Genomic DNA, 57,671 nt, shown 5'->3' on the forward strand with positions numbered 1-57,671 from the left:
TCGAGGGAGTCGTGTTCAAGGATGGAGTTCAGGAAGACGTCGAGAAAGTCGCCGCCTGAGCCCACCCCCGTACACAACATTTGACCATTACTCAATGAAGTCTGACGAGTTGGCCTGTACTAGCGGCCAGCGAAAGCTGGGAGATCATGACTTTCTGTGCTTCGCTGGGCGTATTAGTCGTCGGGTAGACGATCCAAAATACCGCTGCAGACTGCTCCACATATCCAGTAGGCCCGAGATGGTATGGACAGTTGTTGACATTATTACAGGCTTGGGGATCTACCCAGACATAAAAGCCCGATCCACTTGCCTGGGTTGCGTACACTTTGCACCAGTCTTGAGTCCATCCCGGACCGACCGCCCACCCGGATACCGGAATCGACAGCACAACGGCCAGAACGCTGTATAAACCCGATCGAAACGGCGTTTTTGTTACGCGTGGCACAATTGTTCGCCGCATGGCTTGCTCCTGGTTCTTATAGTGAAGTCGAAATTTCTGCCCCGTTCTCTCGCTGGTCGAAAATCCGGGGAACAAAGGCTATTCCGCTTGGGCCTGCATGGAGCGCTCATTTGGAAATCGCGTGAGCCTTTATCCAGCAAACGTCCCGAAGCCCAGAACATGGGCTATCAAATCTCGAACATCCGCCCGCCTACAGCGCGCACATCAGTTGGCGAAAAACGAACGACCTTAGCCAAGGGCTTAACCGGCGAATAGGAGGGGGCGACGCGGTGTCATCATGGCCATTCCGGACGATGCCTATGGCGCACCCGAACAGTCTGCCTCAGAGTCGGGTTTTTGTTTTCGTCTGAAATCCGAATAAAGGCTCGATCAAGCCCCCTGCGGCTCTCGTACTTGCGCGCAAGTTTGACGGCTGTAACTCAAGCGTGACAAGTCAGCCAAAGCTGAAAAATATGTAAGCCTTAGCGGACAGATGTTGAGGTGTGAATAATTGAAGTGCTCACGCCATTACGGGTTTAGCCAGAGAGGGGGGACACGAGGGCGTAAGAAAGGGCATGCGCAACGGCTTTCAGATCCACACCGCTAAACTGTGGTGAAAAATGCTCAAGGCACTCGTTGATGTGGTCGGCGAATCCGCTTACGAGATCGCTGCGTTATGCAAGCTGTCGAGAAACGAGCCACATCTCAGGCGTCGGCAAAGGATTGCCGACTTACGCCTTTCCAGAAATGAAACACATCCGTCGGGGAAGGATTATCGACCTTCGGCACTGCCTCCAGCGGATTTATCGAGGATAGCGGCCGATCAATCACAGGGAATGAGAGCCGGGGATAACCCCGCTGCGCCCTTCGCATCCGTAGACTTCAGAATTTCGTCCAAGTCCGATGCTGGACGAGTCCATGGAATCCGAACCCAATAAGCCTCGTTTCGCACCTGGCGGGGCACTACCTCGGTAATGATGCCCTGTTCCGTGAATGTTTTCTGAGCCTGCTCGGCTCGGTTTCTGGTTTTAAAAAGACCAAGGGATATCGCGCCTTGCAAAGCGCCCTTGTCGAACAGCCAAAGGTCGGTTACTCCTTTCTCGAGCAGCATCTTCCGGTTCGCCTTGGCGGTATCCAGATCGTGAGCCTTGGGAAACAGCACCCACCAACCGTCGGTCAGATCCGAAGGTTTCTTGATAAGGCTAGCCTGATCGGACTCAGGCTTAACCAGATTCAAGACTTCGCGCGCCCGCGTCTCGTCCGTAATCGGGCCCCACTGAAAACAGCCCGATTCCACGGCCCGTGTCGACAATGTGGACGGCGTGTCGGTAGGTACTTCCGATTTTTGGGCCGACTCCGATTCGACAATCGATGTCGTCCCCTTGATCTGTTCCGGCTTAGCCTCGGTCGTGGACACCTCGGCCAAAACCAGGTCAGGGGCCTTTTCGGGCGACCCAGTGCGCTCGCTGAGCAAAGCTATTTGTTCCACGACATGGGGGAGCCGCAATTCCTGATAGGACGACGCACTACTGACTCCCCGCCCGAGTATGCTGCTTTCCCACAGGAAAAATACGACGTTCGCCAGAATCAGACTATAAAAAGCATACTTCATGAAACGCTTCTCGCGATGCGGAGCAATCCCCGCAAAATCAGATCCGGAACCACCTTACACGGGCCGTCGAGTTTGTCGGCAATCCTATCCGCATCGCCGCCGGTAATGACCAAATCGGGTACATGCCCCAATTCTTTCTCCGCTTTTCCGACCGATCTCTCGATCAGTCCCGCGCAAGCGGCTAATACTCCGCCTTCTACGGCTGCGGCTGTGCTCCGTCCTAAAACCTCGGGATCGCCGCAGTCGATTTCTCCGATGCCCTTCGTTTCCAGCGCCAACGCCCGTTTCATCATCGCCAAACCGGGCGCGATGAGGCCGCCGAGATGCCGGCCTTGCGCATCAAGTACGTCGAAGGTCAACGCGGTACCACAGTCGGCGACACAGACCGGCCCCTTGCTGAACTCCCGCACGGCAATCAGACTCACCCAACGGTCGACCCCTAGCTTTTCCGGCTTTTCGTAACCGTTCACCACACCGTAGCCTCGATCGGCCGGTTTGACGAAGTTTGGCGAAACTCCCCAGCGTCTTTGCGTCCAGGCCGTTGCGATGTGTTCCGCCTCGCCGCCGACAACGTTACAGATATATATGCGGCGCTGTATGGGCAGAGTCAGCCAGTGGCGGTCGAATGACTCTTCTAGCGATTCGCCAGCCGAAGGGAAAGATTCGCCCGAAACAATCCGATTGTCTTGGGCGATTCCCCATTTCACTCGGCTGTTGCCGATGTCGACCAGAAGCCGCATGACAGTCTCCGGCTCAGCCGGCGATCCGGAGCCGCACATCACCGGATGCGAACTCGCGGCGTTTCCCGTCCTTGCACACCACGACCAGCAACCCTTCTCCGGTAACATCCGCAACTGTGCCGGCGGTTTCCGTATCGCCCTGACGGACGACCACCTCGCGCCCGGTCAGATGATGATAGCGACGCCATTCAGCAAGATAGGGCCCAAGTCCGGTGTGCCGATAATCGTTCAGCAAAGGCAAAAGCTCGCTCAGAATCGAGGCGGCCAGGCGGTTTCTCGAGGGAGCCGATGCGCCGGCCACCGTGGCAAGATCGACCCACGCCTGATCTATCCCGCGCCCCACGACGGGGGGAATGTAGCGGTTCAGCCCCAAGCCCACGATCACGGCGCATCCGCCATGGGCTTCCCCGGCGACCTCCAGCAAGATCCCCCCCAATTTGCGATCTTCCCACAAGATGTCGTTCGGCCACTTGAGTCCGACCCCGATAATCCCCGTCCGGTCCAGTGCCCGAATCACGGCTACTCCGACAGCCAGGCTAAGTCCTGCCACACGGGAGTGATCGTCGAAACGCCACAAGACCGAGAGATAAATATTTGCTCCCAGGGGCGAAAGCCAGGAACGACCTATTCGTCCCTTGCCGGCCGTCTGCGTTTCCGCGAGGCATACCGCCCCCGAGGGAGCACCTTTCGCAGCGAGGCGCATCAAATGCGTATTTGTCGAATCGATCTCGTCGCAGATGTCGAGACCGCCGAGCAGCCGGCCGGCGCTCGGACTCAACGAGGATTGGATGACTGTTTCGCTGAGCAATTCAACGGGCTGGGTCACCCGGTAGCCTTTGCCCGGCAAGGCAGCGATTTCAATCCCACGGTATTGCAGGGCACGAACGGCTTTCCAGACTGCCGTTCTGCTGATACCGAGGCGACTCGCCAGTTCCGTTCCGGAGTGAAAGCCATTGTCGGACAGCAAATGAAGCAGGGTCTTAGTCAGCGCATCGTACTGCATGAATAAAGCGGGGCGCGGAAGCGCTTATTCCGATGGCTGTTTCTTGTTTCTAAGCTGCTGCAGCTGCCGTCTGACGACGTGGCGAATCAGTAGCTCCCGATCGCTGTCGCGCAAGCCGACGAAATCCACGGAAATTTGGTAAGGCAGCTCGGAATCGGGCCCGTTCTTTTTGCAATAAACGATACGACCGTACGCAATTAACCCGATCAGATCAGGCGGCAAGACCATCTTGATTTCCAGCACTTTACCTGGAGCATAGGGCTTTTCCACATCGAAGGATAAACCGGAAGCGCTGAGGCTAACACCTTGAGTGGTCTGCTCCGGCAAGTTGGCCTCGTAGCTCAGGAAAGCCCGGGCGATGAGATCGATTTTGCGCTCCAGAACCTTCAAGAAATCGCCGATTTCCGGAGTGTCTTTTTCTATTCGCCGCAGCAGCTTTCGGGACTCCTGAGTCAGCAAATCCAGGCTGGCTGAAAGGGCGAAAGAATCCAAGGGAAAGTCCCGCGGACTTCGGTTATCAGGAATCTCATCGGGCGCTATTTCCCTGAAAAAAAGAATAATCTCGTCTTCTATCCGAAAATATCGCCTGCGCTCCTTTTCCGCGTCCCTGCCACTCATCGGTTCCGTCCCCTCGTCATGATCCGCTTGGTGGTCGACCATAAAACTCATCCGATAGTAACTAAGTCTTATCCAGAGCCGCCTTATCTAAAACCTTCAGCCGTTCCAATTTTTCCGCGATCTTGATTTCCAGCCCTCTCGAAACCGGCTTGTAGTATGCACGGGGCGGAAACCCTTCGGGGAAATAATTTTCACCCGCCGCATACGCTTCGGGTTCATCATGAGCGTAACGGTAATGCTTTCCGTAATCGAGTTCCTTCATCAAGCGCGTGGGGGCGTTGCGAAGATGAGTCGGCACTTCCAAACTGCCGGTTTTGGCAGCATCGGCACGAGCCGTATTATAGGCGACGTATACCGCATTGCTCTTGGGGGCACAAGCGAGATACAGAACCGCTTGAGCCAGGGCCAGTTCGCCTTCCGGGCTGCCGAGACGCTCCTGAGCATCCCAGGCGTTTAGGGACAGCTCCAGCGCGCGCGGGTCCGCATTGCCGATATCCTCGCTGGCGATACGGACGATGCGGCGTGCGAGATAAAGCGGATCGCAGCCGCCGTCCAGCATGCGGCACAGCCAGTACAAGGCCGCGTCCGGAGCGCTGCCCCGCACCGATTTGTGCAGCGCGGAAATCTGGTTATAAAAATCCTCGCCCTGCTTGTCGAATCGCCGGTTTCCGCCGCCGGCGAGCACTTCCCGTGCGATGTCCGTGGTGATTTTGTCTTGTCCCACTTCCAACAGATCGAGAGTGATCTCCAGCAGACTCAGGACTTTTCGAGCATCACCGTCGGCCGCCTTGGCGTACCAGCAGCGAAGCTCCTCGGGAAATCCGAGGTCCGGCCGGCCGACGCCTCGTTCGCCATCCCGCAAGGCCCGCTCGATGAGATCCAGCAGATCGTCTTCCGACAAGGACTTCAACAGGTAAACGCGGGCACGCGAAAGCAAGGCGTTGTTCAGCTCGAAGGACGGATTCTCGGTGGTGGCGCCGATGAAATAGATGGTGCCGTCTTCCACATGGGGCAGAAAGGCATCCTGCTGGGATTTATTGAAACGGTGCACTTCGTCCACGAATAGAATGGTGCGCCGATTATGCTCGGTCAAAAGCCGCTTCGCCTCGGCCACCGCTTCTCGGATTTCCTTGACGCCCGCCAGTACCGCCGAGATCGGCAGGAATTCCGCGTCGGCGTGACGGGCGACGATCCGCGCCAAGGTCGTCTTGCCGGTGCCGGGCGGCCCCCAGAAAATCATCGAATGAAGCTTGCCGGCCTTGATGGCCTCATAAAGAGGCTTGCCGGGCGATATCAAATGCCGCTGGCCGATATACTCGTCCAGGCAGCGGGGCCGCATCCGGTCGGCCAGAGGTCTCTGAAGATCCGTATTCACGCGTTTATTTTTCCTCGAACACGTCGACTCCCGGCGGAGGACGGAATTCGAACAGGCTGCGGTCCAGCTTGAGTCCCGTTTTCACCCCGGTGAAATAGATGCGGGTGAGCTGGCCGAAATTGTCGCTCAGTTCCATCCCCGCGAGCGTGTCGCCGTCCAGGCCGATCAGGACGTATTTGAATCCGCTGTCTTCGGCCTTCGGCACCAGCTTGATCCAGAACAAGCCCTCGTCCATGCCCTGATTCTCGATCTTGAAATTCTTTTCCAGCGCCACTTCGCCGCTCAGCAGCAGAGCTGGCGTGGAACCGATCGCATCGTCGAGGCGCTTGGCGGTTACCTGTTCGAGGTCGACGTCGTAGAACCAGACCTTGCCGCCATTGGAAACGATTTCCTGGCTGTAAGGCTTCTTGTAATCCCAGCGGAACTTGCCGGGACGCTGAAGATAGAACACGCCGCTGGTGCGCTGGCGGGGACTGCCGGCTTCATCGATCACGACCTGGGAAAATTCCGCCTGTAGGGTATTCGCTTTCGCCAGGAAATTCCGGAGCCGCTGGACCGGCGCCTCTTCCGCCGCTATCGGAAAGACCGGAAGAACGATCAATAAAAGAAGTAATGCTTTTTTGAACATCGTTTGTTTGTTACTCAAGAGTTCTTGGCCAGAACTTCCGCATAGCCGGTGTAATCGCGGGGCGTCAACGCCAGCAAGCGCTGCTTCGCGTCTTCCGGAATGCTCAGCCCGAGGATGAACTCGGACAGCGCCTCCGGCTCGATGCGCTTGCCCCGGGTCAGGTCTTTCAGCTTTTCGTAAGGCTTTTCGATGCCGTAACGGCGCATGACCGTTTGAATCGGCTCCGCCAGCACTTCCAGATTGGCGGCAAGATCGGCTTCCAGTACGCCCGCGTCGAGTTCGAGCTTCCCGAGCCCCTTGAGGGTCGATTGCAGCGCGATCAGCGTATGGGCGATCCCTACGCCGATGTTCCGCAGCACGGTCGAATCGGTCAAATCCCGCTGCCAGCGCGAGATCGGCAATTTTTCAGAAAGATGACCGAAGACCGCATTGGCCATCCCGAGATTGCCTTCCGAATTCTCGAAATCAATGGGATTGACCTTGTGCGGCATGGTCGAAGATCCCACTTCGCCAGCCACGGTTTTCTGGCGGAAATAGCCCAGCGAAACATAACCCCACACGTCGCGGTCGAAATCGATCAGCACAGTGTTGAAACGCGACAGGGCGTGGAAAAACTCGGCAAGATAATCGTGAGGTTCGATCTGGGTGGTGTAAGGATTGAACGTCAAACCCAAAGACGTAACGAAGTTTCGGCAAAAGATCGGCCAATCGATCTCGGGATAGGCAACCCGGTGGGCATTGTAATTGCCCACGGCACCGTTGATCTTGCCCAATAGTTCGATCGACTCCAATTGCTTCAGCTGTCTTTCGAGGCGGGCCGACACGTTGGCGAACTCCTTGCCCATGGTCGTCGGCGTAGCGGATTGTCCGTGGGTACGAGACAGCATCGGCTGGCCAGCATAGATCCCCGCCTTTTCTTTGATGGCGGCAACCAGTTGCCGAATCTGCGGCAGCAGAACGCTGTCCCGAGCTTCCTTCAGCATCAAGGCATACGCCAGATTGTTGATGTCCTCAGAGGTGCAGGCGAAGTGGATGAACTCGCTCACCCGAACCAATTCCACATGATCGGCGATCTTTTCCTTGAGGAAATATTCCACCGCCTTGACGTCGTGATTGGTCGTCCTTTCGATTTGTTTCACGCGTTCCGCATCGCTTACGGAGAAACCGGTCAGGATAGCCTCCAGGCGATCGTTGGCGCTATCGCTCAGCGCAGGCACCTCGCCAATGCCCGGCTCTCCTGCCAAAGTTTGCAGCCACCGAACTTCCACCAGCACCCGGAAACGAATGAGGCCGTATTCGCTGAGGATCGGGCGCAACTCGTCCGCTTTGTCGGCATAGCGCCCGTCGATGGGGGAAAGGCAGGTGAGAGACGTCATTCAGAAAACCTTAACTTTATAGTGAGATTGCGAAACTCAGGCCACAGCCCGAAAAACCGACGTCGAGGTCGGGGCGGCATCTAACGCGCGCTCGATGATCCCGCCGCCCAGGCACTCCTCGCCCTGATAGAACACCACCGATTGGCCCGGAGTCACGGCGCGCTGCGGTCGATCGAAGACGACGCGGATTCTCTGTTCGTCGACAGCTTCGACGGTACAGATCTGATCCGGCTGACGGTAACGGACTTTTGCAGCGCATCGAACAGGCGTATCGGGAGCCTTGCCGCGCACCCAGCTCAAGCTTCCGGCTTCCAGGCCGGCATGGAACAGCATCGGATGATCATGCCCCTGACCGACCACCAGAACATTGCGCTTCAAATCCTTGGCCAATACATACCATGGCTCTTCCGAGGCGCCTTTCATGCCGCCGATGCCGAGTCCTTGCCGTTGCCCCAGGGTGTAATACATCAACCCGTCGTGGCGTCCGATGATTTGACCGTCGGGCGTTTCAATCTCGCCCGGCTGAGCAGGCAAGAAACGCTGCAAGAATTCCTTGAAACGACGCTCGCCAATGAAGCAAATGCCGGTGCTGTCTTTCTTCTGATAATTGGATAATCCCGCCTGCTCGGCGCGCGCTCTGACTTCGGATTTTTCCATGCCCCCGATCGGGAACAATATACGAGCCAACTGCGGCTGTCCCAGGGTGTAGATGAAATAGCTTTGATCCTTCTGTTGATCGATCCCTTTCAGCAGAGTGTAACCGCCGTCCCGACGTCCGACCCGCGCGTAATGCCCCGTCGCGATCAAATCGGCGCCTAAATCCGTCGCATAATCCATAAAGGCTTTGAACTTGATCTGCTGATTGCAGAGGATATCCGGATTGGGCGTACAGCCAGCTCTATACTCGCTCAGGAAGATCTCGAACACCTCGTCCCAATATTCGGCGGCAAAATTAACCGCGTGCAACGGAATGCCCAGTTTGTCGCAGACGCCTTTCGCGTCGGCGAAATCCTGTGGAGCGGTGCAAAGGCCGGTGTGATCGTCCTCCTCCCAATTCTTCATGAAAAGACCGATCACGTCATAGCCCTGTTCCAGGAGCAACAAAGCGGTGACGGAGGAATCCACTCCGCCTGACATACCGACGACGACTTTCTGGGACATGAATTCAACTCAGCAAGGATTTGAGCACCGACAAGGGATAGCGTTCCCCGGCGAGATAATCGTCGATGCATTTCATCACCAAAGGACTTCGAAGACGCATTTTCTCGCTCAAAAGTTCCTCGCGGGTCAGCCACAAACTGCTCACGATGCCCTCGTCGAGAGGACTATCCGGATCGTGACCATCAACCGACCCGACAATTCCGATTCGAAGAAAACTGGCGTCTCCCGCAGCCCGGCGCCATAGATAAATCCCAACCAGTGCCTCGGGTCTGAAATGCCATGCGGTCTCTTCGAAGGTTTCGCGGATAGCGGCCTCGATGACGTTCTCTCCTGCTTCGACATGACCTGCGGGCTGATTGATCACAAGCTTGCCGTTATCGGCTCGCTCCTCGACTACGAGAAAACGCGCGTCCCGCTCGACGATGGCCGCGACGGTGACTCGCGGCCTCTCATTCCGGCTGAATTCGGTTTCGAGCTGGTGCATGCACTTTTAACTGATGTGTAAATTGCCTAGCCGGTTCGCGTGTGCTAAAAGAAAAACGGCCATATAACATATAGAATTAGAATGTTGCGAGGTTTGTCGATGCCCGGTGGGCAGGCTAGGATAAACCCTCTAACTTACCCCTTCCGGCTGGAGCTGAATCATGCCGTTCAACCTAAGCAGTTTAGGATTAGCGATAAAGCTGTTATTTTCCGGTTATTTGACGGTCATAGCAATCGGCTATGCCGTCGCAATGATCCAGATCCTGTTTACCCACGGAATGGCTGACGGCAAATTCGGTCTTTCCATCGAAGATATCGTCTACAGCTATTACGGCAATCGTTCCGGTTCCGTACTTGAAAGCCAGCTGAACGGCTCCATGAAGCCCATGGCGCCGGACGAAGAACGCTTCAAGATCATCCAATGGGTGCGCGACGGCGCCAGCGAGAAAGCTTATGAAAGCGACATAAAGCCCATCTTCGAGCAACGCTGCGTCAGTTGTCACAATGCGGAAGCCGGCGGATTGCCCGACTTCACGCAATTCGCGACCATCAAAGCGCGGACCGCATCCGACGAGGGCGCGACTTTCTCGTCATTGACGCGCGTGTCGCATATTCATTTATTCGGCATTTCATTCATTTTCATGTTCGTCGGACTGATCTTCGCCTTATCCACGGGAGTTCCCGTGAAACTGAAGGGCGCGGCGATCATCATGCCTTACGCTTTCTTACTGCTTGACATCACATCCTGGTGGCTGACTAAACTGAACCCACACTTCGCCCTCCTGGTCGTTCTTGGAGGCGCTGGTTTGGCTATGGCGTTCGTATTCATGTGGGTGGTCTCGATGTACGAGATGTGGATACTCCCCAGAAAGCTTCCTTTTCCGGATCGTCGTAACGCTTTAACGCGATCGTGAAACCTATGGCGAATGGTTGTGACGGGAAATCATTTATACCAAGGGCGGTCTAATACAACGGAGCCCGCAGATGCTATAGTAGCCGTGGTCTAGACATGTTGCAGTTCAAGGGCGAGAAATGGCACAACATCCTGATCACAAGCTCACAGACGATGTTGTCGTACAGGAAGCGAAGCCAAAACTTAAACGGCCACCGCTTTATAAAGTGATTCTGTTGAACGACGATTTCACTCCGATGGATTTCGTCGTTTTGGTATTGAAAACGTTCTTCGGCATGAGCGAGGAAAAAGCTACCCAGATTATGCTTCACGTTCATACGCGGGGCATCGGCGTTTGTGGCGTCTTCTCCAAGGACGTTGCAGAAACCAAAGTCCAGCTGGTGAACGATTATTCTCGGCAGCACCAGCATCCTCTGCTTTGCACAATGGAGGAAGCCTGAACAGGCCCTGATTCTATGTTAAGCAAAGAACTCGAATATTCATTAAACGTCGCGTTCCGATCGGCCTACGAGAAAAGGCACGAATTCATAACCGTCGAGCATCTCTTGCTCGCGATGCTCGACAATTCGATAGCCGTTGAAGTGCTTCGAGCCTGCGGCGCGAACATCGATCAATTGAGAAAGGATCTGACCGAGTTTCTGGATGAAACGACGCCGCTCATCCCGCCTGGCGTGAAGCGCGAAACTCAGCCGACGCTCGGCTTTCAGCGAGTCCTCCAGAGAGCGGCCTTTCACGTCCAGTCCTCGGGCAAGAAAGAGGTCACCGGCGCCAACATCCTGGTCGCTATTTTCAGTGAGCAGGACTCCCAAGCCGTTTATCTGCTCAACAAGCAGGACGTGACCCGCTTGGACGTCGTCAATTACATTTCTCACGGCATTTCGAAAGTTCGCGAAGATTCGGATGCGAGTCCGAAAAGCAGCACCACTTCGGAAAGCGACGAAGGTGAAGGCGCTGCCGCCAATCCTTTGGAAAAATTTGCTTCCAACCTTAACGAATTGGCGAAACGCGGAAAGATTGACCCGCTGATCGGACGCAAGGGCGAGATCGAACGCACCATCCAGGTCCTGTGTCGGCGTCGCAAGAATAATCCGTTGCTGGTCGGCGAGGCCGGCGTCGGTAAGACCGCGATCGCTGAGGGACTGGCCAAGAAGATCGTCGACAAAGAGGTGCCGGAAGTCCTGTCGGAAAGCACGATTTATGCGCTGGATCTCGGCTCCTTGGTTGCCGGAACCAAATACCGCGGCGATTTCGAGAAACGTCTCAAAGCATTGCTTGCACAGCTCAAGAAAGAGCCCAATTCGATTCTGTTCATCGACGAGATTCACACCATTATCGGAGCCGGATCGGCGTCGGGCGGCGTGATGGACGCCTCGAACCTGATCAAGCCGGTATTGGCCTCGGGCGAACTGCGCTGCATTGGGTCCACCACTTATCAGGAATATCGGGGTATTTTCGAAAAAGACAGGGCTCTGGCCCGTCGTTTTCAGAAAATCGATATCCATGAGCCTACTGTCGACGAGACCTACCACATTCTGCGCGGACTCAAGTCGCGGTTCGAAAAACACCATGACGTGAAATATTCACTGGCAGCGCTCCGCACGGCAGCCGAATTATCCGATCGGTACATTACCGACCGTCACTTGCCGGACAAAGCTATCGACGTGATTGACGAGGCAGGGGCCAGCCAGCGGCTGTTGCCGGTTTCCCGCCGGAAGAAGCTGATCGGCACTTTGGAGATCGAGGATATCGTCTCGAAAATCGCGCGCATTCCGCCGAAAACGGTTTCCACCAACGACAAGGACAAACTGCGGGATCTCGAAAAGAATCTGAAGATGCTGGTATTCGGCCAGGATGAAGCCATTTCGACCTTGGCCTCCGCGATCAAACTGTCGCGAGCGGGACTTCGTGAAGTGCAAAAACCCATCGGCTGCTTCCTGTTCGCAGGCCCAACCGGCGTTGGAAAAACCGAAGTCACCCGGCAGTTGGCCAAGGTACTGGGCATCGAGCTCATCCGCTTCGATATGTCCGAATACATGGAGCGGCATACCGTATCCCGATTGATCGGTGCCCCGCCCGGCTATGTAGGCTTCGACCAGGGCGGCTTGTTGACCGAAGAAGTCAACAAGCATCCGCATGCAGTGTTGCTTCTCGACGAGGTCGAGAAGGCCCATACCGATGTGTTCAACCTGTTGCTGCAGGTCATGGATCACGGCACCTTGACCGATAACAACGGACGAAAGGCCGATTTCCGGAATATCATCCTGATCATGACGACCAATGCCGGAGCCTCCGAGGGCGGCAGGCCGTCGATCGGTTTTACCCAGCAGGATCACTCCACCGACAGCATGAAGGTCATCGAGCGAATGTTTTCGCCCGAGTTCCGCAACCGGCTGGATGCCATTATTCAGTTCAAGCCGCTCAACCTCGACATCATCGGCCAAGTCGTCGACAAGTTCATGTTCGAACTGGAATCGCAACTGGCGGAAAAGCGGGTGTCGGTGGTTTTGGAGCCCGATGCGCGGGAATGGCTGGCCGAACACGGCTTCGACCCGTCTATGGGGGCGAGACCCATGGCCCGGGTTATTCAGGAAAACATCAAAAAGCCCTTGGCCGATGAAATCCTATTCGGCAAGTTAAGCGAGGGCGGAGTAGTGAGAATCAGCGTGGAAGATGGCCAACTGGCGTTTACCATCGAAGGCGTGCACGAAGCAGCGGAAGTCTGAGTTCTTAACGCTGACGAAAGGTGATTCGGCCTTTCGTTAAATCGTACGGCGTCATTTCCACTTTTACGCGGTCACCCGTCAGAATGCGGATGTAATGCTTGCGCATTTTGCCGGAAATATGTGCCGTAATAATATGACCGTTATCCAACTGGACGCGAAAAGTCGTATTGGGCAAAGTTTCGATCACTTTGCCTTCCATTTCGATGTGATCTTCTTTCGACATAAACCTCTCTCAAAAGTGAATACGAACGGTAAAAGCCGAATAATATCATATTAAGTTTCAAGCACGATATTCTCGCCTTTTTCCACCAGTACCCAGTCTTCGCCCACCAGAGCCTGTAGAGGACGAAACGAATTTTTATAGCTCATTTTTCGGCAACCGGATATCCAGAATCCGAGATATAGCCAATCCAATCCGCGTCGTTTGGTCTCCGCTACTTGCCACAAAATGGCATAGCTGCCCAGGCTGAGTGCGGGTAAATCGGGATCGAAGAACGTATAAACCGCCGAGAGGCCATCGGCCAAACAGTCGGTGACAGCTACTGCCAACAAGCTATCCCCGCGCTTAAACTCGTAGAAACCGGTCTCCGCCCATCCGCACGCAAGAAAACGAATGTAATCCTCCGCCGAGGATTCGGCCATATGGCCATCCGAATGCCGCGCATTGAGATACCGCAGGAAGAGTCGATAGTGCGCCTCTTCGAATCGAGCCGGCTTCAGAGCAATTTCCAAATCGGCATTCATCCGCTGAATCCGACGCTGCCCGCGATTCGGCCGAAATCGCGCGACCGGTATGCGTACCGGCACACAAGCCGAGCAATTCGAGCAGTGCGGCCGGTAAACCATGTCGCCGCTTCGACGGAAACCTCTGGTTGCGAGCCACGAATAAATATCGACATCCAATGCCTCCCGTGGCGAAACATAAGCCATCTGCGCCTGCCTTCCCGGCAGGTAATCACAATCGTGCTCATAGCTGATGTAGAGCGGTATCGATTTCATAAAACCCCGCCCGCCGACTTCCAAGCCTCGCTCGAAACCGGCTGTTCACAATAAATTTGCAACAATTTCACAAACTCCGAGCGCGGAATCTCTTCCGCTCCCAAACTGGCTAAATGCCGGGTATAGACCTGGCAATCGATCAGGACATAACCCCACCGCTTCAAACAGTCGCACGCGAAAGCGAAAGCAGCCTTGGAAGCGTCAGTGACATGGTGAAACATCGATTCTCCAAAAAACACCCGGCCGACCGAAACCCCGTAAAGTCCGCCAACGAGAGCCTCTTCCTGCCACGCTTCGAAGGAATGGGCCAGGCCCAGATCAAAAAGATTGGAATAAGCCCGCTTCATCTCCCCTGTTATCCAGGTTCCACTCGCATAGTCTCGCGGCTCCGCACAAGCATCCATGACGCGGTCGAAACATACATCGAAACTGAAACGAAACTCACCGCGCCTGAGCCGCTTGCCAAGGCTCCGGGAAATCTTGATGTTCTCGGGACGTAGGATCAACCGCGGATCCGGCGACCACCAGAGAATCGGTTCGTCTTTGCCGAACCACGGAAAAACGCCGCTCCGATAGGCATTCACCAGCCGCCGCGCAGAGAGACACCCGCCCACCGCCAAGAGTCCGTTCGGTTCATCCAGAGCCGTTTCCACCGGCGGAAACGGCTCGTTTCGATCAAAGGGATTCAGAACGGTCAGCATGGTCGAAATTTTTGAAAGGCGAGTGGGCATTTAGTTCCGACATATAGGCGCGTACCAAACCCATCTCCCGCTCCAAAAAGCGTGCTATGGGGTCGCGGAATCCGACGTCGGCCAGCCAGTGGGCCGACCAGGTCTCGGTCGGCAGAAAGCCTCGACTGACTTTGTGTTCGCCCTGAGCGCCGGGTTCGAAGCGACAGAGGCCCTCATCGATACAATATTCAATGCCCTGGTAATAGCAAGCCTCGAAATGAAGAGCGGTCACGTCCTCCGTGCATCCCCAGTAGCGACCGTACAATGCATCGCGACCGACGAGAAAAAATGCTGCCCCGACGATTCGTCCGTGTCGCTCGGCGAGAACCAAAAGGATTTGCTCTCCCATCTTTGCGGCAATCGCTTCGAAAAACTCGAGCGTCAGTGCCGGATAGTTGCCATGTCTCGCGAAGGTGGACCGGTAAAGCTCGTACACCGTACGCCAAATGTCGGGCTCCACTCGGTCGCCCCGGATTCTTCGCAACTCCACCGAGGCGTCCCGCACCTGCCGGCGCTCCCGCTTCACTTCCTTGCGCCGCTTGGCGGTAAAGCCCGACAAAAAGTCCTCGAAATCCCGGTAGCCCCGGTTTTCCCAGTGGAATTGACAGCCGAGCCGCTTCAACACGCGCTCCGAATGCAGCAATACCCGGTCCTGCGTGAACAACCAGTGCAGCGAGGAAACTCCCGCATCACGCGCCGCCTCGATCGCGGACTCGACCGCGGCTTCCGCCAAGCTATCCGAGTAACGCTCGGGCGGAATCAGAAGACGCGGGCCCGTGGCCGGCGTGAACGGCGAGGCCACGACCAGCTTCGGATAATAGGGCATGCCTGCTCTTTCGTAGGCGTCCGCCCAGGCCCAATCGAAAACGAATTCGCCGAACGAGTTGAGTTTGAGATACGCCGGCAGGGCGCCTACCAGGCGGCGCTCGGAATCCTCGATCACCACATGGTAGGGAATCCAGCCGACGTGCTCGCCCAGGCAACCGCATTCCTCCAATGCGAGCAAGAATTCATGCCGTAGAAAGGGATAAGCGCCGTCGGTCAGCGCATTCCAGGCTTCGGGCTCGACCGCGCCGATATTGCGAATGATGCGCGACCTCAAGCCCGCCAACTGCGTCTTGTCTTGGGCATTCATCTCGTATCCTCAACAGTCAAAAGGCCGCATGCCGTGATCGATTCGCCAAACCATGAAATAATAACGCCTTTCCGCCAACACAATCCTGTCAAAATGGCTCAGTACATTTTCACGATGAACCGGGTGAGCAAAATCGTGCCGCCCAAACGCGAGATTTTGCGCGACATCTCGCTGTCCTTCTTTCCCGGCGCAAAGATCGGTGTGCTCGGCCTGAACGGGTCCGGCAAATCCACCCTGCTCCGCATCATGGCCGGCGTGGACAAGGAATACGACGGCGAAGCCCGGCCGCAGCCTGGAATCAAGATCGGCTTTCTTCCGCAGGAGCCTCAGCTCGACCCGACCAAGACCGTTCGCGGCAATGTCGAAGACGGCGTGGCTGAAATCAAGGCGTTGGTCGACCGCTTCAACGAGGTCAGCAACGCTTTCGGCGAACCCGACGCCGATTTCGACAAATTACTCGCCGAGCAGGCTGAACTCCAGGACAAAATCGAGGCTGCCGGCGCCTGGGAACTCGAACGCAAGCTGGAAATCGCCGCCGACGCCCTGCGCCTTCCGGACTGGAACGCCGACGTCACCAAGCTTTCAGGCGGCGAACGCCGCCGCGTCGCCCTGTGCCGGTTGCTGCTGTCGAATCCCGACATGCTGCTCCTCGACGAACCCACCAACCACTTAGACGCCGAATCGGTGGCTTGGCTCGAACGTTTCCTCCACGACTTTCAGGGCACGGTCATCGCCGTTACCCACGACCGCTATTTCCTGGACAATGTCGCCGGCTGGATTCTCGAATTGGACCGCGGCCACGGCATCCCCTGGGAAGGCAATTATTCCTCCTGGCTGGAACAGAAGGAAAAACGCCTGGAAATGGAGGAGAAGCAGGAAACCGCCCGCCAGAAAGCCATGAAGGAAGAGCTGGAATGGGTGCGCGCTAATCCCAAGGGCCGGCAGGCCAAGAGCAAGGCACGTTTACAGCGGTTCGAGGAACTGTCGTCCAGCGAATACCAGGCCCGTAACGAGACCCGCGAGATCTATATTCCGCCGGGGCCACGCCTGGGCGAACTGGTGGTGGAATTCGAGGGCGTCTCGAAGGGTTTCGGCGACCGACTGCTGATCGAGGACCTGAACTTCCGGCTGCCGCAGGGCGGCATCGTGGGCGTGATCGGCCCCAACGGCGTCGGCAAAACCACCCTGTTCCGCATGATGGCCGGTGCCGAAACGGCCGACACCGGCAATATCCGCGTAGGTCCGACGGTTCAGCTCGCCTATGTCGAGCAGTTCCGCGACGCCATGGACGACAAGAAAACCGTCTGGGAAGAAATTTCCGACGGCCTCGATATGGTCACGGTGGGCAAGTATCAGACGCCGTCCCGCGCCTATGTGGGCCGCTTCAACTTCAAAGGCTCGGATCAGCAGAAGCGCATCGGCGAGCTATCGGGCGGCGAACGCAACCGAGTTCATTTGGCCAAGCTGCTGAAAGCCGGCGGCAACGTGCTGTTGCTCGACGAGCCGACCAACGATCTCGACGTGGAAACCCTGCGGGCGCTTGAGGAAGCGCTGCTGGAATTCCCGGGCTGCGCTGTGGTCATTTCGCACGATCGCTGGTTCCTAGACCGCATCGCCACCCATATGCTCGCCTTCGAAGGCGATAGCAAGGTGGTCTGGTTCGAGGGCAACTATGCGGACTACGAAGCCGATCGCAAGCGTCGTTTAGGCGACGAAGCGGAAAATCCGCACCGGATCCGCTTCAAACCCTTGATGGGCTGAGAGCTTGTGGATAAACCTACTGCGCGATTCGAGTCCGCGCCTGCGGTGCTCAACGTACTCGATCTAACCAAGGCATCGCGTAGCGATTCTTTGAATCCCCCTCTCTCCTTATGGGAGAGGGCCGGGATGAGGGCCTGTACGCCTGTGCTTTTCACGCCGGACCTCCGTGTCCGGCACCCTATGGGCGGCAACTGCCGTGCAAATCGGCATTCCTGCCGATTTGTCGGCACGGACTCGAACCGCTCGCGACGGTTTCTCACAAGCTCTGATTCGAAGCTGTAATATGGTTATTTCTTCGCAAAGAAGGCCGATATGGCGGCGGCTCGATCCGCCGCCACTTTCTTAACGTGCGGACGGGATTCCATCATGCCCATATAATCGGCGGCGCCGGTGACTTTCTGCAAGAAATCCTCACCGTAAATGCGTTGCGTGGCGGATGACAGCAAACCGAAACTGGGCCAGAGGGCACAATCGGCCGCCGTGAAACGCTTGCCGGCTACATAAGGAGAAAATTTCGCGAGGCGATTGAACGCATCGATGCCCATACCGATTTTTTCCTTGACCTCGGCCTTGGTTTCATCCGAGGCTGAACCGCCGAAGAATGCCTCTCCGTACAGGCGCCGGACGACGAGTTCCACATTCAGCTCGAAATGTTGAATCAACTCCCGGCACTTGGCACGCTCGAAAGGGTCGGATGGATAAAGCGGATTTTGCGGAAACGCCTCTTCCAAGTATTCGAGAATGACCTGGGACTCCGAGAGCGGTCCTTTATCGGTTAACAAAAAAGGAATCTTACCGGCGGGCGAGAATTGCAAAATTGCTTCCTTATGGAACGGATTGGCCGCCTGCTCCTCGAACTCGATGCCTTTTTCCAGAAGAACCAGCTTGACCTTATTGTAATAATTGCTGATAGGAAAACCGCAAAGCTTAATCATCAATCCTCTCCTGAGTTAATAGCCGAAACGCCGGTTCCGAAAATCCAGAGTATCGTACATCGAACATCGCTCCACTAGCTCTATCGAACACATGACATTACCCAATTCAGTTACGTCCTTCGAACAATTAGCCATTGCCCAGCCCATCCTTCAGGCGCTCCGAGAGATCGGTTATGAAGCCCCGTCGCCTATTCAGGCGGAAAGCATCCCTCACCTATTGGAGGGACGCGATTTGCTCGGACAGGCCCAGACCGGCACAGGAAAAACCGCGGCCTTCGCAATTCCCATCCTGACCCGGATCGACCTGTCCCAGCGTTCGCCACAAGCCCTGGTGCTCGCGCCCACCCGCGAACTCGCCATCCAGGTGGCCGAGGCCTTCCAAACCTATGCCCGCCATCTCGAAGGCTTCCACATTCTGCCCGTTTACGGCGGCCAGGGCATGGGATCGCAATTGCGGCAACTCGCCCGCGGCGTCCATGTCATCGTGGGCACGCCGGGCCGGGTAATGGATCATCTCCGCCGCGGAACCTTGTCTTTGGATAATCTGACCACGCTGGTACTCGACGAAGCCGACGAAATGCTGCGCATGGGCTTCATCGAGGATGTCGAATGGATTCTGGAACAAACGCCGCAGACTCGCCAGATCGCGCTGTTTTCGGCCACCATGCCGACCGTCATCCGCAAAATCGCCGACCGGCATCTCAACAACGCGGCGGAAGTAAAAATCAAGGCGAAGACTGCCACCGTTGAGGCCATCAGCCAGCAATATTGGCTGGTCTCGGGCGTGCAAAAGCTGGAAGCCCTAACCCGCATTCTCGACGCGGAAGATTTCGACGCCATGATCATCTTCGTCCGCACCAAGACCGAAACGGTGGAGCTGGCCGAGAAACTGGAGGCTCGCGGGTATGAGGCCGCCGCCCTGAACGGCGACATGAGCCAGGTCTTGCGCGAGAAAGTCATCGACCGCTTGAAGAAGAATGCCCTGGACATCGTCGTCGCCACCGACGTCGCCGCACGCGGGCTGGACGTGGAGCGGATCACACACGTGGTGAACTACGACATTCCCTACGACAGCGAAGCCTATATTCACCGCATCGGGCGCACCGGGCGCGCCGGGCGCAAAGGCAAGGCCATTCTGTTCGTCGCTCCGCGAGAAAGGCGAATGCTGCGCGCCATCGAGCAAACCACTAGACAACCCATACAGCAAATGCGGCTGCCTACCCTACAGGACATCGCCGACCGGCGCATCGAGCAGTTCAAGGCTCAGTTGGTTCAAACTCTGGACGACGAGGACGTGAGCTTTTACCGGGAACTGGTGGACAAATTGGTCACCGACGAAATAGGCGATTCCGCCGATATCGCCGCCGCCCTCGCCTATCTGATGCATCGCGAACGTCCGCTGGAAGCTACCGAGGAACCGGAACTATCGGCTCCGGAACCGGTTCGTGAACGCCGGCGGGAAAGAACACGCCCGGAAGGAGGAACACTGCGCTACACCATCGACGTCGGCCGCGAGCACGGCGTGCAGCCCAAGGATATCGTCGGCGCCATTGCCAACGAAACCGGGCTTTCTTCCAAGCTGATCGGTCAGATCAAACTATTCGATACTTACAGCACGGTAGAACTTCCGGCCGATCTCCCGGACGATTTCTTTAGGCTACTGAAGAAAACCTGGGTAAAAAACCAACGCCTCAATCTGCAATTGCTGGACGACGGGGGTCGGAAACCGGGCAAGAAGCCGGCAAAGTCCGGCGAACGCAAGTTCGGGAAACCGAAAGCCTCGGGGCAGGATAAACCGGCGGCGAAACGCCGCCCCAAAGAAGACCAGCCTTAAACCGGTCGTCCGCCTATGGAATTACTCGCACAACTGATCGCCAGGGCATCCGAACTGCTCGATCGTCTCGAAAGACGGATGCCTTCCGGGCCGGCGGAACCCGATTGGGAAGGCGCCATCGCCTTCCGATGGCGCGGGGCCGGTCACGCCAGCCCATTGCAGCCCATCCGAAATCCTCACCGACTGGCCTTGGCCGATATCTTGTGCGTCGACCTGCAAAAGGGCGAGCTGGACCGGAATACCCGGCAATTCATCCAGGGATTGCCGGCCAACAACGCCTTGCTTTGGGGCTCGAAGGGCACCGGCAAATCCTCGCTCATCAAGGCTCTTCTCAACGAATATGCCTCCGTAGGTCTGCGTGTCATAGAGGTGGACCGGCAGCATTTGGTCGAGCTGCCGGACATCTTGGAGCTGCTCTATCCGCGTTCGGAGAAATTCATTCTGTTCAGCGACGATCTTTCGTTCGAAGCGGACGATGCGGGCTACAAGGCTCTGAAATCCACGCTGGAAGGCTCGTTCAGCGCCCCGCCGGCGAATGTATTGATCTACGCTACTTCCAACCGGCGGCATCTGCTGCCCGAGTACCACGAGGAAAACCTTCAAGCCCGCCATATCGAGGGCGAAATCCATCAGGGCGAAGCGGTGGAGGAAAAGATCTCGCTGTCTGAACGTTTCGGCTTATGGCTGTCTTTTTATCCGTTCAATCAGGATCAATACCTGGACATCGTCCGGTACTGGCTGGACAAGCTCCACACCCCTTTGGACGACTGGGAAGCGGTGCGTACCGAGGCTCTTCGTTTTGCCCTTCAACGCGGTTCCCGCAGCGGCCGAGTTGCCTGGCAGTTCGCGAAGGACTGGAGCGGCCGCATGCAGCTCGATATGCGGCCGGTGAATAACCCCTGATCGTTTCAGATGACTATGGGAATCGACCGAGTATCACTCAACGCCGAAGCAGCTAGAGCATTTTCTGATTCGGTGTACGGGAGCCCCATACGTAGGTCGGCAATCCCTTGCCGACGTACCGGCTCGGCAAAGGGCTTTGTCGGCAAGGGATTGCCGACCTACGTTCTTCCCGCCCCACACGAATCCGTACACCGGGATCAAAAACGCTCTAGCCTGATCTCGTCAGAAGACGGACGAGAAGCTGATTCGTCTCTCGCGCACGGGATTGGAGGGCGGGGAGCCGTCGCTTGATCCTGGCGCGAATTTCATCTCGCGTGTCCCAACAACGGTCTATCCTGGCGATGAGCTGACCGATCCCGACATCGCCCAGCGGCGGCGTTTCCATCTCCAGATCGTCAAGAAAACCTACGACTTTGGACGCGTAGGGAAGCGCCACGAAAGGTGTCCCCTGAAGGGCAGCGAAGATCAGAAAATGGAGCCGCATACCCACGGCGAACTCGAAACGCCCCAGAAGACCAAGCGTTTGCTGAGCAGAGTAATGCCGTCTCAGAATTTCCGCTCGTTCCGAATTGTGCATGTGCGCCACCACCCCGTGGCTGTGCTGGACGTCGGTCCGTTCCATCGGAACGAAAACGACGTCGGCATCGAGCCGGTCCACCATGAAATCCGCGGTATTGGCGAGCAGCGCGTGATAATGCTCCGGGTCGAGATCGGGAGCCGCAGGACCCGGCTCTCTGACCGAAAAGCCCACCAGGTGGCGTTCGAACTCGACACCCTCCGATTTAAGGGCTTCGAGCGGAAGCGGCTCCGGACGTAGGAGCAGAGCGGGATCGGCGGTCAGATGAATCTCGCGATCGATCCCGACGTCTTCGAGCAGCCGATAACCTTGGCGATCCCGCACCGTGATGATGGCCGCGTGGTTCAAAGCCTCGCGTACCGCGCTACGCGCACTCGAATCCGTGAGTGGCCCCGCGCTCACCGCGTACACGACCACAGGAACCCCGAATTCATGCGCGAGAAACACTTCCCTCAAATAGGTCTCGGCGTCGCGATCGTAAAGAATGCCGCCTCCACCGAGGATAAACAGATCGAGCCCCTCCACTTCCCTGCTGACTTCTTTCCGGGTCAGGTTCCGGACCGGGACAGCACGCTCGACCTTGTGCCGGCTCAGCGTATCCTCAGGGTTCCGCGAAAAAACCGTGATCTCGGCCTCGATGGACCGGCGCAACTGGCTCGCTATGCCGTCCAGAATGGCCTCGTCGCCGAGATTCATCCCGCCGTAGGATCCTGAAATGCCGATACGGAATCGTCGGTTCTGCTGATCCATCGACTGTCTCCGAAAATCATCTCAACCCAAACCTCAAAGCGGCGAAAGCGACGGCCAGGAGAGCGCGATTCCCTGCCGCCGAAGCAGGGATTGGAAATCTTCCAGCAGTGCCTTGCGGCTTCTCACGAAGCGCGGCGGAACCTTGCGCTCAAGGCAGAACGCCGCCAGCAGCCCCGCCGCCTCGCCCACGTTCCATTCGACATGGTGTACCCGATAAGCTCCGTTCGTGATGTGCGTCACGCCCAGGTTCTTGCCGCCGGGCAATAGGTTTTCGACGCGCACCGGCAGCAACGATCCGAGCGGAATCTGGAATGGCCAGCAGCCGAGGTCCAGATAACCAGCGCCGCTGGTACGGGGGTGGAGATCGATGCGGTAACATCCGATGCCGACCGAGTCGTCGAAAAATTCGGGGCCGTCCGGTCGGAGCGGATGTGCGATGTGCTGTTCGAGTACGGTGAACTCGGCCCGGATGCGCCTGGACTCCCGGATGTAAGGCGCCGGCGCGAGTCCGTCGACGGTTCCGCCGACCACGTCCCGGCGAAGGCGGAGCCCTCGATATCCGATTCCTCCGTCCGGCCGCGGAGCTTCGGTCTGGAGCCAGTAAAGCAGACTGAGGCTGAGTTGCCGCGCGGCCTCCAGATTTCGTGCCTGCTCCACTTCGTCGACGCCGCAGACCGGTCCGAACCAGTAATCGTTCTGGGGCCAATTGACTACGCTGACGTCGCTGGGCGCGAAGCCATGCTCGAAGTTGGTGACATCCAAAATTCGACGAAAGTGCCACCAGGGCCGTCCGTCCTTCGCCTCAAACAAGAAACGCGTCAACGGCTCGTGGGTTTCGGGCCGACTCGTAGTCCAGCCGAGCAATCGCCCCGGCCAGTCCGGCGGCCGGTAATCACGCCACAGCTCGTATTGCCGTGGCTTATCGATAGTGTGGTCCTCGCCGGGAAGGTACTCCATGGCGAAGCAAACCGTGATCGCCTGCTGATCCTTGGGATCGGCCATCTCGGACGCGTGGGGCTCGCCGGTTTCGGCGCGGGATTCGGCGCCCAGCACATGTTCCACTCCGGCCAGGGCGAGCAACTCGCCCTGCGGAGTCGCATCGATGAAATAAGATGCTTCGATCAGGGTGTCACGTCCGGATTCAAGACCTCTGACGACCACCCCGGTCACCCGATCACCGTGGGTCCATGCGTCAATCGGGCAATGGGGGTGCATAACGAACATTTTGCCGCTGAGTTGATACGGGGCGATCATCTGATGGAGAACCGCGACCGCGACGCGCGGATCGTGGCAGAGTCGGCTGACCCAACCGTTGCCCGGATTGAGATGCTTCGCCGCCGTTGCCACCGGCGTGAGCGGCAAGTGCGCGCGGTAGTATTGGCGGATACCTTCCCGCAGCGCCTTATAGCTGGCCGTCGCGCCGAATTCCTCGATCCACGGATGCTCGTCCGGGGGAACCGCCTGATTCGTCAACTGACCGCCGATCCAGTACGTTTCCTCGGTCAGAACGACCCGATATCCCACCCTGGCCGCGCCCAGGGCGGCAGCACAGGCGCCAAGCCCTCCTCCGATGATGGCGACATCCGTGCGAAGAACCTCCATGCCTGATCTCCTCCGTTCACTCCCTGGATATTGACTGTTGCGAACGGTGCGAGTTCTGGTTCGCCGGCGGACTACGGGAGCGTCGCATCTTCCAGCCAGGTCAGATAGGCGATCGCCTCTTCCCGGCTGTTGCCGCACATTTCCTGCGACGGCTGCAGTCCCGCGCAACAAGCCGGACGGCCGGGCTGCCCGAAAATGGCACATCGAAAATCAGGGGTCAGATGCATGCACCGAACGCCTGACGGCTTGCCTTCGGGCATGCCGGGAAGCGGGCTGGAAATTGATATGGCGATGCAGCAGGCGCCGCAGCCGGTCCGGCAGTCCATGGTCTCAATCGAAAAAGACAAAATGTTGCAAAGGCGCGGCTCCGAGCTTTCGCCTGATCTCCATGATAGTAGGTGCGTCGTAAGGCAACGGATCGAAGCGACCCCAAATCGGACCGGGCCACGCCGGATCGCCTCGATAGCGCACCACATGGTGAAGGTGAAGCTGTGGCACCAGATTGCCGATGGCGGCGATATTCATCTTATCGGCACGAAACAGCTCCGACAGCGTACGGGAGAGGTGGGACGATTCCCGCATAAGCTGAACCTGGTCCTCATCCGTCAACTGATAAATCTCGCTAAGCTCTTCCCGCTCCGGAACGAGGATGAACCACGGATAGCGGTTCTCATTCATCAGCAAAAGCCGGCACAACGGAAAATGGCCTAACTGAATACAATCCTGCGACAAACGAGGATGCAATTCGAACATAAAGGGCTCAATCGATACCGATTCGCGGCTGCCGGACATCGGAGCCATACACGCGCTTAACCCAACGCGTCATGACCGGCACGCCGATGATCAAATAGGGATAGTAGCTGATCAGCCGCCACAGAATGGCCAGACCCAGGGCCACGCCAGCCGGGGCGAAATCCCCGAACAGCCAGGAAAAACCGAGTTCGGCGACGCCGGCGCTGCCGGGAGTCGGCGAAAGAACCATGACTATCCATAACACGGCTTGTCGACCAATGGCGAGCAGATGATCGAACAATGTCATCGGCACAGGGGAAAAAGCCGCAAGAACGCAGTTCAAGACCAGATATCGGCCTATCCATGCAAGCGATGTCGCCACCCAAACCTGAAACCAGAAAATCGATTTCCTATCCCGCAAATCACGCGAGGCCGTGAGCAGGTCGTTGACCATGTGCAAGCCTCGCGAGCGCCAGAAGCGGAACATCCGTAGCATGAGCAGCCTGGTCAGCCACCAGTTGATCCAGTGCGGCGCTACGAACAATGCCGCAATAAGCAGTATCAAGTAGACGACCAGCCCACCCCAAGCCACCCAAAACCCGACCATCATGCTGGTTCCGAGCAGTTCCGACCGAATGTAGTGCAAGGGCGCGAAAATGTCGGCCTGAGGAACGAACAGGCTCGCGAAGAAAGGGAGCGAGGTATAGAACACCTGATCGAGAAAAACCGTGGTAAATACGATCGCGGTGCTGCGACCGATGCTGATCTGTTCTTTGACCAGCATAAACACCGCAACGGCGGCTCCGCCGACCATGGATGGCGAAACCGCGGCGAAGAAATCCCAAAGGAGGATTATTTCGAGACAGGTCCGCCACTCCAGCTTACGGTCGGTCAATATCCGCAATTGCCACATGTAGCCGAAATCGCGCAGCATCATCATCAGGAGCGCCAAAGCAATCCAGAAGACCGAACGCGAAGTCCAGGCGAAACGATCCAGCACCTCGCCCATCGGAAGGCCGCTCTTGACCCATTCGCCATACAGCGTGTAGCCGACGATACCCAATCCCAAAACGACCGGTAACAGAATTCGCACGGGGCTGAACTGCTTAAGAAGCTCGGACGTCTTCGCGACCATTCCGGTTCCGCATAAAAATTGATGGTCTGGGTATTATCGGTTACGCATGCGGCTTGTGCGTGACAAACATCGCGTCGCCGTAACTGAAAAACCGGTATTTGCGCTCTACGGCGTGCCGATAGGCCGCCAGAACCTCGGAATAACCGGCAAAAGCGCACACCAAGGTCAACAGGGTGGATTCCGGAAGATGAAAATTTGTAACCATGGCATCGACACAACGAAAGTGGAAGCCTGGACGAATAAACAAATTCGTCTCGCCTTTGTAAGAAGTCAGGGACCCTTTAAGCGAGGCCGACTCCAATGTCCGCACTACGGTTGTTCCGACGGCAATCACCCGCCCCCCGCGCTGCCGAACCTCGTTAACTTTTTCCACCACGTCCGAACCGACCTCGCAAAGCTCCGAATGCATTTTGTGCTGATCCAGTTCATCCACCCGCAAGGGTTGAAACGTGCCGCTGCCCACATGCAGCGTCACAAAAGCCCGCTCGATACCCTTCGCAGCCAGGCGCTCCAGCATCGCTTCATCGAAATGCAGACCGGCGGTGGGCGCCGCTACGGCACCGGACGCCTTCGCAAACACGGTCTGATAACGTTCCCAATCGGATACCGAATCCGGCCGGTCGATATAAGGCGGCAGAGGAATATGCCCAACGGCGCTCAAGACTTCATCGACGGTTCGACCGTCGAGAAGCATCAGCAGGAACAAATCGTCTTGCCGTCCTTGAACTGTGCATCGAAAACCGCCTTCGAGAAGAATTTCGGTTCCCGCTTTCGGAGCCTTGCTTGCACGCACATGGGCCAAGCCCATACTCGGACCGAGCACCCGTTCGATCAAAACCTCCATCCTGCCTCCGGACGCTTTGCGGCCGAAAAGCCGCGCCGGCATGACTTTGGTATCGTTAAAGACTAGAAGGTCGCCCGCACGAAGCAGTTCCGGCAGCTCGATAAACATACGATCGTCAATTTCGCCGGTCGTTCCATCCAAACACAGCAGCCGACTGGCGCTACGCTCCGGTAGCGGGTACTGGGCGATCAGATCCTCGGGAAGCTCAAAAAAGAAATCACTTTTACGCATCGACAGATGGTAACAGTCGGGGAGAAAAGAATGCAGTATGTGGCTTTTTAAGAGAGATTTCTTTATAATTCGCCTGCTTTCGCGCCGAGGTGGCGAAACTGGTAGACGCGCCAGACTCAAAATCTGGTTTGGGAAACCAAGTGCGAGTTCGATTCTCGCCCTCGGCACCACTTAAAAAATCAAGACGTTATGAACTCGAAAGCATCAGACAAAAACGGCAAGCAAAAACGCCTGTAGATGCAATGTAGAGAAGTAACGCAGAAATGAGCCCGGCAATGAACCGGGCTTTTTTGTTTTTTCCAAAGAGAAGCTCGAAGATGAGCCAGACTAGCGTATGCTGCTCAAAGCGATGTGATTAGCAACCGTGCAACTAAATTACAGTTGCTAATGTAACCATCGGTTACTAAACTCTGTTTCGAGTCGTGAGTAAGAAAGAAAAACTCATCGAACGATTGATCGCGGTCCCTTCAGACTTCACGTGGACGGAACTCGTGAGCGTCTTGTAACACTTTGGATATCGGCAAAGACAAGGGGATGGATCTCGTGTCAAGTTTGACAACGGCAATCCGAATGACATGATCAATCTACATAAACCGCATCCAGGTTCAATCGTTAAACGCTACGCTTTGGAGATGGTCATAGAGAAATTAAAAAACGCGGGGTATTTATGATGAATATGCTGCGCTACAAAGGCTACTATGGTTCCGTTAACGTTAGCTTCGAGAACGGATGCTTATATGGGAAGTTGGAATTTATCGATCCACTTGTTACATTCGAAGCCCAAACCGTACCTGAGCTTTTAAATGCATTCCATGAGGCAGTAGACGATTACATTGCTACGTGCGAAGAACAAGGCGTCAAACCACAAAAGCCCTATAGCGGATCATTTAACGTTCGGATCGGCCCCGAACTCCACAAAGCAGCAGCTCGGGTTGCTAGGTTACAAAAGACTAGACTTAATGAGTTCGTCAAACAAGCAATTCAACGAGCGGTAGAGACGTTTGACGCTAGCGAACGTAACCGAGAAGTTCCATTAATGTGTCATAGGTCTCTGGGCACGGATGAAAAGCTCTCGGCCATTTTCGGCTTGCGTTCCGCCCTTCAGAATACGCCCGATACACCCGTGCAACTACTTCGGGGACTTGCGGTCTTGCGGAGCACTACCGCAACGATTACTAACGAACCAGAAGATAAGCCGATCATTGTTCCGGATAATTTAGTCGGGTACGCCAGGACGGTAAATTAATGAGCACAGAAAAGCAAGTTGAAACAGAGGAACCAACTCGGTTCGCGTTCTCGCACAAAGAGATTGCCGAAGTATTAATTAAGAAACAGGGAATCCACGAAGGCATTTGGTCCTTATATATGGAGTTCGGGCTATCTGCTGCCAATGTTGGGCAATCCGAAAGCAATCTTCTCCCTGCTGCGATTGTTCCTGTAGTGAAGATAGGCATTCAAAAGGCAGAAAAGTTGACCTCGATTGCGGTTGACGCATCGGAAATTAACCCAGCGCCAAAGAAAAGCAAGAGGACACGTCATTCAACACCCGAATGATGTTGAGAAGTAAGTATTATCCCCCCGACAGAGCCGGGGAACTCCCGATTTGGTTAGAATAAGGCCCGCGCGAGCTTTTTCTAACCCGCCAATTATCCAAATAAAAAAAGTACGGGTAAGTCGAAACTCGGCTGGGGCCATCTCCAAGCAAGCGCCCATCAAGCAATCGAATTGATCAGCCGAATCTTTTCGCCTTGAGTAAGCCGATAAAACCGGCGGAGTTCTTCCATCATCTCGCCTGCCCGCGCTTTTTTCAGATAACGGGTTTCCAATCGAAGGCAATACTTGCCTGCATAATGGTTGGCATCTTCATAGCGCTGCCGCTGAACCTGGTCCAATGCCGCGTCGTAAGCCGGGGCCTCGAATAGGCAATATCGAAGTTCCGAAGGTACAAGACTTTTGCCCTGCCGCTTCCATAGCGATGTGGCGGTTACGAATTTATCCACCTCGGCCTGCATCTCCAGTTCCATAAGCGTCACGCCGCGCTCGACGCCAGCGTTCCATATGAGATAAAGAAAGTGACTGACGCCTTCCACGGCCAAAAGGAAATCGATGAAATTTTCGGAATGAAGACTCACCAGCGGATCATCATCGGTCAGGCGGGCCAATACCGAGGCATCGAGGAAAAGTGCGAGATCCAGATGGTCATCTTGTTGCGAGACCAAGAGCTTCTCTTTGCTTTCGCGAGGATTGATGCTGGTGTCCAAACGCCGCGCGAGGTCCGGATCGGTAATCAAGAAATCCTCCACATCGAGATCAACCTCGATGCGATAGATGCGCTCCAGCAGCTTCTGCAGGACATTCAGGCGCATAATCCTAGAAACGGCAGTTGGACGCGTCCGAGTGTGCGGCGGGCGGGCCGGATGGCAAGCCTGTCCTGAGCTCGGTCGAAGGGCCTGTCCTGAGCCCCGTCGAAGGGGCGCGACGAGGCAGCGAGGTAGTCTCCCGCGATGAGAAGCAACGCCGCCAGGCAGCTCGCCCGCCGTGCAATCGGGTGCGTAGCCTTTTCACCTAAGCGGTGAGATCGGTAGAAGGTAGGACGGTCAGAATTCATGCGGCTTTTCTACTCCTTCTAAAGCGGCCAACTGCCGTTTCTAGGAAGTGGCGCCTCCTTCAGTTGTGCCGGCGACTGATCGAGCCTTGGGCCGGCTCTATGCCCAGTTTCCTCAGCTTGTCAGCCGCGCGCTTGCTGCCGGTTCGAAGCCAGATTTCGTAGAGCCTCATAATATCGGTGCACGAATTCAACGGGGTTCTTTCCCCGACCTCCGACAGTACGTCCACGAACGATTGGAACTTTTCGGAAAGCTCGCCAAAAATCGCGCAGAAAGCTTTGCCTCGTAAGGTGCCTCGGTTAAGGTCGCACAGATATCCATAGGCGGTACCCCCCATGGCGATGTAATAGTCGATGTCGACGAGCTTTCGATTGAGGCTGGAGGAAAACAAGCCGGATATCAATAGCGCCACGTCTCCGAGCCTGCGCAGAATTTGATGCCTCTCTTCCATGCTCGCCGCCTCCACGGCTTCAGCGTAGATCAAGGCAAGTGGCTGCAATGTGACGCCTTCGGCGGTACGGGAAAACAGCTTGTCCGCCTGGGTGAAATAGGCAAGCAAGTTGACGATGTAGTAGACGGTGTCCTCTCCGGCATCGACTTTTTGATTCGATAAAGCCGTTGTTACCGATTCCCTGAAGAATTCCTGGACGTTTACATCCGTAATCAAGTTCGCGTCGAGGTTTTCAGGCGCCATCATGTCTAGACCTCCAAAGAGTTAAGATCTACCCCAAAAAGCGACGAATCCGCCCGTGTTGCAAGCCGATCATGAAACTTCTCCTCGAGTATAGCAACTGTCCGTAAGCCTACGCCTCCGGTATGCCGGGAGAAAAAACGGATTATCCATTGGACGACGACGAGCGGTCGCGGTTCTCCTTACCGTGATCGATCAGAGCTTTTGCCCCAATTCGATCAAGGTTATGTCGCTTATCGATAATACAGGCAAAAGCCGGACCATTCGGGCGCCGTAACCCGATGGTGGAACAGCGGACCTATTGGCAGACCGGTTTAACTAACGGCAGGCGGGAGGAAGCAAATTTCTGAGGCAAGCAAGCTTTAACAGGCCGGCGGCACTGATCGAGTCGGTGATTGTGCCGTCCATCACCATGCGCACCGCCTCCAGCAAAGGCAGCTTCTTGATTGTAATAGCCTCCGTCTCTTCGAAGTCCGGTTCGCCCTCCACCAAACCCTCCGCAAGGAACACATAGCCTTCCTCGTCGGTAACCGAGTTCGTGGTATGCAAGTGCATGAAAACACTCCAGTCCTTGGCTATCAGGCCGGTTTCCTCCTTGAGCTCGCGTTTCGCGGTCTCCAGAATGTCTTCACCTTCGGGCGAACCGCCCATGGGAATTTCCCAGAAATAGGCATCGGGCACGTAGCGATATTGGCCGACCAGCCAAGTATTGCCTTCGGCGTCTATCGGTATGATGCCGATAGCCTGACTCTTGAAATGGATCCTGCCATAAATACTCAACCCGCCGGATGGGTTGATCACCTCGTCCTCGTCCAGACGAATCCACGGATTTTCGTAGACTTCCCGACGCCGAATCAATTTCCAAGGGTTGTGCTCCGACATAAATCAACGTCCGTGAAATGCGGGACTGAGTTCGTGCACGGCTTCGATCATCGCCTTGGCGTGCTCGGGATCGACATCGGGCAATATCCCATGTCCCAAGTTGAACACATGTCCCTCTCCGTGACCGTATTGCTCCAAGACCCGCTTTACTTCGGTGCGTATGGCCTCGATCGGTGCATACAAAGCCATAGGATCCAAATTGCCTTGCAGCGCGACCTTGTGCCCCACTCGTCGACGCGCCTCTCCGATGGGTGTGGTCCAATCCAAGCCTAAGGCGTCGAATCCCGTTTCCGCCATGGCTTCCAGCCACTGTCCGCCGCCCTTGGTAAAGAAGATGGTCGGTATGATTTTGCCGCCGTGGCGCCGATTCAGCTTGTCGAGTACGCGCTTGGCGTAAGCCAAGGAGAATTCTTCGTAATGCGCCGCCGGCAGAATTCCACCCCATGTGTCGAACACCATGACCACATCGACGCCTGCGGCGATTTGGGCATTGATATACAGCGCTACGGCGTCGGCCAATTTTTCCAGGAGATCATGGAGAACCACGGGTTGCTCGTACATCAATCCCTTGACCCTGCGAAACTCCTGCCCGCCGCCGCCCTCGACCATATAGGTGGCCAAAGTCCAGGGACTACCCGAGAACCCGATAAGCGGAACGCTGCCGTCCAGATTTTGTTGAATCAGGCGTACAGCATCCATGACATACCGCAAATCGGTTTCCGGATCAGGAACCGACAGCCGGCGCACATCCGCAGCACTGCGGACCGGATTTCTGAAATGGGGCCCCTCGCCTTCGACGAACTCCAGACCCAAACCCATGGCATCCGGCACCGTGAGAATATCGGAGAATAGAATGGCGGCATCCAGACGGAAGCGCGCGAGAGGCTGCAACGTGACCTCGCAAGCCAGTTCGGGCGTGCTGCACAATTTCATAAAACTGCCCGCTTGCTCCCTGACGCGACGATATTCGGGCAAATAGCGGCCCGCTTGGCGCATCATCCAAACCGGGGTCCTTTCGGTGGGCTGTCTCAATAGTGCACGGATAAGACAATCATTTTTAGGTGCATTCATGGCATCACGCAAATCAATGGCAGAAAGATCGGGTTACAGCAATGGGCGTAAAAATCGACACTCGGGAGCAAGACATGGCATTCACGCCGAATTCATAACACGCCTTTAGAACATCCGTTCGATTAATTTCAACGAGCCGAAGAATCAACCGACGAGCTAAGCTCCGCATGCCGCGGCATCATTCGCCGAATCTCTTGGTGAATAGATTTCATCTGTCTGGGCAAAGGCTGACCGACGGAAAGGGGTAAAGTCGCCGTTGCTTCCTTGGCCGCAGGCAGAGTCGGATAGATTCCGAAAAACAGCGGATAGAGATCACTGCTCCCCTTGCGGGAACGAAAACTGGCCAGTTCGCTGCCCGGCGGAAATTGTTTGGCCAGCTTACGCACCGCGTTCAATCGGGAAACGGCGACGATCTGCAAGGTGTAGGCTTCGGGACTTTGATTCATCAGCCATTCGGCACTCTTAAGACCTTCCATAACGATCTCTGGCGATCTCGAACGCTCGCTCTCTTGCGCACCCGATTGGCCCCTCTTCGCCTCAGCTTCAGTTACAGCGCCGGCCGGCGGCAAACGGTCCGGCGACATCTCGATCTGCGCCTCCGACATGCTTTTCGGTTCTTCCATGACCGAAGGCGGTAGTGGCTCACGCTGGGTGTCCGGTTCTATCGGCTTATGAGCTTCAACTGTTTTCTTCGCCTCCGCTTCGAACGTACGTGTCGCTGCCATCTCTACCGATTCGCGAATCGGTAGGCTCTCCGACTTTTCGCTCTCGGCTAGCGGCAAAGGCACAGATGACGATTGTGGATCAGTAAGCGGCTCGTCAAGATTCGGGGGCTGGACAGCTTGGGCCTTTTCGGAGTCGGGAGAGACAACGGAGACCATCTCGGGATTTTGGACAACAGGGCCATCGTAAATCTGTTGGTCCGGCTCCGGGATCTGCCGCGAGAACATCAAAAAAAACGCGTAGGCCGTTGCGCCAACCAATAAGCCGGCGCCGGTAAGCCAACCGACCTTAGTCGATATCGCCGCTGTGGCCGATCCGTAGGGAGATCCCAGAATTTCGATCACTTTGCCAGGAATTCCTCGACTTCTGGCATGCAGCCGTTTTACGAAGGATTCCGTAATTCCGTGCTCGGTGACCAATTCAGGCAACGTCACCCTCAATTGGTCCGCGAAGAGTCCGCATTCCTCTTCCGATAGTGCGGGAATCTCCAATATAAACGCATCGCCAAGAGCGGATTTGTCGGTGTCGGATTTTTGCGGCATTTCTTCGGTGCGCATTGCGAATACCAAGCACAAGGAAGGATAACGGCCAGCTAACTGCCATAAGGCGTCTAAAAGCCCCGACACGAGCGCGCCGGCATCGTCGAGCAGCAGCACCACGTTTCGACGCTCCTTGGCATAGCTTTCCAGCAAATCGGTCAAATCCGCTCCCGACGATGCCGATCTCGATTTTTCCTGATTTAAGGCGCGGGACAACTCATCGACGATGCGCTCAAAACTCACGCCGGGCGCTGACGTCAAATAGCAAACCGTTGCAAGTGGCGCCAAGCGGGTCTTGAGAAGACGCAAGAAGGTTGTCTTGCCGATGCCTTCCGGTCCGCATACGACGATGGGCTGAGCCAAGTTAACCGCCAAGTGCGAAAGCAAGTCGAACTTTTGTATGCGTGCCGCAGAAATCAGCGATAAGGATTGCCCGCCATGAGCGCTCTCGCGACCGCTGGCGGGCAGTGAAAGCTCAGCCGCGCCCATATTCACTCAAGGTGGCCCGAAGCAACTCGAGATCGACCGCTATAGGCAAAGTTGCCCGCCCGATCTTTTCCGGCAAGATTAGCCGCAGCTTACCTGCCACGTTTTTTTTGTCGACAGCCATCAGGTCCAAATAGCGGTCTACATCCAAATTCGCTGGCGGCGTCACCGGCAGCCGTGCCCGCCTAAGCAACGAAATGATGCGCTCGACGCTATCAGTATCCAGCCAACCCAACCGTCGTGAGAGATCTGCGGCCTGACAGATTCCGATCGCTACTGCTTCGCCGTGCAGATAGCTTCCGTAACCCATTCCTGTTTCAATGGCATGCCCAAAGGTGTGCCCCAAATTCAGTGTTGCTCTCACCCCGGACTCCCGCTCGTCTTCGGCTACAACCTCCGCCTTGTTGATACAGGATCTCTCGATGGCGTAGGTTAGGGCGTCGGCATCGCGGCCCAAAAGCATCTCCAGGTTGGCTTCCAGCCAGACGAAAAATTCGAAATCGCGGATAAGACCGTATTTGATCACCTCGGCCAAGCCGGCGCTAAACTCCCGGTCAGCCAATGTATCGAGCGTCGAAGTATCGGCCAGCACGCATTGCGGCTGATAAAAAGCCCCGATCATGTTCTTGCCGCGCGGATGATTGACTGCGGTTTTTCCACCTACGGAAGAATCCACCTGCGCCAGCAAAGTCGTCGGAATTTGAATGAACGGCACGCCCCTCTGATAACACGCGGCGGCGAAACCCACCAGATCGCCGATTACCCCGCCCCCTAGGGCGATGAGAGACGCGTCTCGGCTGAATTTTCGGACAAGCAACTCATCGAAGATGACCATTGCCGATTCGATGCTTTTATAAGACTCGCCGTCCGGCAAAACCACCTCGGCGGTCTGCTTGCCGTCTAGGCTCTGTCTGACCCGGTCCAAATAGAGGGGGGCAACCGTTTCGTTGGTAACCACCATGACTTGGCTGGAACTGAGGTGCCTAGACAGGAGTTCGCCGGACTCCAGAACTCTCGAACCGATATAAATTGGATAGCTGCGTTCGCCCAGGCTGACAGTCAGGGTTTTCATGAATTCGCGTTTGCTCGGTTATAGGCTTTCAAGATTTGGCGGACGGCGCTGCGGCTGGAATGCGTTCCCGTATCCACGATGAAATCGGCCAAAGAGCGATAAATCGGCTCCCGCACCCGCAACAACTCTTGTAGTCGCTGGCGAGGATTTTCGGTCTTGAGCAGCGGCCGGTTGGAATCTTTGTGAGTTCTCTCAAGCTGCTTTTCGACCGAACACTGCAGATATACGACGAATCCCCGCCCATGCAGCACTTCTCGATTCTTCGGCAACAGAATCGATCCCCCCCCGGTAGCCAACACTATTCCGTCCTCGCAACACAACTCGGCCAAAACTTCGGATTCTCGCCTTCTGAAGCCTTCCTCACCCTCATACTCGAAAATCATAGGGATACAGACGCCGGTGCGATGTTCTATCTCCCTGTCACTATCCACGAATCGGACACCCAAGGCTTTGGCCAGAAGTCGCCCAATGGTCGTCTTGCCCGCTCCCATGGGCCCGATCAAATAAATATTGTGCGTATGTCTCATGCTGCCCGAGGTGAGAAATCGGGTCATCATACCATGTGTGTCGAAAATACCGGGCAGTAACACTCACAGCCGGCCTGAAAACAAAAAGGCGCCGCCGTTTAAGGCCGCGCCTTTGTTTCCAATGTCAGCAGAAATCAGCGAAGGGCGAGATCTTGCTTGAGAACTTTCGGCGTGATGAAAACGAGCAACTCCCTTTTTGTATCTTCGACATTATTTCTCCGGAACATATATCCGATTCCCGGCAGATCCCCGAAAAACGGAACTTTGTCGGTGTTATTCCGATTCAAGCCCTCGTAAACGCCTCCCAACACCACGGTTTCCCCGTTGGCAACTTGTGCCGTCGTTTCGATCTCGCGCTTATCGATTGCCGGGCCAACTGGCGTTTGCTGGCCTTGTTCATCTTTCTTGATCAACAATTCCATCAACACTTGATCGTCGGGCGTGATATGCGGCGTCACATTCAGCTCAAGCACTGCCTGCTTGAAGGTGATGTTGGCCGACGCTCCTCCCCCCGCTACAACCGTAGTTTGATAAGGAATCTCGACACCCTGCTTGATGACCGCCTTGGTCTGGTCCGAGGTAATCAGCCGAGGATTGGAGACTGTTTCGCTACGCCCCTCACGCTGTGCGGCCGATAACTCGAGATCAAGCAAGTAATCGCCCGCTTTGATGAGAGTGAATCCAAGGGCGCTCGCGCCACCAGTCGCGGCGGTTGCCGCGCCCTGAGCCGCGAGATCCACCAGCACGTCGGCGTTGGTCGACTTCTCCCCGCCGGCGGCCGGTTGCTGGAAAATGACGCCGCTTGATCCCGAACCTGCATCTGAAAAGGAATCGGCGCCTCTCCCTTTAACCAGCCTGTTGACCTGAAGCCGACTACCCAAATCCCTCAGAAAATCGTTTCTGGCAATGACGATCCGAGATTCGATCAGTACCTGCCGAATTGGCTTGTCCAACTGGCGAACAAGATCGCGGACTCGCTCCAAATTGCGCGGAGTATCTTTCACGATCAACTGATTGGTCCGCGGATCGACGGTTACGTTACCCCGACCGGATAAAACCGATTGACTCACATCCAGTGTCGATACGGCTGTGGATGCCGACGCACCGCCGATGCCGGCCGGTTGACTCATGGATTGGCTAATCCGTTCAGTGGTGCCGACTAAAACTTTCTTGATATCTTCGGCCGTGGTGTAGTTGATCTGGATGATTTCCGTCCGCAGCGGCTCCAAATCTTCCACGACTTTCTGAGCTTCGAGTTCCTCCTTCTCCTGTTTATTGATTTCTTCCAACGGTGCGACGCGGATGATGTTTCCTTCTTGCCGTTTCCCCAATCCCTTGGACTTGAGGACCAATTCCAAAGCCTGATCCCACGGAACATCGTTGAGCCGAAGGGTTACATTCCCCTGAACGGTATCGCTGGCAACAATATTCAGGTTGGTAAAATCAGCCAGAATTTGAAGAACAGACCGCACCGGAATGTCCTGGAAATTTAGCGTCAGCTTCTCGCCCGAGTACGAGAAATTCTTTTTCTTGATTTCCTCTTTTTCCATTTTGGTCAACGGACGAAATTCCACCGTCAGGACGTTATCGGTCTGGTAAGAGGAATAATCGTAGTCGTCGGAAACCGTCGCTACGACCATCCTCGCATGGGCACCTTCCGTCGTGGCGTCGACGGAACGGACAGGAGTAGCGAAATCCATGACGTCGAGCCTGCGCTCCAATTGCGGAGGCAGACCCGTGTCGGCAAATCTGACAATGACCTTTTGTCCCTCTTCGTGGATATCAACCAAGGACTTAGGATCGCTCAGCGTCACTAGAAGTCGTCCCTCACCCTTTTCGCCACGACGAAAGTCAATGTTTTCAATCCGCCTATCGCTTCCGCCGAGTGGCCGATCCATAAACTGCGATTTTGTCGATGCTGCGCTCGCGGCGGCAATCGGTGCAGTGCCGCTTTGCAGTGTGATAAGAATATTGTCACCGTCTAGCCGGCTGGTGTAGGGCATCATGTTGGTCAAATTGATGACCACGCGGGTACGACCGGACGATTCCACGGCTTGAACACTTTGAGCTCCACCCACATTGATCGGCACTAATTTCTGGTCCAAACCGTTCGTTACGCCGGGCAAATCCAGTGCAATGCGGGCGGGATTTTCGGTATGGAAGATTCTCGGCTCTCTGGCGGGCCCACTTAAACCCAAAAGCAGCTGTAAGTTATCCCCAGGCAGGATCGAAAAATCCACGGACTTAAGTACAAGCCCCTCCGCCTGACTGACGGGCAGATGCAGGGACAAACCGATCAGAATAAGACCCATCATTCTTTTGTATCGCTGCCGTGCGGCCGACGCGATACGGTTACCTATTTCCGCTCTCATTTCTTCTCCCCCACTTCCGCCAAGTCAAGAGACGCTTTACGTTCACGCCATGCCCCGGGACTGTCGGATATGATTTCTACCAATTCGATCAAGTTTTCTTTGATGTTGACGATCTTGCCGAAGTTTTTTCCCATGTGATTACCGACGCGCACCCGGTGAATCGTTCCGTCGGTAGCTTTCACTAATCCCCACAGCGAACCTTGCCGATCGACCGTTCCGACCATGCGTAGCGTATCCAGCTCGTAGGATTCCAGTTCCTCCTTAGGGCGATTGATATCTGGCCGGATGCTACTCGCAATTTTTTCCTCTTCAGTCTCCTGAGCCTTCTCATCGATAACGAAAGGATTTCGCAAATCCTCCGCATTGAATACAAATGGCTCTACTGTCTTAACTTCCGGCAACGGCTCGACTGATCCTTTCTGACGTGCCTTGACCTCTGCAACGTAGGCCTGTAAATCCGTCAAATCGTCCCCGGCGCATCCGGTTAGTCCGATAGCGAGCATCCACGACACGAGGAGTCGTGGATGGCACGGCGGTACCAAAAACTTCAAGTGCCCACCCATAGTGCTACTTTCTTTGTTGTGGCTTTTTAACTTGATTCGCTGGAGCAGGCCCCTCGTCCAGGTAGCGATAAGTCCTGACCAGCGCGCTCATGACCAATGGGTCCTTTGCGGATTTCTTTGCTCCCGCATCCTTGTTGTGGGCTGCGATCTTCACGTTATGTATCGTTACGATTCGCGGTAACGACGCCAGTCCGCTGATGAACGCACCGAACTCCATATAGTCGCCGATCACGCGGATTTCTATGGGTAACTCCGCATAGAACTCTTTGGCGATTTCGGCGCCGGGTTTGAAAAGCTCGAACTCCAATCCGGCCGCTAAGCCGGTTTGAGAAACGTCGACCAATAATTCGGGAACCTGGGTTTTATCGGGTAGCTGCCTGAGCAAATCGCCGAAACTCTTCTCGATTTCCGCCATTTGCTCCTTGTATTCTTCTAGATTTGCGGCCTTTTTTTGCCGCTGCTCAAATTTGTTCTTGAGTTCCAGTTCCTTGCTTTCTTCAGTTTCGAGCTGCGCGATTTGATCCTGAGTGTCCAAGTAGTACCCCAAGCCACTCAGAATTAGGCATAGTATGGTAATAATCGCCACCTTGATCGGTAGCGGCCACGCGCCCGCGTTTTCTATGTCCCAATTGATTTCGGAAAGATTCATGACGGTTTCCTTTCCTGATTGTCCGCCTTATCTCCTCCCTGCTTGACCTGAAGCGTAAAGCGGTTGCCCTGTGCTTTTTTGCTTTCCTTAGCCTCCTGCTTGGTCTCGATGATGTTTAAAAGGGGCTCCCTCATCCAAGGCGAAGACTCCAAATTCCGCATGTAAGCGGAAACTCGGGCATTGGACTGGGCCATTCCATTCATCGTCAGATTGCTATCCAACTGGGTTAAATCCGTTAGATAAACACCTTCGGGAATGGTACGCGCCAACTCATCGAACAAATGGACGATCTCGGGCCGGCTCGCTTGCAATCGCTGGATGACTTCCATCTTGGCGATCAGCCGTTTTTTCTTGGTTTCCAACTCTTCGATTTCCTTGATCTTCTGATCGAGCAGGGCGATCTCGGACTCCAAGTATTGATTACGCTGGCTCTGATAATCGATCATGCTGCCGATGAAATAATGAACGAAGCACAGAATCGCCCCGGTCGATAGCAACGCGGCCAGGGTAATAGCGACGAATTCCTTTTGCCGTTGTTTGCGATGTTCCGCACGCCAAGGAAGTAAGTTGATTCGAGCCATCAGTCCAAACTCCTTAATGCCAATCCACAAGCAGTCATAAGTGCCGGAGCATCATTGCTCAAACTTTGCGGTTTAACGCGCGGCGCGAGAGACATGGTGACAAACGGGTTGGCGGAAGTAGTGGGGATACCCAGAATGCCTTCCACGAAACGATCGATCCCTTGGATCGAGCCGCACCCTCCGGCCAACACGAGCCCGTCGACGGTGCGATGCGAGCTTGAAGACAGGAAAAACTGCAGCGAGCGGCCGATTTGCTGCGCCATCGCTTGTTTGAACGGCTCCAGCACTTCGAGCTGATAATTGTCTGGAAGACCGCCGTGTTTTTTTGCCAAACCGGCTTCCTCATAGGAAAGCCCGTAACGACGCTGGATTTCTTCCGTCAACTGCTTGCCGCCGAATCCCTGCTCGCGGGTATAAATGATGCGGCGATTATGGATCACATTCAGGGTCGTCATGGTCGACCCGACATCAGCCACGGCGATGGTTTGATCCGAACTGTAGCCGGGCAGTTGATCCAAAATAAGATTGCACGCATTCTCCAGGGCGTACGATTCCACATCCACGACTTCCGCCTTGAGTCCGGCCATCTCCAGAGCCGCCACACGATCCTCCACATTCTCCTTACGAGAGGCGACCAGTAGCACATCGACCATGTCCGGATTTTTCTCGGCTTTGCCCTGCACCTCGAAATCCAGGCTCACCTCGTCCAGTGAGTAGGGAATGTATTGATCCGCCTCCAGTTCGATTTGCGCTTCCAACTCGTCATCGCTTAGAGAAGCGGGCATCGAGATCATCTTGGTTATTACCGAAGAACTCGGTACCGCCACCGCCGCGTGCTTCAATCGGGTGCCCGATTGCTTGATGACCGATTTGATAACATTGCCGATGATTTCAACCTTAGCGATGTTCTTGTCGATCACGGCGTCCAACGGCAACGGCGCGACAGCATAGCTTTCCACCCGATAGTTCTGTCCGTTTCTACTCAGTTCCAGCAGCTTTACGGCCGCCGTGCTGATATCGATGCCAAGTAGCGGCGGTCTCTTGTGGTTCAAAAAAAACATCGATGACTTCCTAAACTGGCCTTGACCTCATGCAAGCGATACCGTGTCTTAATGGCGTTTCTCATCGCCCGCTAGACTCTGTACTGTAGTATAGTAGGGATTAGAAGTTTGCCCATGACACGCCAAACACCGATCAACCGTGCACTTCGGAGCTACTATTTGTAGCCGCAGCCTGAAAACACCTTTTTGATTGTCGAGTGAGAACCCGCAACAGTCGACGCCAAGCGCGCTCCCGTTCAGTGAGCCTCTTGAAGCTAATCTTTTTTTTCCTCCTTGCCGGATTCGCGAGTTTGGCCTTAGCCGCGTTCTTGCTTTATCGGTTCATCGAACCGCAACTCCCGGATATAGAAGTTTTGCGGGATGCGCGGTACCAGACTCCGATGAGCATTTACAGCAAAGATGGCCTCCTAATCGCGCAATACGGCGAAATGAAGCGCAGCCCGGTCAGCTTTTCCGAAGTGCCAGAAAAAGTCATTCAGGCTTTCTTGGCGGCCGAGGACAATCGGTTTTTTGACCATCCGGGCGTGGACTACCAAGGTTTATTGCGAGCGACGTTTTCCTTTCTTCGGACGGGCAAGAAGAAGCAAGGTGGCAGCACGATCACCATGCAGGTGGCCCGCAATTTCTTTTTAAGCAGCGAAAAGACCTTTTTTCGCAAACTCAAGGAAATCGTGCTGGCGATCAAAATCGAATCGGAATTGACGAAAGAACAGATCTTGGAGCTGTACTTGAACAAGATCTACTTCGGCCACCACGCGTATGGCGTCGTAGCTGCGACTCAGGTCTACTACGGCAAAGGGATTAACGAGCTCGACCTGGATGAAATCGCGACGATTGCGGGTTTACCGAAGGCTCCCTCCGCGTTCAATCCGATAACCAATCCAGAGAGGGCGGCGAGCCGGCGAAACTATGTCCTAAAGCGGATGCGGAAACTGGGCTACATCAATGATCAGACTTACCAGGACATGATCAACCGGCCTGTCACCGCAAAACTCCATACGACCCCCGTCGAGTTAAATGCCCCCCATGTCGCAGAGCTGATCCGCAACGAGATGTATCGGCAGTATGGCGAATCCGCTTACACCAGCGGTTACAGGATATACACCACGATCGACAGCCGCTTGCAGGCAGCCGCAGACAGGGCGCTGCGCCTTGCGCTGCACGACTACGATGAGCGTCACGGATTTCGGGGCGCTAAGCAACGAGTAGATTTAAAGAAGGACAAGCGCCCCAAGGACTGGGACGAGCGATTATCCAGCATCCCCAGAGCGGGAGAAACGGTACCCGGGCTGGTCCTAGCTGTTAAAGACAGCTCGGCAGAAATTTATCTCGGCGACAAACAGCGCATCGAACTGGACTGGGACGGCCTTAAATGGGCACGCAAGTATATCTCCGAGAATGCACAAGGTCCTCTGCCCAAAAGCACCAAAGAGATACTCAAGGCCGGTGATCTCATCAGGCTTCGCAAAGACGGCAACGACCATTGGAAACTTAGCCAGATTCCGGAAGTTGAAGGCGCGCTGGTCGCATTGGATCCGACCAGCGGTGCCGTAGTCGCGCTGAGCGGCGGGTATGATTTTGCTCTCAGCAAGTTCAACAGAGCGACTCAGGCGCAAAGACAGCCCGGCTCCGGCTTTAAACCAATACTCTACGCGGCAGCATTGACCCACGGATATACTCCGGCGAGTGTCGTAAATGACGCTCCCGTTGTCTTTTCCGACCCGTCCCAGGCGGACGGATTCTGGCGTCCTCAGAATTACTCGGGCCGATTTTACGGCCCCACGCGACTCAGAGTCGCACTCGCCAAATCACGAAACCTCGTATCCATTCGATTGCTTCAAAGCATCGGCCTCAAGAAGGCCATAGATATGGCCATGCGCTTCGGCTTTCAGCCCGAAGAGCTGCCACGATCTCTCCCGCTAGCCTTAGGAAGCGGCACTGCAACGCCCCTCCGGATGGGGCAAGCCTATGCCGTGTTCGCGAATGGCGGCTTCCACGTCGAACCGTACTTCATCGAACGCATCGAAACCGAAGCCGATAGAACGATCTTCCGAGCTACGCCGCAAATCGCATGTGCGAATTGTGCCGAGTCCGATGATCACCAAACGAATTTTGCACCTCGCACGTTATCTCCCCAGGTCCATTACATGATGAACTCCATGCTGCAAGACGTGGTACGAACCGGGACCGCGACCCGTGCAATGGAACTGGGGCGTAACGATATTGCCGGCAAAACCGGCACAACGAATGAATATAGGGATGCCTGGTTTAACGGTTATGTTCCCTCTCTGACGACCATCGCTTGGGTCGGCTTCGATTCATCAAAATCCTTGGGAAAAGGTGAAACTGGCGGCAAAGCCGCACTGCCCATGTGGATGTATTTCATGCAGGAAGCCCTCAAAGATTTACCCGAGCAGACTTTTCCGCTTCCAAGCGGGTTGACCATCGCTCGGATGGATCCGGGCACGGGAATGCTTGCTCCACCCGGCAGCACTAATGCTATCTTCGAGGTATTCCCGTCGGAGCGCGCTCCTCGTTACTATGCTGCGCCGCGCGTAAGCGAACCGCCTCCCTCTGAAGTCATCGAAGACGAGGCCGAGCCGGAATTACCGAAGCCCCCTCCCCTTCGAACGACGACCGAAAAACCAATCGAATCGCTATTTTGATCTCCATCATGTCTACGAAAGATAAAGCACGCCTGTTGATCGCTCAGGAGGCTGCGAGGATTATCGCCGAAGAGGGTGTAAACGATTATCTTCCGGCAAAAAACAAGGCTGCCGCCCGCCTGGGGATAGCGAATTCACGAAGCCTTCCCCGAAACGAGGAAATCGACCAAGCGTTAGAGGAATACCATCGACTCTATCGGGCTGAAACACAGCCGCTGCACATTGCTCGTCTTCGAAAACTCGCATTAGAGGCCATGCGTTTCCTGGAAGAGTTTTCGCCGCGATTGATCGGTGGCGCGTTGGATGGCAGCGCCAGTAAATACAGCCCGATCATCTTGTATGTATATCCCGAAAGCCCCGAAGAGATCATCAAGAAATTGGTTGAAGCCCGCATACCATTTAAGGAAGGGGCCTTTTCGTTGAATTTGGGACACAGGCGGGGCATGACGTATCCGGCGCTGGATTTTTTTGTCGATGGCGTCCGCGTCGAATTGGCGGTACTCCCGCCGGAATTGAAGGGGCAACGGATCAATCGAAAGGAAAAGGCGGTGCCTGGCGGCTCTCTTCAGGACGTCGAGAAACTGATTAACGGCATTTCGCCGTGAGACTCGGCCGAAGCCTCACGAGAACGACAATCAAAGACCAATATCTATCGGTTGATCGATAATCCGTTTTTGACCGGCCCAAAACGGAGAGCATTCCTTGCTCATTGCCGTTAAACGAGGGGCGGCCAGGCCGATTTCGAAAGACGCAAACGAGGCTGAAAAATCAGCCCCGTCCGTACTTGCGTCGGAACTTGTCAACACGACCGGCAGTGTCGACGATCTTCTGCTTGCCTGTATAGAATGGATGGCAAGCGGAGCAAACTTCAACCTGCAAATCTTTGCCAAGCGTCGACTTGGTTTCGAAGGTATTGCCGCAACTGCAATGGACGGCGATGGACTTGTATTCGGGATGAATATCCGGCTTCATAATGAGGCTTTCTCCAGGAAATCAGAACAAAGGGACGACAAATTTTTCATGGTACTTAAAACGGCTCTTCACTGCAAGATGGACGCACTCTTTAGCGCAGATCGTCCTGCTTCCAACTGAACATCGGCCCACCCGCATCAGCCTTTATTTCCATTTTCGGCGACAGCACTCTAGCGGCTATATACCTATCTGAGATATAAACCATAATGCGTATAGTTTCCCTCAATGTTAACGGCGTGCGGTCAGCAGCGCGCAAAGGCTTTTTCCACTGGATGGATAAACAGAATGCCGACGTTGTCTGCCTACAGGAAACCAAGGCTCAGACACACCAACTGGAAGACCCTATCTACTGGCCTAAAGGGTACCAGTGCTACTACCTGGATGCTGTCAAAAAGGGCTACAGCGGTGTGGCATTGTATAGCCGACGGGAACCGGACGAAGTCATTCAGGGCATTGGCTGGCCTGACATGGACGCCGAGGGGCGTTATCTCGAGGCCCGATTCGGCCCGCTAAGCGTCGTTTCCCTATACTTGCCTTCCGGATCGTCCAGCGAAGAACGGCAAGCGGTGAAGTTCGATTTCATGAACCGCTTCCTGCCGTATCTTCGGGAATGCGCACAGTCCGGGCGCAATTATATTTTCTGCGGCGACTGGAATATCGCCCATAAACCCATTGATCTCAAGAATTGGCGATCCAACCAGAAAAACTCCGGGTTCCTGCCCGAAGAGCGTGCTTGGCTGGATGTCGTATTCGAGGAGGACGGCTGGGTCGATGCCTTTCGTGTTGTCAATCAGGAGCCTGAACAGTATACCTGGTGGTCGAATCGCGGTCAGGCTTGGGCCAAGAACGTGGGTTGGCGTATCGATTATCACGTGACCAGTCCCACTCTCCGGGAAGCAATCCTCGCCGCCCATGTTTACAAGGAAGAGCGCTTTTCCGACCATGCGCCACTCACCATCGATTATGACTACCCTTTCCTGGCGTGACGCGCTATTTAACAGACGGATGTTGATCTGCATCCTCACGGGGTTTTCCTCGGGGTTGCCTCTATTCGTGCTGATCAGCCTGATTTCGGCCTGGCTACGCGACGGAGGTGTCGACCTCAAAGAGATCGGGTTGCTGGCTCTCGTTCAATTTCCTTACATCTGGAAGTTTTTGTGGGCGCCACTCTGTGACCGATACGGTCTACCAATGGGGCGACGCCGGACTTGGATGCTGATTACCCAAATTGCACTGCTGCTCTCGATTCCCGCTTTTGGTTGGCTCGCTCCCGTTCCAGACATCGCGACCATTCGTTGGCTGGCGGTAGCGGTAGCACTATTTTCAGCAACCCAGGACATTGCAATCGATGCCTTTCGGCGAGAGATTCTCAGGGACGAAGAGCAAGGACTTGGCAATGTAATCCATGTGAATGCGTACAAAATCGCCGGGCTCGTACCGGGATCTCTGTCGCTGATCCTCGCTGATTATTTGTCTTGGGACGCCGTCTACTTGATCACGGCCCTGTTCATGTTCCCCGGCATTCTCCTGACGCTCATCGGAACCGAACCGGAGTTTTCCAGCCACGCCCCTCCGACGCTACGTCAAGCCTTAGTCGATCCTTTTCGTGAATTTGTTCAACGAAAGGGTTGGAGCGGCGCGTTAACGGTCCTGGGATTCATCTTTTTTTACAAGCTGGGCGATAGCATGGCAACGGCGCTGGCCACGCCCTTTTATTTGGACATGGGCTACAGCAAGACCGAAATCGGCGTGATCGCCAAGCATGCCGGACTTTGGCCTAACGTTGCAGGCGGCATTTTAGGTGGAATATGGATGATTTCTCTGGGGATACATCGGTCTCTTTGGGTATTTGGCGTTTTACAGGCGCTGGTGATTCTCGGCTTTGCCTGGCTTGCCACGGCCGGCCATACCTTGGCTGGCCTGGCTGCCGTTATCGGCGCCGAGGCGTTCGGTGTCGGATTGGGCACGGCCGCGTTCGTTGCCTACATCGCCACCGCCACCAATCCGGCGTACACCGCCACCCAGTTCGCGCTGTTTACCAGCCTGGCCGCAACGCCACGGACGCTGGCCAATGCATTCACCGGCTTTCTCGTCGAAGGTGGGGACATTAAGATGGGAAACATTTCGCTGCTTCACATCGAAGCGCTAGGCTGGGAACGCTTCTTTTGGGTTTGCTTCGCGCTCACCCTTCCAGGCATGCTGCTACTGTTCAAAGTCGCGCCATGGAACGGAGGCAAGCGGAGCAGAGATCCAGGACGTCTCGAGCCTCAACCCGATTCGCAGTCATCCGACTGAAAAATTTTGCGCCGAAGGAATGCGTTGCGCAGATAAGAGAGCGCCCTCTGGATGCTCTCCTCCGGCGCGAATTCGGCCTACTTTCGAATATAAAGGTCCGTAATACTGCCTTCCAGCATCTCGGCGGCAAATGCAAAGGTTTCCGACAAAGTCGGATGCGGGTGAATAGTCAAGGCGATATCTTCCATATCGGCGCCCATCTCGAGCGCCAGAACGGCCTCGCTGATAAGCTCCCCCGCATTAGGCCCGACGATCCCTGCCCCCAGAATCCGCTTAGTCTCTTTATCGCACAAAATCTTGGTTACGCCCTCTTTGCGATCGATGCCTAGAGCCCGCCCGCTCGCCGCCCAGGGAAATGCGGCTTTGTCGTAGGCAATCCCTTGAGCTTTTGCCTGATTTTCCGTAAGTCCCATCCAGGCCACCTCTGGATCGGTGTAAGCTACCGAGGGAATAGTTAACGCCTGAAACGCCGAGCGCTCTCCGGAAATGACTTCCGCCGCCACTTTCGCCTCGTGAGTCGCTTTGTGTGCCAGCATCGGATTGCCCACGATATCGCCAATGGCGTAAATATGAGGCACGTTGGTTCGCTGACAGGTGTCTACCGGAATGAAGCCTTTGTCGTCGACTTTGACGCCGGCATTCTCCGCACCGATCAGATTTCCGTTTGGCTTCCGGCCTACGGCGACCAGAATGCGGTCGAACAAGTCTGATTCGGGAGCGCCTTCACCGCCTTCGAAATAAACCTGCAATCCTTCCGACTTCGCTTCGATGCGCGTTACCTTCGTCTTAAGGAAAATATTCTCGTACTGTTTCTTGATGCGCTGATACAACGGCTTAACCAGATCCGCATCGCAGCCCGGAATGATCTGGTCCATCAGTTCGACAACCGTGATCTTCGAACCAAGCGCATGATAAACAGTGGCCATTTCCAAGCCGATGATGCCGCCGCCGATGATCAGAAGACGCTTGGGCACTTCGGCGAGCTCCAAGGCGTCCGTGGAATCCATCATGCGCGGATCGTCGTGAGGGAAACCCGGAATCTGTACCGGCTGCGAGCCGGCTGCGATGATGGCGTGATCGAAACTGACCGTCTTTGTGCCATCTGCCGTTTCAACCTGTAGCGTTCGGTCCGAAGAGAATTTGCCCACGCCGTTGACGATGGAAACTTTGCGCTGCTTGGCCAAGCCTGCAAGCCCCGTCGTAAGTGTCTTCACGACTTTGTTCTTCCAGTCGCGCAGCTTGTCCAAATCAACGTTCGGCGAACCGAAATTCAGTCCAAAACTTGAAGATTCCTGCGCCTCCTGAATGACCTTGGCGGCATGCAGCAATGCTTTCGAAGGAATACATCCGACATTTAGACAAACGCCCCCCAACACCGGATAACGCTCGACCAAAACCACCTGTCTGCCCAAGTCGGCGGCTCGAAAAGCGGCGGTATAACCACCCGGACCGCCGCCCAAAACGACAACTTCGGCATGTAGACTAGATGTATCGGACATCGAACGTATACCTTCTATTAAGAAAAAATTGCAGATTAGCGTTCCATCGCAAGTTGTATCGAACCGGTTTGCCGGCAAGCCTCAAAGCATCCCGGCTTCTATAAAAGGACTCGCCGCAGTTCGGCCAGCAATCCAGCCAAATAAACCGTGAATCGTGCCGCCTCGGCTCCATCGATGACGCGATGATCGTACGACAGGGACAATGGCAACATCAGGCGCGGAACGAACTGTCCGTCCAGGTAAACGGGCTTGGTTTGCGCTCGGGACAAACCAAGTATTGCCACTTGAGGCGGATTGATGATGGGCGTAAAAGCCGTACCGCCGATTCCGCCGAGGCTCGAGATAGTAAACGACGCCCCTTCGAGATCGTTGTTGCGCAGTTTCTTGCCACGGGCTTTCGCGCCGAGTTCTGCCAATTCCCTAGCCAAGTCGAAAATGCCTTTTTGATCGACATCCCGAACTACGGGCACCACTAGGCCTTCCGGAGTATCCACCGCCACGCCCAAGTGATAGTACTTTTTAAGGATCAGCTCTTCGCCGTTGGCTGCGAGGGATGAATTAAACGTCGGAAACTCTTTGAGCGCTGCCGCTACGGCCTTGATGACGAATGGCAGAAAGGTCAGCTTCACATTCTGCTTTTCCGCCTCGCTCTTGAGCGACTGGCGAAAGGCTTCGAGATCGGTGATGTCGGCTTCATCGTGTTGCGTCACATGGGGAATGCTCATCCAACTCCGAAGCAGATTCGGGCCGGAAAGCTTCTTGATGCGGGACAACGGCTGTCTATCGACGGTGCCGAACTGAGCGAAATCAATTTCCGGCTGAGGCGGAATGGCGAAAACACCACCAGCCATCGCTTGCTCGACCCGCTTCAGGCTCGCTTTTACGAATGCCTGAACATCCTCCTTCAAAATACGGCCTTTTGGCCCGGTGCCTTGAATTTTCTGAAGCTCAGCCCCCAATTCACGGGCGAACTTCCGAATCGATGGGCTCGCATGAGGAGGATGCGCATGCTCTTCAACAACTTTTAAAGCTCGTTCGGCGATGGCCGGCGCGGGCTTCGGCTTCGCTTCCGGCTCTGCTACTGAGGAAGGCGCAGGCTGCTCGGCAACGGGCTTGGGCGCCGCTTCGCCGGAGACGATCTTTCCAGCTTCCGCTTCCGCCTCAGGCGGAGCTTTCTCTTCCCGTTCCGGCTGGGCCCGATCAGCAAGCTCCAACTGCAATATCGGCGACCCCATGCTCACCCGATCACCGACATTGACCTGCATTTCTTTCACCACGCCGGAAAACGGCGAAGGCACCTCCATCGCCGCTTTATCGCTTTCCAGCGTAATCAAGGAATCGTCGGCCTTGATTACATCCCCCGGCTTAACCAGCACTTCGATGATCTCGACGTTCTTGAAATCCCCGATATCGGGAACTACGACTTCTTTTAGCACTGCCATAGCGATTCCTTTACACCTTCACTGGATTGGGCTTTTCCGGATCGATGCCGTATTTGGCCATAGCTTCCGTCAGTGTAGAAGTCGCCACGCCGCCCTCATCGACTAAGGCTTTTAGTGTCGTAAATGCGATGTAATGCCGATCCACCTCAAAAAATCTCCGCAATTCGGAACGTTGATCGCTGCGACCAAAGCCGTCGGTACCCAGCACCGTATAGGATCTCGGAACAAAGGGCCGGATTTGATCGGCGAGCATTTTAATATAGTCGGATGCCGCGATGATCGGCCCCTGGGTTCCGGCCAGGCAATCCTCCACGTAGCTGATGCGGGGCGGCTGATCCGGATGCAGGAGATTCCAACGCTGTTTGTCGAGTCCGTCACGGCGCAGTTCGGTAAAGCTGGTGACGCTCCAAACGTTCGCTTTTACGCCGAAGTCCTGCTCCAGCAATTCCGCCGCGACGATGGCCTCGCGGAGTATCGTACCGCTGGCCAAAATTTGGGCTTGAGCCGATTCGCCGGCTTCCTTGAGCTTATACATGCCCTTGACGATCCCTTCGCGCGCGCCGGCCGGCATGTCAGGATGAGTATAATTTTCATTCATGACGGTGACGTAGTAGAAGATGCTCTCGCCCTCCTGATACATCCGCCTGAGGCCGTCTTGAATAATCACGGCCAGTTCGTAGGAAAAGCAAGGATCGTAAGCTACGCAATTTGGGATCGCCGACATGCTGACGTGACTATGCCCGTCCTGATGCTGCAAACCCTCGCCCGCCAGCGTTGTACGTCCGGCAGTTCCTCCCATCAAAAAGCCGCGCGCCTGCATATCGCCCGCGGCCCACATCAGATCCCCCACCCGTTGATATCCGAACATCGAGTAGTAGATGTAGAACGGGATCATCTGGATGTTGTGGTTGGTATAAGCCGTACCGGCCGCGAGCCAGGAGCACATGGAGCCCGCCTCCGAAATGCCCTCTTCCAGGATCTGCCCTGATTTGTCCTCCTTGTAGTACATCACTCCGCCGGCATCCGCAGGAACGTACAATTGCCCAACGGAAGAGTAAATACCGTATTGGCGGAAAAGTCCCTCCATACCGAAAGTTCGGGCCTCGTCCGGTACGATGGGTACGACGTACTTACCCAATTTTTTATCCCGCAACAGCAGCGTCAGGATGCGCACGAACGCCATCGTAGTCGACATTTCCCGATCTTCGGTGCCCTTCAGCAGAGGTTCGAAGACATCCAGCTCCGGCACCTGCAAAAGCGGCGCGTCGCGTCGCCGTTGCGGCACGTATCCGCCCAGGCTCTTTCGACGCTCGTGCATGTAGCGCTGCTCCGCACTGTCTTCCGGCGGCTTGTAGTACGGCAACTCCATCAGCTGGCCATCGGGAATGGGAATATTGAAACGATCCCGGAAGTGGCGGATCGCCTGTTCGTCCATTTTCTTTTGCTGGTGCGTGGTCATGAGCCCTTCGCCCGCGCTGCCCATGCCATAACCCTTGACCGTCTTGGCCAGGATCACCGTCGGCTGTCCGGTATGGTTTACCGCCGCATGATAAGCGGCGTAGACCTTGTGCGGGTCGTGCCCGCCACGATTCAGGCGCCAGATGTCCTCGTCGGACATATTGGCCACCATCTCCTTCAGCTCCGGATACTTGCCGAAGAAGTGCTCGCGGGTGTAGGCACCGCCTTTCGCTTTGTAGGCTTGATACTCGCCATCCACGGCCTCTTCCATGCGCTTCTTCAAGAGGCCGTCTTTGTCTTTGGCCAGCAGAGGATCCCAATAGGAACCCCAGATGACTTTGATGACATTCCAGCCGGCACCGCGGAACTCCGCCTCAAGTTCCTGGATGATCTTGCCGTCGCCCCGCACTGGCCCGTCGAGCCGCTGCAGATTGCAATTGATGACAAAGATGAGATTGTCCAATTTCTCCCTGCCGGCAAGCCCGATGGCTCCCATGGATTCCGGCTCATCCATTTCGCCGTCGCCGCAGAAACACCAGACTTTGCGGCCCGAGGTCGCCAGAATCCCCCGATCCTCCAAATATTTCATGAAGCGCGCTTGATAAATCGCCATCAGCGGACCAAGCCCCATGGATACCGTCGGAAACTGCCAAAAATCTGGCATCAACCAGGGATGTGGATAGGAGGAAAGACCGTTGCCGCCGATTTCGGCGCGAAAACTGTCCAGCTGTTCTTCGTTCAGGCGTCCTTCCAGAAACGCACGGGCGTAGATGCCGGGAGCGGCGTGCCCCTGAAAGTAAATCAGATCCCCGCCGTGGTTCCCATTGGCGGCATGGAAAAAATGGTTGAAACCCACGTCGTAAAGCGTCGCAGCTGAAGCGAAGGTGGCAATATGTCCACCGTATTCGCTGGTTTTACGGTTGGCTCGGACAACCATCGCCATCGCGTTCCAGCGGATATAAGAGCGGATGCGCTGCTCCAAACCGGCATCGCCCGGCAAGCGGGGTTCCATGTGGGGCGGAATGGTATTGATGTACGCCGTATTCGCCTTATAAGGCAGGTTCGCCCCCGCGCGGCGTGCCTGATCGACCAAGCTTTCGATCAGGAAATGCGCACGCTCGATACCTTCAGTCTCGATAACGGCCTCCAGGGCCTCCAACCATTCTCGGGTTTCTTCGGGATCGATATCGTTGACGCTCTTAAGGTTTTGCGATGGGTGAGACGGACTCACGGCGGACATAGGAAAGGTTCCTCCACTGATTAAGGGCTTCCAGCTAATTTTTTCGAATGCAGACAAGCAAGCGACAAGTCATCTATTGAATTCCGACCTTTAGATTGCTTGAAACGAAAGAATTTCTGGCATGTTTGTTGAACCGTTGATCCAGTGATTACAGAACTGTGCAACTCTGACTTTGCCTTCTGAACGAGGTCAACGTTGTATTGTTAGAAAAAAAAAGTCCAATCGGAAAATGTTACAGACTACGAGCCGATTACGCCAGAAAAGCTAATCTGAAAAACTGCTCGGCTAGCGATTTTATGAGCTTTGATCACCTGGTATTATCGTCCGGTAGCCAGATCCGAGGCACAAAAACATCGCCCGCTCATCAATTGCCGTGATAGTGCAGCGTTTGTGAGCGACTCTACTTTTAAGACAACCGGTCGCCCCATATGTTAGGAAGCAAAACAAATTCGGAAAAGGAACGTCGGCGTGCCCCGCGGTTGGATTCGCGAATTTCCGCCTATCTAATCATGCCATCGAGCGCCCCATTGCGTGGCGTCGCGAAGAACATAAGCCGTTCAGGCGTCTTCATTGAGACTACCAAACCGCTGAAACGGCTCATCGGTGAACCGGCTCGGCTGGTCTTTACGCTCGAACATGGAAACTTGGTGAGGTTGGCTCGCTATTCGGTGGTTATCGTGCGGGAGTCACAGCACGGAATCGGCCTCGGCTTTTGGCATTCGAGCAAGGCGGTGGATTCGCGTAAAGCCTAGCCGTAGGTTTATAGTCACTCCCGAGCCAAACACGCCTGCCCGCTTGGACCCAACGGCCCGAAACATTGAGAAACTCTCGCAACCTACATCAAGCAGGCAAACGGTAAAACATCGACCATTTCACCGGGCTCCACAGAAGCGCGATCGTGCGCCAGAATAATCATGGCGTTTGCCAGGCTCATGGAGCGAAGAATGCCGGAACCCTGTTTGCCGCTCGTACGCACTTCCCAGTCACCGGTTTCGGTTCTTTCGAGAATGCCCCGCTGGTACTCCGTGCGGCCCGGCTTTTTAGCAAGCCGCTCGAGACACTTGGCTTTCAGTGTGGGAATAACCGGCCGCTCCAGAATTCCCATTTTCTTTTCCAGTAATGGAAGGACAAATTGGTAAAAGTTTACCATCACGGCGACCGGGTTACCCGGCAACCCGATGAATGTCGACGCGCCGATACTACCAAAAGCCACGGGGCGTCCCGGCTTCATGGCAACCTTCCAAAAACCGATATTGCCTATCGAAGACAGAACCTCCTTGACGAAATCGGCTTCACCTACCGATACGCCACCCGAGGAAATGATCACATCCGCAGCGGATGCAGCCCTTATCAAAGCTTCGCTTAGTAGCTCGGGATCATCGGGCACGATGCCCTGGTCCATCACCTTGACACTTAACCGTCTTAGTGCCGAGTGGAGCGTATAGCGATTGCTGTCGTATATGCCGCCGGCCTCTAAGGATCTTCCTAGCTGATGCACTTCGTTTCCGGTCGATAAGAGCGCTACCCGAGGTCGCCGCTTGACCTTGATTTCACTTATGCCTAACGAGGCGATCAGCCCGATATCCGGTGGGGTCAGATAGCGTCCTCCGTTCAGAACCGTTTCGCCCCGCTTGACGTCCTCACCAGCCATGCGGACATTATCCGCCATGCGATGCCGCCCACCGGTTATGCAGATCCGATCCCCGTCGACATCGACATGCTCCTGCATCAGCACGGTATCCGCACCGGCCGGCATGGGCGCACCGGTCATAATGCGTACCGATTGTCCTGGAAGCACGGCGCCGACAAACGGCGTTCCCGCCAGAGCCACGCCTACCACCTCCATTTTCACGATGCTTCCAGCGCCCGGCAAATCCGTTCCTCGTATGGCGTAGCCGTCGACAGCCGCATTGGTATGGGATGGAACATCTAAAGGCGAGACCACAGGGTCATGCAAAACTCTCGTTACGCCCTCGAGGATGCTGACTTGTTCGTAACCCCTGACCGAGGAAACGGCATTCAGTATACGCTCTAAGGCATCATCGACATGAAGTGCGTCGTGCTCATCATTGTCGCTACAACTGGGTCGGTTAGTCGTAGTCATGGCGAGACCAATCTGGAAATATTCGGTGCCAGTGAGAATGGTACTATTGGAGGCGAGTATGAGCGACAATGAATGCCAAAAAATCCGGGTTCCGAATTCGCCGACAAAAGGCCGAGGGGCCGTAAGCAATCGGGAATCCCGCTATTCCGAGACCGTCCGAGAAAAAATCGACGACGACTGGTGGGCAGAGGATGTGCCCCCGGCAGCAACCACCGTAACACACGATAGCGCTCGGAGCATTATCACCCATAACCGGTCGCCCGACATCCCTTTCGATCAGTCGATCAATGCCTACCGGGGCTGCGAGCATGGTTGCATTTACTGCTATGCGCGGCCTAGTCATGCTTACTTGGGACTGTCGCCGGGACTGGACTTCGAAACCCGGCTGTTCGTCAAATCCGATGCGGCGAGTCTCCTGCGCAAGGAGCTAGCGAAAAAATCCCATCGTCCATCTCCAATCGCTTTAGGCGCCAACACCGATCCTTACCAACCTATCGAGCGGGAATGGCGCATTACTCGGGAAGTTCTCGAGGTACTCTACGAATGCCGCCATCCGGTTAATATCACGACCAAATCGGCACTCATCGAACGCGATCTCGACATTCTCTCGGCAATGGCGCGCGAGCATCTGGCCCAAGTTCAGATTTCGATTACCACGCTTGACAAGGGGTTGGCCCGAATCATGGAACCGCGGGCTACGAGCCCGCAACGCCGACTCCAAACAATTCGCATTCTAGCGGACGCTGGCGTGCCAGTGACCGCACTGGTGGCCCCGGTGGTTCCGATTCTGACGGACGCGGAGCTCGAAGCCATCCTTGCTCAGGCAGCCGCACATGGCGCCATCAGCGCCGATTACATCGTGCTGCGCCTTCCTCTCGAACTGAAAGAATTATTCCGCGAATGGCTGGAAACCCATGTCCCGCTAAAAGCCAAGCACGTTCTGGCGCGACTGCGCGATATCCATGGCGGTAAACCGTATGAATCTAGTTTTGGCCTTCGCCACTCCGGGTCAGGGATTTACGCCGAACTCATCCGGAATCGGTTCCTGGTGGCTCTCAAGAAAAACGGGCTTAACGCCACCGAAATCCATTTAAACCCGGAGTTATTCAAGCGTCCTAGTGATGCGCCTGTGCAAACCAGCTTATTTTGATACTTTTGATACCTGCTCGAATCAAAAATGGCGATCCAAAACTTATGCTAGGCTTTTATGCTGAAAATAAGCGTCATCGCACCGACTAAGGATCCTAAGTTTGGACGAGCTTTACACCGAATTATGCGTCCTACAAAGCCACCTGGGTAACCTCGTCGATCGCATTCGGCAGAACCAGATTAAATTGCATCGCTTCCAAACGCTGGAAATGACCTTGCTCACGCTGAACTCTCTGCGTGAACTGGTCGATCAGGTGTTGGAAGACACTCGCGTTCTATTCGAGCTTGACGCCGTTAGCTTCGTATTGGTCGACGAAAAAGGCGAACTCGAGCGCTTCCTCAGAGAGGATGGTCTAAACGTCGACAAGCAGCCAAATCTTATATTGCTGCCCAGCGGCGAAATCCTGGACCGTACGTTCCGCAAGACCTTAAGACCTTACCTAGGGTGCTACAAACCCGAAAAATGTGCCGCATTCTTCCCACGCCTTCCGGATACTTCGTCCAGCGTTGCACTCTTGCCTCTCTATCGTCGAGGCAAACTCATGGGGAGTTTAAATCTCGCCAGTACCGACACCATGCGCTTTTCCGAGCAGATGGCAACGGATTTTCTGGATCGGCTGGCCTGCGTGCTCAGCGTATGCCTGGAAAATACCTTGAACTTCGAACTGCTGCGACGAACCAGCCTTATCGACACGCTCACCGGCGTCAACAACCGGCGATATTTCGAACAACGCGTCAGTGAAGAAATCGACCGGGCACTACGCAGCGGCGAATGTCTGTCATGTTTATTTCTGGATATCGATCACTTCAAGACGATCAATGATACTTATGGGCATCAAAGCGGTGATCGGGTGCTGGTCGACGTGGCACAGACCATCCGCTCCATGCTGCGCAACAACGACGTGTTAGCGCGCTATGGCGGCGAGGAGTTCGTTGCGCTTCTTTCGACAGGAACGGGCAACCGGGCTGCCACCGATGTAGCAGAACGAATCCGCCAACGCATTGCCGATCGCGAGTTCTACGATAAGGATGGCGAGGCGCTGAAGATAAGTTTGTCTATCGGCGTAGCCACTTTGGACCCAACCAGGGTCAGCGGGATCGATGCCACCGAGGCCCGCCTTATCGAAGCAGCTGATATAGCTTTGTATCGAGCCAAAAACAATGGTCGAAATTGCGTAGTCAGCAACGGCTTTGTCGAACCGAGCTTTCAAGAAACATCGCAACAGTGCGTTGCCGGCTTCTAGCCAGCATTTCCCATACTTCTCCAATCGCAAACGGTATCTTCGGGAACGTCGGAGCCGATCTTTCAATCGCGAACCGACGCTTAATCGCCACCTTCCGCGCGCGGTAGCGTACCGTTTTTGCGCTGCGCCACGCACCGCTGCGACGAAGGGAAGAAATGTGGGTTAGAGCCGGAAAACACCTCCGGCTCTAACGGATAGCGCGAGTTTATTCGGCCGGCTCTTGCGATTCAGCGGGGTCTTCCTGAGGACCACCTTCCGGCTGCTGTTGCGAAGGATCCGCAGCAGGACTTTCCGACGGTTTTTCCGGCGCCGTGCCAGCACCGGGCTGCTGCGGCGAATCGATCGCAGGTTTCTCAGCCGGTTTCGGCTTCTCGAACTGCTCTATCTTCGCCTTGTTTTTCAGCTCTCCAATGTGTTGTTGCAGCCGTTGTGTCTGCATCATGGATCGCAGCTGGTCTTTGACGGCATCAAAGGGCGGTGGCGGCTGGTCGCGCGAATCTTCACGCAGGATCACGTGCCAACCGAACTGAGTTTGAACG

Annotated in this window: 52 protein-coding genes, 1 tRNA gene and 1 pseudogene (1 of these 54 running past the window's edge); 16 read left to right on the plus strand and 38 right to left on the minus strand. The window is 55.5% G+C overall.

All coding sequences use genetic code 11. The features are described from left to right. Positions 1-1,262: 1,262 nt before the first annotated feature. Genes JOD69_RS19110 through JOD69_RS19150 form a run of 9 tightly spaced genes read right to left on the minus strand, consistent with a single transcriptional unit; the run spans position 1,263 to position 9,436 of the window. On the minus strand, positions 1,263-2,051 hold the full coding sequence (locus tag JOD69_RS19110; RefSeq protein WP_086133563.1) for a hypothetical protein: 789 nt from the start codon (positions 2,049-2,051) through the stop codon (positions 1,263-1,265). Then, entirely contained in the window at positions 2,048-2,791 is a 744-nt protein-coding gene (locus JOD69_RS19115; RefSeq protein WP_168183761.1) for a type III pantothenate kinase, read from the minus strand. The genes JOD69_RS19110 and JOD69_RS19115 overlap by 4 nt, the downstream gene beginning before the upstream one ends. 13 nt (positions 2,792-2,804) lie before the next feature. Next, positions 2,805-3,794, minus strand: a complete 990-nt coding sequence (locus JOD69_RS19120; protein WP_086133565.1) for a biotin--[acetyl-CoA-carboxylase] ligase — start codon at positions 3,792-3,794, stop codon at positions 2,805-2,807. Positions 3,795-3,818: 24 nt separating this feature from the next. Beyond that, positions 3,819-4,454, minus strand: coding sequence for a PilZ domain-containing protein (locus JOD69_RS19125; protein ID WP_166642521.1), 636 nt, complete (start codon positions 4,452-4,454; stop codon positions 3,819-3,821). Between the two features lie 19 nt (positions 4,455-4,473). Beyond that, complete coding sequence (locus JOD69_RS19130) at positions 4,474-5,787, minus strand: replication-associated recombination protein A (RefSeq protein WP_077728050.1); 1,314 nt, start codon at positions 5,785-5,787, stop codon at positions 4,474-4,476. Between the two features lie 4 nt (positions 5,788-5,791). Beyond that, positions 5,792-6,415 carry an outer membrane lipoprotein chaperone LolA gene (lolA, locus tag JOD69_RS19135; RefSeq protein ID WP_077728049.1) on the minus strand — a complete coding sequence of 208 codons (624 nt, stop codon included), beginning with the start codon at positions 6,413-6,415 and terminating at the stop codon, positions 5,792-5,794. A 14-nt stretch (positions 6,416-6,429) separates the two neighbouring features. After that, positions 6,430-7,791, minus strand: coding sequence for an adenylosuccinate lyase (purB, locus tag JOD69_RS19140; protein ID WP_077728048.1), 1,362 nt, complete (start codon positions 7,789-7,791; stop codon positions 6,430-6,432). Between the two features lie 36 nt (positions 7,792-7,827). After that, positions 7,828-8,952, minus strand: coding sequence for a tRNA 2-thiouridine(34) synthase MnmA (mnmA, locus tag JOD69_RS19145; RefSeq protein WP_086133567.1), 1,125 nt, complete (start codon positions 8,950-8,952; stop codon positions 7,828-7,830). Positions 8,953-8,956: 4 nt separating this feature from the next. Then, a complete protein-coding gene (locus tag JOD69_RS19150; RefSeq protein WP_077728046.1) occupies positions 8,957-9,436 on the minus strand; it encodes an NUDIX hydrolase in 480 nt (159 codons plus the stop codon). Positions 9,437-9,596: 160 nt separating this feature from the next. Between JOD69_RS19150 and JOD69_RS19155 the strand changes: the two genes are divergently transcribed. From JOD69_RS19155 to clpA, 3 genes are all read left to right on the plus strand, one after another. Then, complete coding sequence (locus tag JOD69_RS19155) at positions 9,597-10,349, plus strand: elongation factor-1 alpha (RefSeq protein WP_077728045.1); 753 nt, start codon at positions 9,597-9,599, stop codon at positions 10,347-10,349. Positions 10,350-10,467: 118 nt separating this feature from the next. Next, the gene (clpS, locus tag JOD69_RS19160; protein ID WP_077728044.1) at positions 10,468-10,788 is read left to right on the plus strand and encodes an ATP-dependent Clp protease adapter ClpS; all 321 of its coding nucleotides are present in this window, start codon (positions 10,468-10,470) and stop codon (positions 10,786-10,788) included. Between the two features lie 15 nt (positions 10,789-10,803). Beyond that, positions 10,804-13,071, plus strand: coding sequence for an ATP-dependent Clp protease ATP-binding subunit ClpA (gene clpA / locus JOD69_RS19165; protein WP_077728043.1), 2,268 nt, complete (start codon positions 10,804-10,806; stop codon positions 13,069-13,071). 4 nt (positions 13,072-13,075) lie between these two features. Here clpA and infA read toward each other — a convergent pair whose 3' ends face one another. Genes infA through JOD69_RS19185 form a run of 4 tightly spaced genes read right to left on the minus strand, consistent with a single transcriptional unit; the run spans position 13,076 to position 15,936 of the window. Next, a complete protein-coding gene (gene infA / locus JOD69_RS19170) occupies positions 13,076-13,294 on the minus strand; it encodes a translation initiation factor IF-1 (RefSeq protein WP_026609371.1) in 219 nt (72 codons plus the stop codon). A gap of 50 nt (positions 13,295-13,344) precedes the next feature. After that, positions 13,345-14,070, minus strand: coding sequence for an arginyltransferase (locus JOD69_RS19175; RefSeq protein WP_086133568.1), 726 nt, complete (start codon positions 14,068-14,070; stop codon positions 13,345-13,347). Next, positions 14,067-14,771 (minus strand): leucyl/phenylalanyl-tRNA--protein transferase, encoded by a 705-nt coding sequence (gene aat / locus JOD69_RS19180; RefSeq protein WP_086133569.1) that lies wholly within the window; start codon positions 14,769-14,771, stop codon positions 14,067-14,069. The genes JOD69_RS19175 and aat overlap by 4 nt, the downstream gene beginning before the upstream one ends. Further along, positions 14,746-15,936, minus strand: coding sequence for a GNAT family N-acetyltransferase (locus tag JOD69_RS19185; protein ID WP_086133570.1), 1,191 nt, complete (start codon positions 15,934-15,936; stop codon positions 14,746-14,748). Before JOD69_RS19185 ends, aat begins: the two co-directional genes overlap by 26 nt. A gap of 93 nt (positions 15,937-16,029) precedes the next feature. Between JOD69_RS19185 and ettA the strand changes: the two genes are divergently transcribed. Then, the gene (ettA, locus tag JOD69_RS19190) at positions 16,030-17,697 is read left to right on the plus strand and encodes an energy-dependent translational throttle protein EttA (RefSeq protein ID WP_086133571.1); all 1,668 of its coding nucleotides are present in this window, start codon (positions 16,030-16,032) and stop codon (positions 17,695-17,697) included. Between the two features lie 287 nt (positions 17,698-17,984). Here ettA and JOD69_RS19195 read toward each other — a convergent pair whose 3' ends face one another. Beyond that, the gene (locus tag JOD69_RS19195) at positions 17,985-18,632 is read right to left on the minus strand and encodes a glutathione S-transferase (RefSeq protein ID WP_210024161.1); all 648 of its coding nucleotides are present in this window, start codon (positions 18,630-18,632) and stop codon (positions 17,985-17,987) included. A 91-nt stretch (positions 18,633-18,723) separates the two neighbouring features. On the opposite strand from JOD69_RS19195, the gene JOD69_RS19200 reads away from it, so the two are divergent. Continuing rightward, the gene (locus JOD69_RS19200) at positions 18,724-20,466 is read left to right on the plus strand and encodes a DEAD/DEAH box helicase (protein ID WP_210024162.1); all 1,743 of its coding nucleotides are present in this window, start codon (positions 18,724-18,726) and stop codon (positions 20,464-20,466) included. Between the two features lie 15 nt (positions 20,467-20,481). Beyond that, the gene (locus JOD69_RS19205; RefSeq protein ID WP_245245685.1) at positions 20,482-21,369 is read left to right on the plus strand and encodes an ATP-binding protein; all 888 of its coding nucleotides are present in this window, start codon (positions 20,482-20,484) and stop codon (positions 21,367-21,369) included. Between the two features lie 208 nt (positions 21,370-21,577). Here JOD69_RS19205 and JOD69_RS19210 read toward each other — a convergent pair whose 3' ends face one another. The 6 genes from JOD69_RS19210 to queA all read right to left on the minus strand — a co-directional run bounded on the left by JOD69_RS19210 (position 21,578) and on the right by queA (position 27,240). After that, positions 21,578-22,696 carry a polysaccharide pyruvyl transferase family protein gene (locus JOD69_RS19210; RefSeq protein WP_086133573.1) on the minus strand — a complete coding sequence of 373 codons (1,119 nt, stop codon included), beginning with the start codon at positions 22,694-22,696 and terminating at the stop codon, positions 21,578-21,580. Positions 22,697-22,729: 33 nt separating this feature from the next. Next, on the minus strand, positions 22,730-24,298 hold the full coding sequence (locus JOD69_RS19215) for an FAD-dependent oxidoreductase (protein ID WP_086133574.1): 1,569 nt from the start codon (positions 24,296-24,298) through the stop codon (positions 22,730-22,732). Between the two features lie 71 nt (positions 24,299-24,369). Next, positions 24,370-24,624: a YkgJ family cysteine cluster protein gene (locus JOD69_RS19220; protein WP_086133575.1), complete on the minus strand. Its 255-nt coding sequence runs from the start codon at positions 24,622-24,624 to the stop codon at positions 24,370-24,372. Positions 24,625-24,628: 4 nt separating this feature from the next. After that, the gene (locus JOD69_RS19225) at positions 24,629-25,051 is read right to left on the minus strand and encodes an HIT domain-containing protein (protein ID WP_086133576.1); all 423 of its coding nucleotides are present in this window, start codon (positions 25,049-25,051) and stop codon (positions 24,629-24,631) included. A gap of 7 nt (positions 25,052-25,058) precedes the next feature. Then, on the minus strand, positions 25,059-26,165 hold the full coding sequence (locus JOD69_RS19230) for a lysylphosphatidylglycerol synthase transmembrane domain-containing protein (protein WP_086133577.1): 1,107 nt from the start codon (positions 26,163-26,165) through the stop codon (positions 25,059-25,061). 40 nt (positions 26,166-26,205) lie between these two features. Continuing rightward, entirely contained in the window at positions 26,206-27,240 is a 1,035-nt protein-coding gene (gene queA / locus JOD69_RS19235) for a tRNA preQ1(34) S-adenosylmethionine ribosyltransferase-isomerase QueA (RefSeq protein WP_086133578.1), read from the minus strand. An 83-nt stretch (positions 27,241-27,323) separates the two neighbouring features. On the opposite strand from queA, the gene JOD69_RS19240 reads away from it, so the two are divergent. The 4 genes and pseudogenes from JOD69_RS19240 to JOD69_RS19255 all read left to right on the plus strand — a co-directional run bounded on the left by JOD69_RS19240 (position 27,324) and on the right by JOD69_RS19255 (position 28,794). Beyond that, positions 27,324-27,410, plus strand: a tRNA-Leu gene (locus JOD69_RS19240). 351 nt (positions 27,411-27,761) lie between these two features. Further along, a pseudogene (locus tag JOD69_RS24835) lies at positions 27,762-27,911 on the plus strand (type II toxin-antitoxin system HicA family toxin); the annotation flags it as partial. Beyond that, a complete protein-coding gene (locus JOD69_RS19250; RefSeq protein WP_240506834.1) occupies positions 27,908-28,486 on the plus strand; it encodes a type II toxin-antitoxin system HicB family antitoxin in 579 nt (192 codons plus the stop codon). The pseudogene JOD69_RS24835 and the gene JOD69_RS19250, both read left to right, overlap by 4 nt. Next, complete coding sequence (locus JOD69_RS19255; RefSeq protein ID WP_077728011.1) at positions 28,486-28,794, plus strand: hypothetical protein; 309 nt, start codon at positions 28,486-28,488, stop codon at positions 28,792-28,794. The genes JOD69_RS19250 and JOD69_RS19255 overlap by 1 nt, the downstream gene beginning before the upstream one ends. 158 nt (positions 28,795-28,952) lie before the next feature. Here JOD69_RS19255 and JOD69_RS19260 read toward each other — a convergent pair whose 3' ends face one another. The 12 genes from JOD69_RS19260 to JOD69_RS19315 all read right to left on the minus strand — a co-directional run bounded on the left by JOD69_RS19260 (position 28,953) and on the right by JOD69_RS19315 (position 41,063). Then, on the minus strand, positions 28,953-29,606 hold the full coding sequence (locus JOD69_RS19260) for a hypothetical protein (RefSeq protein WP_077728010.1): 654 nt from the start codon (positions 29,604-29,606) through the stop codon (positions 28,953-28,955). 301 nt (positions 29,607-29,907) lie between these two features. Then, the gene (locus tag JOD69_RS19265; RefSeq protein ID WP_205780634.1) at positions 29,908-30,543 is read right to left on the minus strand and encodes a hypothetical protein; all 636 of its coding nucleotides are present in this window, start codon (positions 30,541-30,543) and stop codon (positions 29,908-29,910) included. A 312-nt stretch (positions 30,544-30,855) separates the two neighbouring features. Beyond that, a complete protein-coding gene (locus JOD69_RS19270) occupies positions 30,856-31,419 on the minus strand; it encodes an NUDIX hydrolase (protein ID WP_077728008.1) in 564 nt (187 codons plus the stop codon). 3 nt (positions 31,420-31,422) lie between these two features. Next, the gene (gene hemE, locus JOD69_RS19275) at positions 31,423-32,490 is read right to left on the minus strand and encodes a uroporphyrinogen decarboxylase (protein WP_077728007.1); all 1,068 of its coding nucleotides are present in this window, start codon (positions 32,488-32,490) and stop codon (positions 31,423-31,425) included. A gap of 128 nt (positions 32,491-32,618) precedes the next feature. Beyond that, a complete protein-coding gene (locus tag JOD69_RS19280) occupies positions 32,619-34,241 on the minus strand; it encodes an AAA family ATPase (RefSeq protein WP_077728006.1) in 1,623 nt (540 codons plus the stop codon). Next, positions 34,228-35,310, minus strand: a complete 1,083-nt coding sequence (aroB, locus tag JOD69_RS19285) for a 3-dehydroquinate synthase (RefSeq protein WP_077728005.1) — start codon at positions 35,308-35,310, stop codon at positions 34,228-34,230. The genes JOD69_RS19280 and aroB overlap by 14 nt, the downstream gene beginning before the upstream one ends. Then, positions 35,307-35,837, minus strand: a complete 531-nt coding sequence (gene aroK, locus JOD69_RS19290) for a shikimate kinase AroK (RefSeq protein WP_077728124.1) — start codon at positions 35,835-35,837, stop codon at positions 35,307-35,309. Before aroK ends, aroB begins: the two co-directional genes overlap by 4 nt. Before the next feature lie 134 nt (positions 35,838-35,971). Then, complete coding sequence (locus JOD69_RS19295; protein WP_240506836.1) at positions 35,972-38,077, minus strand: type IV pilus secretin PilQ; 2,106 nt, start codon at positions 38,075-38,077, stop codon at positions 35,972-35,974. Between the two features lie 128 nt (positions 38,078-38,205). Next, the gene (locus tag JOD69_RS19300; RefSeq protein WP_240502357.1) at positions 38,206-38,673 is read right to left on the minus strand and encodes a pilus assembly protein PilP; all 468 of its coding nucleotides are present in this window, start codon (positions 38,671-38,673) and stop codon (positions 38,206-38,208) included. Positions 38,674-38,776: 103 nt separating this feature from the next. After that, positions 38,777-39,421, minus strand: coding sequence for a type 4a pilus biogenesis protein PilO (locus JOD69_RS19305; RefSeq protein WP_077728003.1), 645 nt, complete (start codon positions 39,419-39,421; stop codon positions 38,777-38,779). Further along, positions 39,418-40,002, minus strand: a complete 585-nt coding sequence (locus tag JOD69_RS19310; RefSeq protein ID WP_077728002.1) for a PilN domain-containing protein — start codon at positions 40,000-40,002, stop codon at positions 39,418-39,420. Before JOD69_RS19310 ends, JOD69_RS19305 begins: the two co-directional genes overlap by 4 nt. Next, positions 40,002-41,063, minus strand: a complete 1,062-nt coding sequence (locus JOD69_RS19315) for a pilus assembly protein PilM (RefSeq protein WP_077728001.1) — start codon at positions 41,061-41,063, stop codon at positions 40,002-40,004. The genes JOD69_RS19310 and JOD69_RS19315 overlap by 1 nt, the downstream gene beginning before the upstream one ends. A gap of 248 nt (positions 41,064-41,311) precedes the next feature. Here JOD69_RS19315 and JOD69_RS19320 point away from each other — a divergent pair, with 248 nt between their 5' ends. Continuing rightward, positions 41,312-43,729 (plus strand): penicillin-binding protein 1A, encoded by a 2,418-nt coding sequence (locus JOD69_RS19320; protein WP_245245686.1) that lies wholly within the window; start codon positions 41,312-41,314, stop codon positions 43,727-43,729. A gap of 8 nt (positions 43,730-43,737) precedes the next feature. After that, entirely contained in the window at positions 43,738-44,334 is a 597-nt protein-coding gene (locus JOD69_RS19325) for a hypothetical protein (RefSeq protein ID WP_139841026.1), read from the plus strand. A 163-nt stretch (positions 44,335-44,497) separates the two neighbouring features. Here JOD69_RS19325 and rpmE read toward each other — a convergent pair whose 3' ends face one another. Beyond that, entirely contained in the window at positions 44,498-44,701 is a 204-nt protein-coding gene (gene rpmE / locus JOD69_RS19330; RefSeq protein ID WP_077727999.1) for a 50S ribosomal protein L31, read from the minus strand. 206 nt (positions 44,702-44,907) lie between these two features. Here rpmE and JOD69_RS19335 point away from each other — a divergent pair, with 206 nt between their 5' ends. Then, positions 44,908-45,687: an exodeoxyribonuclease III gene (locus JOD69_RS19335; protein ID WP_086133580.1), complete on the plus strand. Its 780-nt coding sequence runs from the start codon at positions 44,908-44,910 to the stop codon at positions 45,685-45,687. After that, on the plus strand, positions 45,665-46,996 hold the full coding sequence (locus JOD69_RS19340) for an AmpG family muropeptide MFS transporter (protein ID WP_086133581.1): 1,332 nt from the start codon (positions 45,665-45,667) through the stop codon (positions 46,994-46,996). The genes JOD69_RS19335 and JOD69_RS19340 overlap by 23 nt, the downstream gene beginning before the upstream one ends. A 77-nt stretch (positions 46,997-47,073) precedes the next feature. Here JOD69_RS19340 and lpdA read toward each other — a convergent pair whose 3' ends face one another. The 4 genes from lpdA to glp all read right to left on the minus strand — a co-directional run bounded on the left by lpdA (position 47,074) and on the right by glp (position 54,739). Next, positions 47,074-48,495, minus strand: coding sequence for a dihydrolipoyl dehydrogenase (gene lpdA / locus JOD69_RS19345; RefSeq protein WP_077727996.1), 1,422 nt, complete (start codon positions 48,493-48,495; stop codon positions 47,074-47,076). A 98-nt stretch (positions 48,496-48,593) separates the two neighbouring features. Next, a complete protein-coding gene (aceF, locus tag JOD69_RS19350; protein ID WP_077727995.1) occupies positions 48,594-49,937 on the minus strand; it encodes a dihydrolipoyllysine-residue acetyltransferase in 1,344 nt (447 codons plus the stop codon). 10 nt (positions 49,938-49,947) lie between these two features. Continuing rightward, the gene (gene aceE, locus JOD69_RS19355; protein WP_086133582.1) at positions 49,948-52,635 is read right to left on the minus strand and encodes a pyruvate dehydrogenase (acetyl-transferring), homodimeric type; all 2,688 of its coding nucleotides are present in this window, start codon (positions 52,633-52,635) and stop codon (positions 49,948-49,950) included. A gap of 835 nt (positions 52,636-53,470) precedes the next feature. Continuing rightward, on the minus strand, positions 53,471-54,739 hold the full coding sequence (gene glp / locus JOD69_RS19365; RefSeq protein ID WP_077727992.1) for a gephyrin-like molybdotransferase Glp: 1,269 nt from the start codon (positions 54,737-54,739) through the stop codon (positions 53,471-53,473). A 58-nt stretch (positions 54,740-54,797) separates the two neighbouring features. Here glp and JOD69_RS19370 point away from each other — a divergent pair, with 58 nt between their 5' ends. Both JOD69_RS19370 and JOD69_RS19375 read left to right on the plus strand, forming a co-directional pair. Next, on the plus strand, positions 54,798-55,889 hold the full coding sequence (locus JOD69_RS19370; protein WP_077727991.1) for a PA0069 family radical SAM protein: 1,092 nt from the start codon (positions 54,798-54,800) through the stop codon (positions 55,887-55,889). Positions 55,890-55,989: 100 nt separating this feature from the next. Then, positions 55,990-57,132 carry a sensor domain-containing diguanylate cyclase gene (locus tag JOD69_RS19375; protein WP_077727990.1) on the plus strand — a complete coding sequence of 381 codons (1,143 nt, stop codon included), beginning with the start codon at positions 55,990-55,992 and terminating at the stop codon, positions 57,130-57,132. 205 nt (positions 57,133-57,337) lie between these two features. Here the strand turns inward: JOD69_RS19375 and JOD69_RS19380 are convergent, their stop codons facing one another. Beyond that, a protein-coding gene (locus JOD69_RS19380) for a peptidylprolyl isomerase (protein WP_077727989.1) crosses the window boundary here: on the minus strand, positions 57,338-57,671 show its 3' portion. It continues 668 nt past the right edge of the window; only the last 334 of its 1,002 coding nucleotides appear in the window; the start codon falls outside the window, past its right edge; it ends in the stop codon at positions 57,338-57,340.

Origin of the sequence: Methylocaldum sp. RMAD-M (genome assembly GCF_017832375.1) — a bacterium.
GTDB lineage: Bacteria > Pseudomonadota > Gammaproteobacteria > Methylococcales > Methylococcaceae > Methylocaldum.

Coding starts and splice junctions, on each gene's coding strand:
- JOD69_RS19110 (WP_086133563.1), bottom strand. CDS start 2,051: ATGAAGTATGCTTTTTATAGTCTGATTCTGGCGAACGTCGTATTTTTC.
- JOD69_RS19115 (WP_168183761.1), bottom strand. CDS start 2,791: ATGCGGCTTCTGGTCGACATCGGCAACAGCCGAGTGAAATGGGGAATC.
- JOD69_RS19120 (WP_086133565.1), bottom strand. CDS start 3,794: ATGCAGTACGATGCGCTGACTAAGACCCTGCTTCATTTGCTGTCCGAC.
- JOD69_RS19125 (WP_166642521.1), bottom strand. CDS start 4,454: ATGGTCGACCACCAAGCGGATCATGACGAGGGGACGGAACCGATGAGT.
- lolA (WP_077728049.1), bottom strand. CDS start 6,415: ATGTTCAAAAAAGCATTACTTCTTTTATTGATCGTTCTTCCGGTCTTT.
- purB (WP_077728048.1), bottom strand. CDS start 7,791: ATGACGTCTCTCACCTGCCTTTCCCCCATCGACGGGCGCTATGCCGAC.
- mnmA (WP_086133567.1), bottom strand. CDS start 8,952: ATGTCCCAGAAAGTCGTCGTCGGTATGTCAGGCGGAGTGGATTCCTCC.
- JOD69_RS19150 (WP_077728046.1), bottom strand. CDS start 9,436: ATGCACCAGCTCGAAACCGAATTCAGCCGGAATGAGAGGCCGCGAGTC.
- JOD69_RS19155 (WP_077728045.1), top strand. CDS start 9,597: ATGCCGTTCAACCTAAGCAGTTTAGGATTAGCGATAAAGCTGTTATTT.
- clpS (WP_077728044.1), top strand. CDS start 10,468: ATGGCACAACATCCTGATCACAAGCTCACAGACGATGTTGTCGTACAG.
- clpA (WP_077728043.1), top strand. CDS start 10,804: ATGTTAAGCAAAGAACTCGAATATTCATTAAACGTCGCGTTCCGATCG.
- infA (WP_026609371.1), bottom strand. CDS start 13,294: ATGTCGAAAGAAGATCACATCGAAATGGAAGGCAAAGTGATCGAAACT.
- JOD69_RS19175 (WP_086133568.1), bottom strand. CDS start 14,070: ATGAAATCGATACCGCTCTACATCAGCTATGAGCACGATTGTGATTAC.
- aat (WP_086133569.1), bottom strand. CDS start 14,771: ATGCTGACCGTTCTGAATCCCTTTGATCGAAACGAGCCGTTTCCGCCG.
- JOD69_RS19185 (WP_086133570.1), bottom strand. CDS start 15,936: ATGAATGCCCAAGACAAGACGCAGTTGGCGGGCTTGAGGTCGCGCATC.
- ettA (WP_086133571.1), top strand. CDS start 16,030: ATGGCTCAGTACATTTTCACGATGAACCGGGTGAGCAAAATCGTGCCG.
- JOD69_RS19195 (WP_210024161.1), bottom strand. CDS start 18,632: ATGATTAAGCTTTGCGGTTTTCCTATCAGCAATTATTACAATAAGGTC.
- JOD69_RS19200 (WP_210024162.1), top strand. CDS start 18,724: ATGACATTACCCAATTCAGTTACGTCCTTCGAACAATTAGCCATTGCC.
- JOD69_RS19205 (WP_245245685.1), top strand. CDS start 20,482: ATGGAATTACTCGCACAACTGATCGCCAGGGCATCCGAACTGCTCGAT.
- JOD69_RS19210 (WP_086133573.1), bottom strand. CDS start 22,696: ATGGATCAGCAGAACCGACGATTCCGTATCGGCATTTCAGGATCCTAC.
- JOD69_RS19215 (WP_086133574.1), bottom strand. CDS start 24,298: ATGGAGGTTCTTCGCACGGATGTCGCCATCATCGGAGGAGGGCTTGGC.
- JOD69_RS19220 (WP_086133575.1), bottom strand. CDS start 24,624: ATGGACTGCCGGACCGGCTGCGGCGCCTGCTGCATCGCCATATCAATT.
- JOD69_RS19225 (WP_086133576.1), bottom strand. CDS start 25,051: ATGTTCGAATTGCATCCTCGTTTGTCGCAGGATTGTATTCAGTTAGGC.
- JOD69_RS19230 (WP_086133577.1), bottom strand. CDS start 26,165: ATGGTCGCGAAGACGTCCGAGCTTCTTAAGCAGTTCAGCCCCGTGCGA.
- queA (WP_086133578.1), bottom strand. CDS start 27,240: ATGCGTAAAAGTGATTTCTTTTTTGAGCTTCCCGAGGATCTGATCGCC.
- JOD69_RS19250 (WP_240506834.1), top strand. CDS start 27,908: ATGATGAATATGCTGCGCTACAAAGGCTACTATGGTTCCGTTAACGTT.
- JOD69_RS19255 (WP_077728011.1), top strand. CDS start 28,486: ATGAGCACAGAAAAGCAAGTTGAAACAGAGGAACCAACTCGGTTCGCG.
- JOD69_RS19260 (WP_077728010.1), bottom strand. CDS start 29,606: ATGCGCCTGAATGTCCTGCAGAAGCTGCTGGAGCGCATCTATCGCATC.
- JOD69_RS19265 (WP_205780634.1), bottom strand. CDS start 30,543: ATGATGGCGCCTGAAAACCTCGACGCGAACTTGATTACGGATGTAAAC.
- JOD69_RS19270 (WP_077728008.1), bottom strand. CDS start 31,419: ATGTCGGAGCACAACCCTTGGAAATTGATTCGGCGTCGGGAAGTCTAC.
- hemE (WP_077728007.1), bottom strand. CDS start 32,490: ATGAATGCACCTAAAAATGATTGTCTTATCCGTGCACTATTGAGACAG.
- JOD69_RS19280 (WP_077728006.1), bottom strand. CDS start 34,241: ATGGGCGCGGCTGAGCTTTCACTGCCCGCCAGCGGTCGCGAGAGCGCT.
- aroB (WP_077728005.1), bottom strand. CDS start 35,310: ATGAAAACCCTGACTGTCAGCCTGGGCGAACGCAGCTATCCAATTTAT.
- aroK (WP_077728124.1), bottom strand. CDS start 35,837: ATGAGACATACGCACAATATTTATTTGATCGGGCCCATGGGAGCGGGC.
- JOD69_RS19305 (WP_077728003.1), bottom strand. CDS start 39,421: ATGAATCTTTCCGAAATCAATTGGGACATAGAAAACGCGGGCGCGTGG.
- JOD69_RS19310 (WP_077728002.1), bottom strand. CDS start 40,002: ATGGCTCGAATCAACTTACTTCCTTGGCGTGCGGAACATCGCAAACAA.
- JOD69_RS19315 (WP_077728001.1), bottom strand. CDS start 41,063: ATGTTTTTTTTGAACCACAAGAGACCGCCGCTACTTGGCATCGATATC.
- JOD69_RS19325 (WP_139841026.1), top strand. CDS start 43,738: ATGTCTACGAAAGATAAAGCACGCCTGTTGATCGCTCAGGAGGCTGCG.
- rpmE (WP_077727999.1), bottom strand. CDS start 44,701: ATGAAGCCGGATATTCATCCCGAATACAAGTCCATCGCCGTCCATTGC.
- JOD69_RS19335 (WP_086133580.1), top strand. CDS start 44,908: ATGCGTATAGTTTCCCTCAATGTTAACGGCGTGCGGTCAGCAGCGCGC.
- JOD69_RS19340 (WP_086133581.1), top strand. CDS start 45,665: ATGACTACCCTTTCCTGGCGTGACGCGCTATTTAACAGACGGATGTTG.
- lpdA (WP_077727996.1), bottom strand. CDS start 48,495: ATGTCCGATACATCTAGTCTACATGCCGAAGTTGTCGTTTTGGGCGGC.
- aceF (WP_077727995.1), bottom strand. CDS start 49,937: ATGGCAGTGCTAAAAGAAGTCGTAGTTCCCGATATCGGGGATTTCAAG.
- aceE (WP_086133582.1), bottom strand. CDS start 52,635: ATGTCCGCCGTGAGTCCGTCTCACCCATCGCAAAACCTTAAGAGCGTC.
- glp (WP_077727992.1), bottom strand. CDS start 54,739: ATGACTACGACTAACCGACCCAGTTGTAGCGACAATGATGAGCACGAC.
- JOD69_RS19370 (WP_077727991.1), top strand. CDS start 54,798: ATGAGCGACAATGAATGCCAAAAAATCCGGGTTCCGAATTCGCCGACA.